Source organism: Nocardia sp. NPDC006982 (assembly GCF_042869435.1).
Taxonomy (GTDB): domain Bacteria; phylum Actinomycetota; class Actinomycetes; order Mycobacteriales; family Mycobacteriaceae; genus Nocardia.
Genome location: NZ_JBIAFV010000018.1, coordinates 110,620 through 166,324, shown reverse-complemented (window position 1 = coordinate 166,324; position 55,705 = coordinate 110,620). Strand labels below are relative to the sequence as shown.

Here is a 55,705-nt window from a genome sequence, read left to right as displayed (position 1 = left end):
CCAGCCGAACCAGCACGCTGTCCGCAGCGGTCCAGGCCGGATCATCGGCCGGACCGCTTGCGGCGGCGTCGATTTGGGCGGTGGTCAGGCCTACGGCAGGACCCTGGACCACCGCGTGCACGCCCCATTCGTACTCGGCGCCGGCCCGAGCGCAGGTGCGATGGATGACGATCTCGCGGTCGCGCGGCGGCACTCGGCCGTGGCCGAGTATTCCGGCGCCGAGTGGCCGCATTCGCGAGAAGAGTTCGTCGTGTACGGCTAGCGTGCGGAACAGTGCCAGCGGCTCGAATGCGGCTTCAGGTGGCATCCACTTCTTCAATTGCGCATCGATCTCGGGTGCGTAGGGCGGGCGCAGTGGGGCGATTCGGGTGGTCATCGGTGAAACCTCGCTAGACTTGTCGTCATGCTTCGAAAAACAGAGCAAGGACGATGCCGATGGTAGCTTCGGAATCCGAAGCAAGCAAGGCGCCGCTGGTCGGCAAACCCGTGCGCGGATCGCGCACGGGCCGCCCGATCATGGCGCTGCTGGATCTGCTCGGACGGCGCTGGACGTTGCGGGTGCTGTGGGAATTGCGGGACGGCGCGAGCGTCACCTTCCGTGAATTGCAGAGTCTGACCGGCGGTGTGTCGGCCAGCGTCCTGAACGATCGGCTGCGTGAATTGCGTGAGGTGAACATTGTGGAGACCGATTCGAAGGGGTACCGCCTCACCGCCGATGGCCTCGATCTGGTCGAAGCCCTTGGGCCACTTCAGGTTTGGGTTCGGCGCTGGTCCGACGACGCGTGAGGGTTGACAGCGGCGGGAAGAGTGAGTGTATAGTCACTCACATGAGCAGGCGCGGTGTTGTCCTTTCTACGTCGGAGATCCGGCGCGAGGCGGTGGTCGATGCCGCGATCGCCGAATTCGCGCAGACCGGATATCACGGGACGCCCATCAATACCGTTGCGGCGCGGGCGAATATCTCGCCCGCCTACGTATTCAAGTTGTTTCCCGGCAAGATCGCGCTGTTCATCGCGGCGCTGGACCGATGCTACGAGCTGGTGGAGCGAGCGCTGTCCGCGGGCGCCGCGCGGGTCGATAGTGCCGAACCCGATGCCATCCTGCACGAAATGGGTGCGGCGTATGCGGAGTTGATCGCCGATCGAAACCTGTTGCTGCTGCAAGTGCATGCGCAATCGGCGGTCGATATTCCGGAGGTCGCTGAGGCGGTGCGCCGTGGGCTCGAGCGCGTGGCGACCTTCGCGAAGACGCGCTCCGGTGCCGATGATGCGGCGGTGCAGCGCTTCATTGCCTACGGCCAACTCTGTCATCTCATCACCACGCTCGGGCTCGACGATCTCGATGCCGATTGGGCGCGAATGCTGAGTGCCGGTATTCGGCATGTCGATCCGACGACGTGAGGGGTAGTTGTTCAACGACCGTTGCCCCTTCGGGGGCACTCTTTTTAACCATAGAGTGACTGTTCGATCACTCACTCCGAATCGAAAGGTAAACCATGAACACCCAGGCAACCCAGATTCTGCTGCCCGGACCGGTCGACCCGACGGGCTTGCAGGTCACCCAGCGTGAACTGCCCGCACCGGCCAAGGGTGAGGCCATGATCGCCGTCGAGGCCAGTGGCGTCTCCTTCGCCGAACAACAGATGCGCCGCGCGAAGTACTACGACCAGCCGCCCTTCCCGTTCGTGCCCGGCTATGACCTGGTCGGCACGGTGACCGCGATCGGCCCCGGGGTCGATCCTGCACTGCTCGGACGGCGCGTCGCCGCACTGACCAAGATCGGCGGTTGGTCGAGTCATATCGTGCTGGCCGCCGCGGATCTGGTTCCGGTGCCCGATGGCCTGGATCCCGCCGCGGCCGAGACCTTCGTCGTGAACGGCATTACCGCATGGCAGATGCTCCATCGCATCGCCAAGGTTCGCGCAGGTCAGACCATTCTGGTGTACGGCGCCAACGGCGGCGTCGGCTCGACGCTGGTGCAGCTGGCCCGTCACGCCGGTATCCAGGTAATCGGCACGGCGTCCGCACGGCATGCCGAGGCCGTAGCGGCGCTGGGCGCGGAGGCGGTCGACTACCGCGGCGATGTGGCGGCGCAGGTTCGAGCGCTTGCGCCGGGCGGGGTCGACGCCGTCTTCGATCATGTCGGCGGCCCCGGGATCGTCGACTCGTTCCGCCTGCTCGCACCGCACGGCACGCTGGTCTCCTACGGCACCGCATCCACCAAAGACGATCCGGGCAACTCGCGCCTCCCGGTGCTCGCGCTGGTGGGCCGGTTGATTTGGTGGAACCTACTGCCCAACAAGCGGAATGCGCACTTCTTCAACATCTGGGCGGGTCTGCGCAATCGCACCCGGTTCCGCGCCGAGATCGCGGCGGATCTCGGCGCGGTATTCGAGTTGGCCGCGGCGGGTAGCTTGCGTGCGCAGGTGGCCGCTCGTATTCCGCTGACCGAGGCCGCCCGCGCGATGGAGCTCGCCGAATCCGGCACCGTCACCGGCAAAGTCGTCCTCGTACCCGGAAACCCGCTGCCGCACTGAATCTTTGGTCACGCCCCGGTCGTCGAGCCGGGGCGGACGATCATCAGGACGGTGACCACCGCCCACAGGAGGTTGAAGATGCCGGTGAGCATGGCCAATTGGGCGGTGGCGGGGATGGTCTGCGGCAAGGCGGCGAGGATACGGGACTGGTCGGGCAGGATCGCCAGCGCGAGGATTCCGGCGGCCACACCGGTCAGGGCGATGGATACGGTGAGCCAAGTATCGGTGAGGACACCAAGGCCGGCGGCGGTGGCCAGCCCGAACACCGGAACCGCGAGGCCGATGGTGGCGTAGACACGGCAGATGCGGTGCAGGTTGCGTGCGATGGCCAAGCGATGTGGGTCGGTCTGGGCCTGGCGGACGGTGGCGGGGAACATACTGGCCGCCACCGTTACCGGGCCGATGGCGATAATGGCCGCCAGAACATGCAGGGAGAGTAGAAGTTTCGTCACGGGCGGCGCTCAGCTGGCGGGGGCGTGGCCCGAGTTGCGCCAGACCGTGCCACGGCGCTCGTGGGCGATGAGTTTCTCCACCGCATTCGCGATGCGCGGACCCAGTTCGCGTTCCACCAAATACAGGCCGAGGTCGAGGCCGGAGGTGACGCTGGCGCCGGAGATCAGGTCGCCGTCGTCGACTACGCGGGCATCGATGGCATTGACGCCGGTTGCGGTGAGGGTGTCCATTGCGAGGCGATGCGTTGTCGCGGAACGTCCTTTGATCAGGCCCGCCATTGCGAGGAGCAGGGAGCCGCCGCATACCGTGGCCACGGTCGTATCCGTGCGCTCGACTGCTTCTCGCAGGAGGGCGGGCAGATCGGTACCCAGGCTGCGGGCGAGGATCACCGGAATGGTATCCGGCCGTTGATCATTCGGCCCATCGGGCAGCTTGCCGGCCGCGCCGGGGACCACGACGAGATCCGCGCGATCCGGATCCAGTCGGGCGGTGGCTTCGAGTGAGATCGCGGGGATGCCGCTCGGCACCTGGCGCGCGCCCTCGGCGGAGACCAATTCGATCCTCGATTCGCCGTCGGTGAGCAGACGTCCGGAATCGAGCACCTCGAACGGCGCGATGACATCAAGCGGATCGAATCCGTCGAATAATACGAACTGCGCGAGCACCGTGTCAGCTCCTTCATCTTGTCGGTGCTGCCGACGGTAATGATCGCCGAGCGGTGCGGGAACTGGCGGAATTGCCATATGCCAACGGATTCTCGCCAGCCGTCTGATCTGCAAGGATCGGAAATGCTGCAGGTCACACCCATTGGCTGGAATCTCGCGATCACCTACGGTAGCGGCATGCATACCGTGGCCGTCCTCGCGCTGGACCAGGTGCTGCCCTTCGACCTCTCCACGCCGATCGAATCCTTCACCCGCAGCCGCCTACCCGACGGCCGCCCCGCCTACCGGGTTCGCGTCTGCGCGGCCACGCCGACCGTCGAAACCGAACTGTTCACCATCAAGGCGCGCTGGGGGCTGGAGGCACTGGCCGAGGCCGACACGATCGTGCTTCCCGGCTGCGCGGACCCCACCGTTGCGGTCCCGGACGACGTCATCGAGGCACTGCGCGCGGCGGCAGCCGATGGCACTCGCATCGCCTCGATCTGCGTCGGCGCCTTCATCCTCGCCGCCACCGGTCTGCTCGACGGGCTGCGCGCCACCACGCACTGGCTCGCCGCCCCGACCCTCGCCGCCCGCTACCCGGCCATCGATGTCGACCCCGATGTGCTCTACGTCGACAACGGACAATTCCTCACCTCCGCCGGTGCCGCCGCCGGAATCGACCTGTGCCTGCACATGATTCGGCGCGATCACGGTTCGGCGGTGGCCGCCGACGCCGCCCGCCTCGCGGTCATGCCATTGGAACGCGAAGGGGGACAGTCGCAATTCATCGTGCACGACCAGCCGCCGACGCCGCAGGGTGCGTCGATAGAACCGTTGCTGCGCTGGCTGGAGGAGCACGCCGCGAGCGCGCTCACCCTGGAAGATGTTGCGGCCCAGGCGGGTATGAGTCCACGCACCCTCAACCGCCGCTTCCGCGAACAGACCGGCACCACCCCGCTGCAGTGGCTGCACCGCGCCCGCATCCGCCAGGCCCAATACCTGCTCGAAGCCACCGACCATCCGGTCGACCGCATCGCCACCCAGGTCGGCTTCGGTTCGCCCACCGCCTTCCGCGACCGTTTCAAACGGGTGGTCGGCACCAGCCCGCACACCTACCGCACCGCCTTCCAGAGTCGCTGACTCATGAGGTTGCCATCCGTCTGCTCATGCCGTCTGCTAGCCCACCTGCCTGTTTCGGATCGTCACATCGGGGGCACCTAATAGGCATCAGGCATAAGCACCCAGCCTGACAGCGAAATGTGAGGTACCACCATGACAGCGGAAGGGCCGTGGGAGATTCCCCCGCTCGACGACGCTCCGGATATCGCCCGCGCGACCGAGCCGCAGCCGGGAATTACCTTGGCGGACGCCAGAAATTGGCCCGGGTTCGTCCTGCTGATCATCGGCGGACTCGTCGCCATCGTCGCCGCGGTGATCGGTGCGGTCGGCTTTCCGGGCACCGCGTTCATCTTCGCGCTCGTCGCCATCGCCGCCTCGCTGGCCGGCATCGCCCTCGTGCTCTTCGAGCGGCGCGGCCGCCGTCCACAGTCGCGCACCCCGGAGCAGCCCGCCACCCGGCGGCCGACCGTCCCGCCCGGCGCTTGATTCATCCCCGGCATAGTTCCTTCGCAACCATCGCCGCCGTCGGCATCTTGCTGCTCGCACCGAGACCGTGAGGAGTTCGCATGACCGGCATCGACCTGCACGTACACGGCCGGGCCGCCGGTGCTGCTCGTGCACGGCGGGATCCTCGGTGGACGCGAGAGGCTCAACCGTGTCGCGGGAACGCGAATTAGACTGCGTCAGTAGGCTTTACAGGCGTCTTCGGCGACATTCTTGGTGGCGTTGAACTTATCGATCGCGGCATTGAGGGTATCGGTCGGCGCGCGCCGGTCGAGGGTATCGGCCAGGGCGTTGGTGTCGTCGCGGTAGCTGCGCAGCGGGCCGGCGACGGCCAACGGCACGTCGGAGGTCACCTTCGAGTCGATGGTCCGGGCGTTATTACGCAGCGTGGTGACGGCGTCATTGGCCTTGGCGTTGGTCTCCGGATCGTTGACGCCCTTGTTGTTGCTCGCGTCGATGTAGTCGTTGAAGCTGTGGATCGAGCTGGTGTTCGCGCTGGTAAAGGTGTCGCAGGCGGTGCCGGCCGCACGTTGGGCCGCCGCCGCGCGGGAGGAGGATGCGGCCACCGACGACGCCGTGACCTCGGAGGCGTATGCGGCCAGTTCGGTCTGGTCGACCTGCGCGCTGCCGTTGATCTGCTTCGAGCACGCGCCGATGGTCAGGACACCCACCGCGGTCGCTGCCGCCGCGGCGACGAGGCCCGTCCGCTCTAGTCGTCGCATGTCGGTTCCCCTCTTCCCCTCCGAACATCCGGCCGCTGGAGGCGCGTAGGAAGCCGGACGTAAAGACCGTACTTGTTCGCGACCGTCGACGTCAGCCGACCGAACCGATATCGATGACCAACCGATATCGAACGGCCGAAAACGCACTGGTCAGGAACCGCATGGGTCAGTGCGGAGCACACCGGAACGCGAGGCTCCCGGTGTGCTCCGCGACCGGTGTCAGTGCTGGCCGAGCAGCCCGCGCATGGTGCCGATTTCGGCCTGCTGGGCGGCGACGATGGTGGTGGCGAGAGCCTTCGCATCCGGATTGACGCCGCCGGCGAGTTCGGTGTTCGCCATCGTGATCGCGCCTGCGTGATGCTCGATCATCAGCTCCAGCCACTGCCGGTCGAAGTCGGCGCCGGAAGCCGCCGCCAGCGCGTTCATCTGCTCGTTCGACATCATGCCCGGCATTGTCGTGCCGGGCATGTTCATGGTGGTCGTCATCTCCATGTTGTGCCCGCCATGGCCGGAGCTGGTGGGCGCGGGCTTACCGAAGCTCGCCAGCAATGTGGTGATCTGCTCCATCTCCGGTGACTGTGCCTTCTCGATATCCGCGGCGAGCGCACGCACCTGCTCGTTCTGGGTGCGGCTCGGCACCAGCCGCGCCATCTCGACCGCCTGCGCGTGGTGCGGGTACATCATCTGCAGGAAGGTCACGTCCGCGTCGTTGAAATCGCTTCGGGCAGCGGGCTTTCCGGAGCTCGCCGACGCGGAGCCGTGATCCATACCCGGCATGGAGTCGTCATTGCCACAACCTCCGGCGAAAAGCGCTGCGGCGGTGGTCGTTGCGGCAATGGCGACGGTGATTCGACTACGGGTGCTGAACATGTCTGTGCTCCTGAGGAATTGCGAATGAACGGTTTTCGGGCAGGTTGCAGCCGCGTCCGTGGTACGGGCGCGGTGGGGTCTGTCAGATCCGCAGAATCGACAATTCGGCCAGGGACAGCACGGTCCACGGTGGTGCGCGTTCGCGTATCGGCCGCCACTGGCGCGGTTCCGACATACCGTCACCCGGTCGATCGAGGGTGATCCAGTAGAGCAGGACGAGCATCAGGGCGACCGCGACGGCGGTCAGGATGAAAACGCAGGCGTGCATGGCGCCGTGTGCGTGGCCGCAACCGTCATCGGTGCAGTCCGGTTCGGCGGCAGCGTTGTGGTCGACGGGCAGCGCCATGGTCGCCATCGTGTGGTGGTCATGGGCTGGAGCGACCGCGAAAACTCCGGCGTGCATGGCGACAATGCCTGCGAGCAGCACCAATACGCCGAGCACCCGGACGAGTCCGGTGGTGCGCGAAGGCGGTTGCGGTTCGACCACAGCGTCATTCTAGAGAGCGCCCGAGCGTCGCCCGCTGATACCCCCTGGTCGTATCGGGCACCGGCTAGGTATTCGCGATATCGATGACCAGCCGAGCGGGATTGGTCAGGGTGCTGACCTCGAAGGCCGGGCGATCGGTATTCACCCCGATGAATGATTGGGTGGTGCCCTCGAAGACCCCGCTCCGGTACACCCCCGCGACTACCGGCGCACTGGGATCGGTGGCCGGATCGGGACCCGAATACGGCGTCACGCCATTGTCGAACGGATACGCCGACCCGGTGATCTGCACCTCCAGAATCGAGCGGCCCGCGACATCGACGACCTTGCCGCTGGCGTCCTGGATGGCCTGCCCGGTGTATTGCACGATCCAGCCGGGTGTGCCCGCACCGCCGAGTTCGTAGACCACGCGATCGAAGCCCGCATGGTGCCCGATCCGGATGCCGGACACGGTCAGGCCCGCGTCGGTGGACGGAGTCCCGCGCTTGGGCCCCGCATCGCGCGGTGCGGTGTCGGGCGCATCGGTGAATGTGCCGGTCGTGGTCGGCGCGGTGGTCGTGGTGTTCGAGCTGGACCCGCCGTCGCCGCAGCCGACGAGCACCGCCGCCGCGGCGGCGACCAACAGCACCATCCTGTTACGCATGTGGCTGATGGTATTGGCCGCGGTTCGTGACGTCGGGGATTTGCGATGACCGGGGGTTCGGCACCGGAGTGTCGCCGACATGCCGGGGTGGACGCGATCCATCGGCAACGATCTAGCACACTTGAGGTGTGGGAGATGTCGAGGACGTACTTGGCCGGCTGCGGCGGTACCCGGATGTGGAGGCGCTCAACCTCTACGCCGTTGATGCCGCCGACCGGCTGATTCTCGACGTCGCCGCCGAGGCCATAGATGCCGCTGGCAGCGGCCGGATCGCTGTGATCGGCGACGCCTACGGCGCGCTCACCCTCGGCGCGATCGCCGGACACGATCTGCGCGACATCCGTGTCCATCAGGACCTGCTCACCGGTGAACTCGCGTTGGCCAACAATGCCCGCGCGCTCGGTCTCGCGGATCGCTATACCGCACACCCGCTTTCCAAAGAATTGCTCGCCGACGCCGAGGTCGTGCTGCTGCGACTACCCCGCATGCTCGCCGGACTGACCGAGGTCGCCGACGCCATCGCCCGCTACGCGGATCCCGAGGTGACCGTAATCGCGGGCGGGCGCGACAAATATCTGACCAAGTCCATGAACGATGTACTGGCCGAATCGTTCTCGCAGGTGCGCGCGAGCCGGGGTCGCCAGAAGTCCCGCACGCTATTGGTGAGCGGGCCGAAACCTGTTGCCGCGCCGCCGTTTCCGGTGCGCGAGCGGATCGACGATATCGATATCGACGTGGTCGCGCACGGCGCGGCGTTCTCCGGCGCCAAATTGGATATCGGAACCCGATTCCTGTTGCAGCACTTCAAATGGATGAAGCCTGATGCCCGCGATGCCATCGATCTCGGTTGCGGCACGGGCATTCTGGCCGTCGTGCTGGCCAAGGCGCGGCCCGGCATCCGGGTGGTCGGCACCGATCAGTCGGCCGCCGCGGTGGCGTCGGCGCGGGCGACCGCGGTGGTCAACGAGGTCGCCGATCGGGTGACCGTGGTACGCGACGACGCCATGTCCTGCGCCGCCGACAACAGCGCCGATCTGGTGCTGTGCAATCCGCCGTTCCATGTCGGCGCCGCCGTGCACACCGGATCGGCGATCAAGATGTTCGCCGAAACCGGTCGGGTGCTGCGTCCCGGCGGCGAACTGTGGACGGTTTACAACTCACATCTGAACTATCGCGGCGTGGTCCAGCGGATGGTCGGCCAGACCGAGGTGATCGGCCGCAATCGGAAATTCACGGTGACGCGATCCGTGCGTGGACTGCGCGACGTTCAGCGGTAGTAGAGTCCGAATTGTCCGTACCGAAGGGTCGCTCGGGAACTCGGCCGGGTCGATACACGTTGGACAACCTAGTTGGATATCGAGCGTCGCATGAGACGGCTCGGGACTGACGGCCACGGCGACGTGAGCCACGACTCCAGAAAGGCATCGACGTTGCGTACCACTAGCAATCCGGTTTTCAGACAACTGCCTCGGCAAGAGGGCAGTGGCTATGCCAACTTCGGATCAGGGGTGGCAGGCGCGGGCCAGATGACCCAGCAGGCCGGTCAGTACCCGCAGTACCCCCAATATCAGCAGGCCCCGGCCACCCGGGCCATGACCATCGACGATGTGGTCACCAAAACCGCCATCACACTCGGTGTGCTCGCGCTCTCGGCGATCATCTCGTACGGCCTGACCAACGCGAACACCTCGCTGGCGCCGCTGTTCGTCATCGGCGGTGGTCTGATCGGCTTCGTGCTGGTGCTGGTCGCGACCTTCGCCAGGAAGATGGACAACCCGGTCGTCGTGCTCTCGTACGCGGTCTTCGAGGGTCTGTTCGTCGGTGCGCTGTCGTTCATGTTCACCAATATCGAATTCGGCGGCGTCGGCGGCAGTGCCATGATCGCGCAGGCGGTGCTCGGCACCTTCGGCGTGTTCGCGGGCATGCTCGTGGTCTACAAGACCGGCGCGATCCGCGTGACCCCGCGCTTCACCCGAATGATCTTCGGCGCGATGATCGGCATCTTGGTCCTGATCGTCGGCAACCTGATCGCCAGCTTCTTCATCGACGGCGGCCTCGGCCTGCGTGACGGCGGCCCGCTCGCCATCGTCTTCAGCCTGGTTGTGATCGCGGTCGCCGCCTTCAGCTTCCTGCTCGACTTCGACGCCGCCGACCAGCTCATCCGCGCCCAGGCCCCGGAGAAGGCCGCCTGGGGCGTGGCCCTCGGCCTGACCGTCACCCTGGTCTGGCTCTACATCGAAATCCTGCGCCTGCTGAGCTACTTCAACAACGACTAGCGATTCGGCTACCGAGAACGGCTCCCTTCCCGATCGGGTAGGGAGCCGTTCTTTGTGTGCCCCGAGCACCGCCATCGGGCTCAGGCGGCGATGCCGAGACCGGCGGCGACGATGACCGGGATCATGTACAGCAGTGGGAACGGGATGTGGCCGTAGGCGCGAGCCCGGATATTGGTGATGACGGCGCCGGTGAAGTAGAGCACGACGCCGACCGCGGCGGCGTATCCGATCACCGGGATCCAAAGGCCGACAACGAGTCCGACCGCGCCGGCGGTCTTGGCCACGCCGAGCCCGTTCCACCACGATTCGGGCACGCCGTATTCGACCAGCGGATCGACGACGAACTTCGCCCGCCGCAGCAGCGAGAAGCCCGAGAAGCCGACCCATGCGGCGGCGAGAACGGTGACGATGACGTAGGCGGTGTACATGGAATGAGCTCCTTCGCAACAGGTTCAGCTGGTGGTTCGCTGAGTAGACGGAGCCCGGGTGGGGGAGTGTGACATCAGCGAGCGGAGCCCAACCGATGAAACGTCGAACGGCTCCCTATCGCGCCGGATAGGGAGCCGTTCAACGGATTTCGTGTGTCGCCCCGAGGGGCGCGGAAACTAGCTCAGGCGCTCGATGACCATGGCCATGCCCTGGCCGCCGCCGACGCACATCGTCTCCAAGCCGAACTGCTTGTCGTGGGTCTGGAGGTTGTTGATGAGGGTGGCGGTGATGCGGGCGCCGGTCATGCCGAACGGGTGGCCGAGGGCGATGGCGCCACCGGACACATTCAGCTTGTCGAGGTCCATGTTCAGCTCGCGGGCGGAACCGAGGACCTGGACGGCGAATGCCTCGTTGATCTCGTACAGGTCGAGGTCGTCGATGGTCATCTTGGCGGTCTTCAGGGTCTTGCGGACCGCCTCGATCGGACCGAGGCCCATGATCTCGGGGGACAGGCCGGAGACACCGGTGGCGACAATGCGCGCCAGCGGGGTCAGGCCCAGTTCCTTGGCCTTGGTGTCGCTCATGACGACCAGCGCGGCCGCACCGTCGTTGAGCGGACAGGCGTTACCGGCGGTAATGGTGCCGTCCGGGCGGAACACCGGCTTGAGCTGCGAGACCTTCTCGTAGGTTGTGCCTGCGCGCGGGCCGTCGTCGGTGGTGACGATGGTGCCGTCGGGCAGGGTCACCGGGGTGATCTCCCGTTCGAAGAAGCCGGCCTTGATGGCCTCCTCGGCGCGGTTCTGCGAGCGCACGCCCCAATGGTCCTGATCTTCACGGGTGATGCCGGTGTACTGGGCGACGTTCTCGGCGGTCTGGCCCATGGCGATGTAGACGTCGGGCAGGATGCCCGCCGCACGCGGATCGGTCCACAGGTCGGCGCCGCCTTCGGCGCGCTTGGCGGTGCGGGCCTCGGCCTCGGCGAACTCCGGGTTGTGGGTGTCCGGCCAGCCGTCGGCGGTGCCCTTCGGGAACCGCGACACGGTCTCGACACCGGCGGAGATGAACACGTCGCCCTCACCGGCCTTGATGGCGTGGAAGGCCATCCGGGTGGTCTGCAGCGAGGAGGAGCAGTAGCGGTTCAAGGTGACGCCGGGCAGGGTGTCGTAGCCGAGTTGCACGGCCACGTTGCGGGCCATGTTGAAACCGCCCTCACCGGCGGGCTGGCCGCAGCCCAGGATCAGATCGTCGATCTGGGTGGGGTCGAGGCCGGGAACCTTGTCCAGGGCCGCGCGGACCATCTGGGCCGCGAGGTCATCCGGCCGCATGCTCACCAGCGAGCCTTTTCCGGCGCGGCCGATCGGCGAGCGAGCGTAGGAAACGATGACGGCCTCGGGCATGAGGACTCCTTTGTTGGACGGTCATGGTGCGTCCGGACGGTGTCCGAAACGCGGTCTTCGAACCGTTTGTTACTTGTGCGTTCGAATCGAATCTACGTCGCGTCCTGTTGGGCGGGAACCCGGGGTCGCCTCCTCGAGTGCCTCGATCAGGACCGGGAGCAGCAGCGCGGCCGCCAGTCCGTAACCCGCTGCCGAGGGGTGGAATCCGTCCTCGGAGAACAGCTGCTCGGGGGCGGCACGGAACTCCGAGGCGAGCCGGTCACCCATTGCCACCGGGATGCCACCGGCCATGGTGGTCGCGACCGATTGGGCCCGGGCCAAGCGGATGCTCCAGTTACGTACCACCGTCCGCAGCGGCTGCGGAATTGCCACGACCGTGCCGAGATTCGGACAGGTGCCGACCACCACGATGCTGTCGGCGCGGCGCAGGCGGGCCACCGCGGCGGCGAGCCGGTGCGCGGAGGCGCGGATGGAGTGCTTCTTGGTGACGTCGTTGGCGCCGATGAGGATGACCGCGGCATCCGGCGGCGGTCCGGCGACGAACATCGCGTCGACCTGTCCGGCCAGCCCCTTCGAGGTAGCACCGGATATGGCCTTGGTACTCAACCGGATTCGCTGTCCGGTGGTCTCGGCGAGGCCGCGCGCGATGCGCACACCGAGTACTTCTTCGGGTGATACGCAGCCGACCCCGGCCGCGGTCGAATCGCCGAAGATCATCAGATGCACGTCGGCATGCAGACCGGTGCGCCACGGTTGTGGCGCGAGGCAGCCCGCGGTGTAGATGCCGTCGGCCTCGGGCGGTTTCGAGGTATCACGCCCGATGACCCCGCGCGCGACACCGGCCTGTGCCATGAGCAGTCGATAGGTCGCCCACCATGCGGTCCCGGCGCCGGAACCGGCCAATACGGTTGCGGCACCCGTCACTGCCGCGGTTTTCCATGCTCCCCCGCCTCCCCGCGCCTTTTGCCGGTCGTTGGGAGTCACGGCAGTTGCGTTCCGGGCCGGCGGTTCAGTACGCCACAGCTTCTGGGCGTACCCGATGAGTTACCCATGTACATACGAAATCAGTTGTTGCGTTCGGAGGCAACACGAGATGAGCTGCCACGCTCGGGCTCTGCAGTGTGGCAGGGAGCAGACTTGCTGCGCCGCTCAGGCCGGCGGTTCGCCGGGAACGTCGAACCACCCGTGCGCGGGGACGCTCGCGGTGTCGGTGCTGACGGTGACCTCGACGCGTCCCGGACCGGTGTCCTGGAACAGGGCGTACTGAATGCTGCCGTAGAGGCCGGTGACCACGTTGTTGTCGTAGCTGCCCGTCGCGCCGGTGTTCAGATTGCGCCACGCGACGGTGGTGCGGACCTCACACAGCGGAGCCAGCGGATAGTCACCGGGTCCGAGACCCACCGCCGGGTCCGCGCGCACATTGAGAACGGCCCGGCCCGGCCACTGCGCACTGGTGTCGGCCCAGGTGCGGACGGTCGTCCAGCAGAGGCCGCCGTGCGCCAGCGTCGGCACCTGCGGGAACTGAACGGTCGCGGCCTGTGCGGGGGCGGCCCCGACGACTCCGGCGGCCACTGCCGCTCCGGCCAGAACTGTCGCGGCGCGAGCGATGTTCGGCTGCTTCATATTTGCGATCCTAGGCAAGTGATCGCCGTCATGTGCGATTTGTCGGGCTGGACGCGCGCGCACCGATACCGACCCCTTCTGCAACGATAGGGGGCATGCGCATCGCTGATCACGTCGTTGACCTCATCGGCAATACGCCGCTGGTTCGATTGAACTCGGTGGTGGGCCCCAACGCAGGCATTGTCGCGGCCAAGATCGAATATCTGAATCCGGGCGGTAGCTCCAAGGACCGCATCGCCGTGAAGATGATCGAGGCGGCCGAGGCCTCCGGCGCGCTGCGACCGGGCGGCACCATTGTCGAGCCGACCTCAGGCAATACCGGTGTCGGGCTCGCGCTGGTCGCACAGCAGCGCGGCTACCAGTGCGTATTCGTCTGCCCGGACAAGGTCAGCGAGGACAAGCGCAACGTGCTGCGCGCCTATGGCGCCGAAGTCGTGGTGTGCCCGACCGCGGTTCCCCCGGACCACCCGGACAGCTACTACAGCGTCTCCGACCGGCTGGTCCGCGAGATCGACGGCGCGTGGAAGCCGGACCAGTACTCCAACCCGGGCGGCCCGGACAGCCACTACGAGACCACCGGCCCGGAGATCTGGCGCGATACCGACGGCAAGGTCACCCATTTCGTGGCCGGTGTCGGTACCGGCGGCACCATCACCGGCGCCGGTCGGTATCTGAAGGAAGTCTCCGGCGGCAAGGTGCGGATCGTCGGCGCAGATCCCGAGGGGTCGGTGTACTCCGGCGGCACCGGTCGGCCGTATCTGGTCGAAGGCGTCGGTGAGGACTTCTGGCCCTCGGCCTATGACCCGGCCGTGCCGGACGAGATCATCGCCGTCTCCGATGCCGACTCCTTCGATATGACCCGCAGGCTCGCGCGCGAGGAGGGCCTGCTGGTCGGCGGCTCCTGCGGTATGGCTGTGATCGCCGCCATCGAGGTCGCCCGGCGCGATCCGGATGCGATCGTGGTCGTACTGCTGCCCGACGGCGGCCGCGGCTACCTGTCCAAGATCTTCAACGACCAGTGGATGAGCTCCTACGGCTTCCTGCGGGATCGGATGGACGGCGCGGCGGAGCCGCTGGTCGGCGATGTGCTGCGCGGCAAGTCGGGTGCGCTGCCGGATCTGGTGCACACCCACCCGTCGGAGACCCTGCGCGATGCGATCGAGATCCTGCGCGAGTACGGGGTTTCGCAGATGCCGGTCGTCGGTGCCGAGCCGCCGGTGATGGCGGGCGAGGTCGCGGGCAGCGTGACCGAGCGTGACCTGCTGTCGGCGGTCTTCGAAGGCCGTGCGCAGCTGACGGATTCGGTCGCCCAGCATATGAGCCCGTCGTTCCCGCTGATCGGCTCGGGCGAGCCCATTTCGGCCGCGACCAAGGCGCTGTCGGATACCGATGCGTTGATGGTGGTCGAGGACGGCAAACCCGTCGGTGTGATCACTCGCCACGATCTGCTCGGATTCCTGAGCACAGGCTCTATCTGAGTGTTCGTGTTCCCGTCATGCGGATCGGCGGGGGCGCGAATTGGCTTGGGCGGCACCAATAATGAGGTCGCTCCAGTGATCGGCGAGCAGAGCGAGGCGGTACCAGGCCGCGTGCACGCGATCGTCGGTGACCTTCTCGGCGGTATGCAGTAGGTGGCTGGCGTGCACGTAGGCGGCGGCCATTCGATCCATGGTCGCGCCGATGGATTCGGCGCGGATGTGTGCGGTCGAGCGCCGCTGCGGCACTCGGGTGATCACCCAGGTATCGATGGCGGAGACGAGTTCGGCTCGGCGGCAATCGATTCCGGCGGTGGCGAGCGGATCGCCGTGCCGCTGCCGGTGCAGGTCGGCGAGTGCCTGTGCCAACGGAATGAGCGGATGATCCTGCCCCGGCTCGACCGGATGTCCGCCGAAGGCGGCGACCAATTCGCGTTGATCCGGCAGCGCTCGCGCGCCCTCGATGATCGGGCCGCTACTACGCACGAACATGGCTGGCTCCCAACGTGATCGAGAGCAATCGGCAGGCGGGGTCGGATGAGAGCGCGTGCATCGTGTACCTCCATGGACATCTCGATGCGATAAAGCTTGCGCCTCGTCCCTTGCCGATTCGGTGACATCAAGATGGCACCGCGATGACAGGCAGTAACAATGTTCTCTACACGGTGCAATTCGCGTTGTGAACTAGGCCGACCAGTCTGCAATGTTGAATGTACCAGTCGCGCACCAGGATTCGCGGCATCTGGGTGTGGCGAGTGGTCGGCACACAGCACCAGTCCGGCCCGACCGGCGCGTTCCCCCAACTGCCGCACTCTTTTTCGGAATTCGGAACTTCATAGGCGGTCATAGCGGTGCGGACGAGCCGAGTGCGGGTTCGGCATATGGGTGGCTGGGAATGTATCGGAAAATGCTTGACCGTTGCGCCCCGATTGTCCAAATTTGGCAAATGTTTCGCAAATGGGCAATTCTGCTGGTGGGTGCCGGGTATAACCGCTCTCGAAGCCGCTTCGGCAAACCGCCTCGGCATAATCGGATAGCGAAGGGAAGGACCGTGCACACCTCCAGTTCGGCTATCGATTTCCAGACCGGGTTCTCCGACGCTTGGAGCTCTATCGCGACATTCGTCCCCAAGTTGGCCGGATTCCTGGTCATCATGCTCGTCGGCTGGATCATCGCGAAGATGGTCGCCGCGATTGTGGTTCGTGTGCTGGATCGGGTCGGTTTCGACCGACTGGTCGAGCGCGGTGGGCTCGAGCAGATACTCGCGCACAAGAGCTATGACGCCTCGGATCTGCTCGCGAAACTCGCGTACTACGCGATCGTGCTGATCGCATTGCAACTCGGCTTCGGGGTGTTCGGCCCGAATCCGGTCAGCGCGACGCCCAACGGCATCGTCTTCTGGCTGCCCGAAGCCGCCGTCGCAATCGTCATCGTGGTGGTCGCCGGCGCTATCGCACACGCCGTGCGCGAAATGGTCACGAATATGCTCGGCGGCCTGTCCCATGGCGCGACGATCGGCCGGATCGCCGCGGTATTCATCTGGGGTGTCGGCATCGTCGCCGCACTCGACCAGATCGGGGTCGCGACCTCGGTCACCATGCCGATCCTCATCACCGTGCTCGCCACCATCGGCGGCATCCTGGTGGTCGCCGTCGGCGGCGGCATGATCCGTCCCATGCAGCGGCGCTGGGAGGGCTGGATGAGCGATCTCGACAGCGAAATGCCCGCCGTCAAGGGCCACGCCAAGGCCTACCATCGCGGCCGCGAAGACGCCGTCCGCGAACAAATCTGGATGGACCAGCAGGCAGCCCGCGGCCAGGGCTGGGCAGACGCCATACAAGACGACTACTCCCACCAAGGCGACTTTTCCCGGACCGGCGAATACATGCGCTACGACGACCCCCGCGACCTGCGCTGACCCCTTCTCCGACACGCCGCCGTCGCCGGGGCCTGGCGAGCGGATGTAATCGGGTTGGACGAGTGATCACCATGCGCTGGTGGCGGCAAATGTCGAGAAGGCCCGCCACCAGAGCATTCTCGTGTCATAGACGTGATGTCTGGGCGGGCTCAGGCAGAGCGGCGGGTGGCGTGGAGGCGGAGGTGGTGCCGGGGCGAGCAAAACATCCGCTCGTGCCGGCAATCGGCCCGCATCTATGGGATTGTGGCGTTTTGTTCAAACGTCCGGCCTAGTTTGTTATCGAAATGCATTCGAGTCGGTGAGCGCTTTTCCTAGCACCAACTGGTGCACCTCGGCCGTGCCTTCATAGGTGAGTACTGACTCGAGGTTGTTCGCGTGCCGGAGCACCGGATAGTCCAGTGTGATGCCGTTGGCGCCGAGGATGGTTCGGCATTCGCGGGCGATGGCGATGGCCTCCCGGGTGCTGTTCAACTTGCCCGCGCTGATCTGCTCGGCCAGCACTTCGCCGCGATCCTTCAACCTGCCGACCTGCAGCGCGAGCAGCTGGCCCTTGCCGTACTCGAGCGCCATATCGGCGAGCTTCGCCTGGGTCAGCTGGTAGGCGGCCAGCGGCTTGTCGAAGACCTCTCTGGTCCGCGCGTACTCGATGGTCGCGGCGAGACAGTCGCGCGCCGCGCCGAGCGCGCCGAAGATAATGCCGAACCGCGCCTCGCTCAGACAAGCAAGCGGGGAACTGAGGCCGCGCGACTGCGCCAGCACCGCATCGGCGGGCAGCCGCACATCGTCGAAGTCCAACTCAGCGGTCACCGACGCGCGCAACGACAACTTGTGATGCATCTCTCGCGCGGTGAATCCGGGCGTGTCCGCCGGGACCAGGAAGCCGCGCACCACCTGCCTGCCCTCGTCCTCGGTCTGCGCCCACACCACCGCGATATCGGCCACCGATCCGTTGGTGATCCACATTTTGGAGCCGTTGAGCACCCAGTCGGTGCCGTCGCGCTTGGCCCTGGTCCGCATGCCACCGGGATTCGAGCCGAAATCCGGCTCGGTGAGTCCGAAACAGCCGAGCGCGCGCCCGGCCGCCATATCCGGCAGCCACTGCTGCTTCTGCTCCTCGGAACCGAACTTGTGGATCGCGGTCATGGCCAGTGAACCCTGCACCGAAACCATGCTCCGCACACCCGAATCGACCGCCTCGAGCTCCTGGCAGGCCAGACCGTAGGCGGTCGCCGAAAGGCCCGCGCAGCCGTACCCCTCCAGGTGCATACCGAGCAACCCGACATTGCCGAGTTCCGGTGCAAGCTCACGTGCCGGAAACGTTCCTGCCTCGAACCATTCCGCGATCTGCGGCCGCAACCGATGATTCGCGAACGTGCGGACGGTATCGCGGATCTCGCGCTCGTCCTCGGTCAACAGGGCATCGATCGCGAACAGTTCATCAACGCTCAGCATGAGCTCAACCTACCGCCGTCGCCGCCGCGAAAGCCGGGATCGGGTCACAACAGATGATCCGGCCGATAGCCCGCCGATCGCCCAGGTTTAGGCTGACCCCCATGAGCGAGCGCAGCGAGCGAACAACGAACAGAGCTGAGCTGGGATTCTCCACCAGAGCCGTGCACGCCGGATACGAACCCGAAGCGCGGACCGGTGCGGTGAACGTGCCGATCTACGCGAGTTCGACGTTCGCCCAGGACGGGGTGGGCGGGTTGCGCGAAGGCTACGAATACGGCCGCACCGGCAACCCGACCAGGACCGCACTCGAGTCGAACCTCGCCGCGCTCGAATCGGGCCGCTACGGACGCGCATTCGCCTCCGGCATGGCCGCCACCGACTGTGCGCTGCGGGCGACGTTGCGTCCCGGTGACCACATCGTTATCCCCGACGACGCCTACGGCGGCACCTTCCGGCTGATCGACAAGGTCTTCAGCCAGTGGGGCATCGAGCATTCGCCCGCGCATGTATTCAATGTCGACGAGATGCGCGCGGCGATCCGCCCGAACACCAAGCTGATCTGGATCGAAACCCCCACCAACCCGCTGCTGAGCATCGGTGACATTCCGGCGCTCGCCGAGGTCGCGCACGTCGCGGGCGCGAAACTGGTGGTGGACAACACCTTTGCCACGCCGTACCTGCAGCAGCCGCTGCTGCTCGGCGCCGATATCGTCACGCATTCGACCACCAAGTACCTCGGTGGACACTCCGATGTCGTGGGTGGTGCGTTGATCACCAACGATCCAGAACTCGATGCGGCATTCGCCTTCTTGCAGAACGGTGCGGGTGCGGTGCCCGGCCCGTTCGACGCCTACCTCACCCTGCGCGGCACCAAGACCCTCGCGGTGCGGATGGATCGGCACTGCGACAACGCCGAGACCATTGCCGAATTCCTGACCAGGCATCCGGCGATCTCGCAGGTCATCTACCCCGGTCTGGCCGAGCATCCGGGCCACGCCATCGCCGATAAGCAGATGAAGCGTTTCGGCGGCATGATTTCGGTGCGGCTCAACGGCGGCAGAGATGCGGCGCACGAGTTCTGCTCGCGCACCAAGATCTTCACTCTCGCCGAATCGCTCGGCGGCGTGGAATCGCTGATCGAACATCCGGCCGCCATGACGCATGCCTCCACCGCGGGCTCGCAGCTCGAAGTGCCGGACGATCTGGTCCGGCTCTCGGTGGGCATAGAGGACGTCAGCGATCTGCTGGCCGACGTCGAACAGGCACTGGCGAACTAGATATGGAAACGAAGAGCGGCCGCATCCGTACTTTCCGGATGCGGCCGTTCTTCATGGCTTCAGGCCTGAGATCAGCTGTGGTACGGCTCGGCGCTGACCAGCGTGACCTTCATGGTCTTGCCGTTGGGCAGCGTGTACTCACGGGTGTCGCCGACCTTCGCATCGATGAGCGCGCCACCGAGCGGCGAATTCGGCGAGTAGGTCTCGAGCTTGGAATCGTTGAGACCCTCTTCGCGGGTCGCGATGAGGAAGGTCTCGGTGTCGGATTCGTCACCGTCGTAGTAGACCTTGACGACCGAACCCGGCAATGCGACGCCGGACTTGGTGGGCGCGACGCCGACCTTGGCGTTGTTCAGCAGCTCCTGCAGCTGCCGGATGCGCGCTTCCTGCTGACCCTGCTCTTCACGCGCGGCGTGATATCCGCCGTTTTCCTTGAGGTCGCCCTCTTCGCGGCGCTCGTTGATCTCGGCGGCGATGACCGGACGATTGGCGATGAGCGCGTCGAGTTCACCCTTGAGCCTGTCGTGCGACTCCGGGGTCAGCCAAGTCACTTGCGTCTCAGTCATCTCGATCACTCCCTAGTAGTTGTTCCCGGCCGGGGCCGGGTTCCCTGATCCGCTGCAGTGCCCACAGGGGGCGGGCACGCACCAGCCGACGGCTAGTGCCATCCTGGGGAAGTTCATCGAACCCCGACAGGCCTCAGGTCCGGCAAACTCACTCACCCGGAACTGACAGCGCTGGCCGCCAATGCAGCAAACACGGCTCCGAGCCCCGGAACCGTGTATCACGCCATTTTAGCATGAATCACAAACATGCAGGTCGGCGTTCATTTTGTGGACGCCTCGGTTGTCTATTGCCCGGATTCAGCCCGCGCGCAGATACTTCGGCACGTCATCACTGCAGCCGTAAATGCTGCTCGACACCGGCCGGGCGGAGGCGCGCACGAATGTCGTCAGCTCGATGGTGCCGCTGCCGGACGGCTCGATCAGCACCTCGCGGCGGCCCAATTCGGACCCGTCCCTGGCCATCGCGCGGACGAAACACACCACCGGCTGCTGCGGATCCTTGCGAGTGACCTTGAGATGGACCGAGATGGTCGAGTCGTCGACGACGGTGTATCCGAGCTGTTCGGCGTCGATATCCTCCGGGCCGTACTTCTGAAAGCCGACGTAGGCGACCCCGAGACCCGTGGCGAGCACGACCGCGCCGAGTGCGAACGGAATCCAGCGGCGCGTCGGGCGTGGCGTGGTTCCGTACCGGTCGGCACGTCGGTCGATCGGCGTGTCACCGGGCGTTTCACTCATGCCGTCTCACTCCGGGGGGTACGTCGGAACAAAAGTCTGTCGAATGGAACTATAGGGACAGGCAGATCGGACCCCGGCGGCGGAGAGTACGAGGTATGACGGTGGTTGATGAGGTGAACGAGACGTGAGTGGCTTTCGGCTCATGGCGGTTCATGCGCACCCCGACGACGAATCCAGCAAGGGTGCCGCGACGACCGCACGGTATGCCGACGAGGGCCATGATGTCCTCATCGTCACGCTGACCGGCGGCGAACGCGGCAGCATCCTCAATCCTGCGATGGATACCCCCGGCGTGTTGGAGCGGATCGATGAGATCCGGCGCGAGGAGATGGAGGCCGCGGCCGCGGCGCTCGGTGTGCGCCAGACCTGGCTCGGTTTCGTCGACTCGGGCCTACCCGAGGGCGATCCGCTGCCGCCGCTACCCGAGGGCTGCTTCGCGCTGGTCCCGCTGGACGAAGCCGTCGAGGCGCTGGTCCGCGTGGTGCGCGAATTCAAGCCGCATGTGATGACCACCTATGACGAGAACGGCGGCTACCCGCATCCCGATCACATCCGCTGCCACGAGGTGTCGATGGCCGCGTTCGAGGCGGCGGGCGATCCGGATCGTTTTCCTGATGCGGGCGAGCCGTGGCAGCCGCTGAAGATCTACTACGACCACGGTTTCACCATGGCCCGCCTGGATGTCTTCGCCGCCGAATACGAGCGGATCGGTGAGCCGTTTCCGCTGCAGGAGTGGTTGGAACGCACGCGCGCCTACCGGCAGGGCCGTCCAGACGGCATGACCAGGGTGACCACCCAGATCGAGTGCGCCAAGTACTTCCCGCAGCGCGATGACGCCCTGCGCGCGCACGCCACCCAGATCGATCCGAACGGCGCGTTCTTCGCGATTCCGATGGAAATGCAGCAGCGGCTGTGGCCGACCGAGGAGTTCGAACTGGCCAAGTCCAGGGTCGACTCCACGCGGCCGGAGACCGATCTGTTCGCCGGTATCGAAGACGAGCACCGGTGATGTTGGTTCTTCTCGCGCAATCTCCCGGCACGCCCACCGGACCTGAATTCGGCAAGGCGTCGCCGCTCGGACTCGTGATCATCCTGGTGCTGCTCGCCGGGACCGTCCTGCTGGTGCGGTCGATGAACCGGCATATAAAAGGCCTGCCCGCGACCTTCGAGCCCGAACGTCCGGAACCGGATCAGGCGGCCGACGAGGGCACCGAACCCGGTATCGCCCGGCTCGACAAGAAGGACGTCGAGTCCGACGAAGGGCCTGATAAAACCTGATTTCGCAGCGGCCGTCCGAGAATCTCGGGCGGCCGCTGTTACATTTGCCGCTCCTGTTTCGTCATTGGGGTAGTCGCGGCACGATCCACGGGCCGCAGGTGCTTTCGAGCACAGCTGCGAAGTGAGGAAATACCAATGACATTCGAGGATCTGCGCGCTGAACTATCCGGCCGGGTGCTGGTGCCGGGTGACGCGGGCTTCGAGGCGGCGGCGCGGCCGTGGACCTTGACGGTCACCCAACCGGTCGCCGCGGTGGTGCGGGCCGGCGATGCGGATGACGTCGCGGCGGTCGTGGCACACGCACGTCGAGCCGGGGTGCCGGTGATCGCGCAGCCGACCGGGCACGGCGCCGCGGGCGGGGTGGCGAACGCGATCCTGCTGCGCACCGGGGGGCTGGACAGTGTCGAGATCGATGCCGAGCGGCGGGTGGCGAAGGTCGGCGCGGGCGCGAACTGGGGCTCGGTGCAGGCCGCGGCCGCAGCGCACGGACTCACCGGACTCGCAGGCAGTAATCCGGTGGTCGGCGTCACCGGATACACCCTCGGCGGCGGGCTCAGCTGGTTCGGCCGCAAGCACGGTTGGGCCTCGGATGCGGTGCGCGCCTTCGAGATCGTCGACGCCGAGGGCGTACGAGCTCGGGTGACCGCCGCGAACGATCCGGAGCTGTTCTGGGCATTGCGTGGTGGCGGCGGCGATTTCGCGGTGGTGACCGCGCTCGAATTCGACCTCTTCCCGGCGCCGGGGCTCTACGGCGGGCGGGTGATGTGGCACGGTGCGCGTACGGCGGAGGTCTTCGAGGCTTTCCAGGAGATCACCGCCGACGCACCCGACGAACTGTCGGTGTGGTTCCACCGGTTCCAGTTCCCGGATGCGCCGCCGATGGTTGCGCTGGATGTCGCCTACCTCGGCGATCCCGAGGTCGGCCGGTCCCTGCTCACCCGGTTGGACGCGATCGATGGGCCGCTCGCCGATAAGCGCGGCGCGCTGTCGGTGGCGAATCTCGGCGAAATCACCGCAGAGCCAACCGATCCCAGCCCGTCCCTGTCCCGCGCCGAACTGCTCACCGACCTCGGCGACGCGGTCGTCAAGACCATGCTCGACGAGCCGGTCGCACCGCTGGTCGATATCCAGATCCGCCATCTCGGCGGCGCATTCGCCAGGGCGGGCGCGGACGGTGGCGCGCGCGGACCGGTCACCGAGTCCTATCTGCTCTACGCATTGGGACTCGGCCTTCCGCACATCGCCGAGGCGGTCAAGGCCCGGCGGGCCGCGATCGTCGATGCGATCGGCGCGCACATCAGCGGGCTCAAGCCCTACACCTTCCTCACTCCGGAAGAGACGGCCGCCGCGGCATTCGACTCGTCGACCTTGGCGCGGTTGCGGGAGATCAAGCGGGCGCGTGACCCTCAGTCGGTGATCCGTGCCAACTATCCGGTTCTCGGCTAACGGATTTCGTATACGTCACCGCGGACCGTCGGCCCCGATCGGCCGGCGGTCCGCACTGCTGGGCGGAACTCGATAGGGCCGTTCACATCTCGGTGCATTCGATCCGGAAAGGAATCGGCGCAACCTTTTCGGGTCCTTGCCGTGCTGGATTCCGTGATCTGGGCGGCGTTGGATCGAGTTTGGATGTCACCCGGTTGTGCTAACTCTTCTGCTGACGCTTCGAGCGAAGGATGCCCATGGACAATGTGATCGGACAGATCGACCGCGCACTGGATATGACGGGTGCGATCGTGATCGCCGCCGTCGACGGCGACCGGCTCGCGGCGCCGACGCCGTGTCAGGATTGGGATGTGCACGCGGTGCTCAATCACGCCGTCGGCAATATGCATCGATTCGCGGCCGGGGTGAGCGGGACCGATGCGGGCGCCGGACTCGAGGACGACTGGCTCGGCATCGATCCGCAGGGCGCGTTCGCCGCGGCCGCCGAGGTGGACCGCGCCGCCTGGCATCGCCCCGACGCCCTGACCGGCACCGTGCGCATCGCACTCGGCGAGCTCCCCGGTCCGGCGGCCGCCATGGTCCATCTCACCGAGGTCGTCGCGCACGGCGTCGATATCGCGGTGGCCATCGATCGCCCAGACCTCGCCGATGACGAATTGTGCGCCGAACTGCTGACCACCATGCACGCCATGGGCGGACTCGATGGGTTCCGCAAGCCGGGGATGTTCGACGAGGAGGTCACGGTACCGGCGGACGCGCCCGCACACCGTCGACTGCTCGGCTATCTCGGACGCGCCTGGTAAACTGCTTGCCGCACAGTAGATCTCAGGCGCGGCGCACGGGATGACGCAGGATCGTGCGGGTATTCGCGCCGGGGTTTTTGCGCGGATCCGAGAGGTAGATCTCGTGATGGCGGCCGTTCATGAGCAACCCCTCGGCGGTCATGAACGCTTCCATCCTGGCCAGCGTCTCCGGTTCGGTGGCATACGGTCCGATATGCATGACCTGGATTGCCTCCCCCTCGGTCAGCCTCTCGAACGTCGCCCCGGACACCATCTCGGCGGTGACCACCTCGGGCATGCGGATCATCAGCTTCCACTGCCACTGCTCGCGCGGCACCGACAGCGGCGGTTCATCGGAGTTCACCCACCACTGGCCCTCCAGCTTCGGCACCACGAAGTCCTGGCCGCCCGCCTTGGCGATCTTCTTGGCGCCGTACGCGGTTCGGTACAGCGTCTGCACGGCCTCGGTGTACCGCTCGCCGCCGGGTGCGCCGAAGCCGGTGACCGTCAGATAGCCGTAGGTGTCGAAGGTGCGCAGTTCGGGTTCCCGGGTGGCGTCGTAGTAGTGCCGGTCGCTCTTGGCCAGATCGAGTTTCATCGTGAGCCCTTCGGTATCGAAATCTCGGACGGTGACGAGCGTGAACCCTCCATCGGCGGGAGAGTCAAGCTGACTCGGAGCAGTCCCGTGTGGAAGTTTGGCAGTCGTGGAGGAGATCTTCCGTAAGGCCGGTGTGCGTGGTTGGGTGCACGCCCGATGTTTCGATTGCGCCGGTGAGGTGGGGCTCGGCGCCGATGAACCGGTAGTGCTGGCGTCGGTGGTGAAGGTGCCGTTGGTGCTGGAGTTCGCCCGTCAGGTGGTCGCCGGTCAGCTCGACCCGACCGATCGGGTCCGGGCGAGCGCGGCGGACCGGCTCGGTGGCGTCGGCACCGCCGGATGCCTGGACGATGTCGAATTCAGTTTGCGCGATGCGGCGTTCTTCGCACTGACCGTCAGCGACAACACCGCCGCTGACCTGCTCTTCGATCGCGTCGGCCTGGACAATGTGCGCTCGCTGGTGCGCGAATTGGGGCTCACCGAGACGCGGATCGTCGGCTCGCCCAGGTATGTCGTGCAGACCATGGCGGAGGATATCGGCGCATCCGATACCGCCGAATTCGCGCGGCGCTTCCCGACCCTGAGCGTTTCGGAAGTGCTTGCCACCCGGGCCATGGACCCGCTGCGCACGACCGCGAGCACGCCGCGCGATATGACCCGGCTGCTCACCCTGCTCGGCCAGGACCGCGCGGGCGATCCGGCCGCCTGCCGGTGGGTGCGCGAGCTCATGGGCCGGCAGCTCAACTGGCACCGGCTCGCCGCGGCCTTCCCGTCGGAGGTGTCGGTGTGGGGCAAGACCGGATCATTGCCCGCGATTCGCAATGAGATCGGGGTGGTGGCCTATCCCGGTGGAAGTCGTTATGCGGTAGCGGTATTCACCAGGGCGGATACGCTGGCCCAGCGATTGCCCGAGGTGGATCATGCGATCGGCGAGGCCGCGCGGCTGGCGATTCACCGCATCCGTCACGATCTGCCGAATACGACATTCCACGGCCGCTGCGCCACCTCCTGAGCGGGCGCGGCCCGTGACGCGCCGTCGCCCTGGATGACTGTGACGATCAACTCGGCCAGTTCGCGGACCAGCGGATGCGGCGCTGCGGCGGGCCAGGCCAGCGAGAGCCGCCAGCTCAGTGCATCGGTCAGCGGTCGCCAGACGACGCGCGGTTCCTTTTGCGCGACCATGCCCTGGTCGAAGGCGACGCCGCGGCCGGAAAGCACCATGCCGAGCACGAATTCGGGATTGCGCGCGTGCTGGAGGCGGGTGGGCCGGAAGCCGTGCTCCCAGCAGGTGCGCAGCGTCGCGTCGTAGAGTCCGGGCGCGGCGGCCCGCGGAAAGATCACCAGGCCGAGTCCGGCCAGGTCGGCGAGGGTGAGCGCGGAGCGCGTGGCCAGCGGCGAGTCGCGCGGCAGCACCACGCCGAGCGGTGTTTCCACCTCGGGGCCGAGCTCGAGTCCGACCACATCGACGGGATGTTGCAGCAGTCCGGCATCGAGTTGGCGGTCGGCGAGCAGTCGGATCTGCTCGGCGGTGGTCAGTTCCTGTAGATCGACGCGGACGTCACGGCTTTCGAATGCGGTGAGGATCGCCGCGAGCACCCGTCCGGCCAGTTCGGGTGGGACACCGACGCGCAGCGCATCGATCTCACCCCGATGCGCCTTGCCCACCAGCCGTTGCGCGCGCTCCCACCGGGCCAGCAGATCGCGGGCTTCGACGAGCAGGATCTGACCCGCCTCGGTGAGTTCGACGCGGCGGCTGTCCCGGTCGAAGAGCCGGGCGCCGAGATCCTGTTCGAGTTTGCGAATGCGCTGGCTCAGCGGCGGCTGCGCTATGCCGAGGCGTTCGGCCGCCCGCCCGAAATGCAGTTCTTCGGCGACGGCGACGAAGTACCGCAGCTGGCGCAGGGAGTCCACGCAGCGACGATAGCGTGATCGTGCCAGCCGGTCGCTGCTGAAATCATCCCTCGGATGCGGCCCGCCGGTCCTCGCGGAGCTGGCCGGGTGTGACGTCGAAGCGCCGGCGGAAGGCCTTGCTGAAGCTGCTCATCGAACCGAAGCCGAGGTCCGATGCGATATCGGTAATACTTCGATGCTGGTAGGCGGGGCTGCGCAGGCGGTCGCGCGCCAGTCGCAGGCGTTCTTCCCGGATGACATCGCTGGGCGTGGTGCCGGCATTGCTGAACGCCAGTTGAATTTGCCGCAGTGACCAGCCGAGCGCAACGGCGACGCGCGTGCCGGTGAGGTCCGGATCTTCGGCATGGTCGTGGATATACCGGCGAGCGGTCGCTTCGACATGGGCGAGATGGGTGGGCGAACTCGCCGGTTCGCCGAGGATCTGCATGCAGAGCAGATCCACCAGCCGTTCGGAGACGCTGTCGAATTGGAGGTCGGTGAGTGCGGCGGATTCGCTGTGCAGGCCGCGGAGAATCCCGTCGGTCACCCGCCCGAGCCCGGTCGTGAGATCCAGTGGGTGATCGGGTGGAACGACGCGGTTGAGGCGATGTTTGATCTCCTTGCGCGCAATGGTGATGATCATCCCGCGCGTGCCGTCGGACATGGACATCGCGTAGGGGCGGTCGACGGAAACCAGGGCCATTGTTCCCGGGGCAAGGATCCCGTACCCGTCGGCGGTGCGGAAGGACAGTCGCCCGGCGAACGGAACGATCAGCCGGTAGTCGTCATCGGGGTCGGCGCGGATATGGCTCGGGTTGCGAAGGTAGGTGACAGCATCCGATTTCCACCCGACGAGCTGGTAGGCGTCGGTGCGCCGCAGCTGCGTGTGCCCTTGGAAGTCGGTGCTGCTCGGGAATCTGTAGCCGAGCCGACAGTGGTATGTGCTGATCAGATCGGCCCAGTACTCGGCTCGCTCATGTGGATCCACCACACTTGTCGTGGTGGAGTCGGCGATAGCCGCTTGATTCATGAATATCGCCTCCGATTCGACGATCATCGGTGGCCCGGGCGTCGGCCCCAACTCTGGACGAAGCCTAGTGCAGAACCGCGCGGATCACCGCTGGAGCAAGCATTGCCGGGTTTCGAGGTCTGCGCATTCGGACAATGCTCATGCGCTTCGGGACATGCGGGTTTGCGCGGGCCGCGGATACGGTCCGGATAGCTGAGGCCCGGATCGGCCGGTGCGGCCATCGGTGCCGACCCGATTCGGCTGGTTGCGGACGATATTCAGGAGTTCAAATGCGCAGAATCATGATCGGCGACAACGGAACCGGACAGGGACGGGTGCTGGCGGATGAAACCATCGACCCGCTGACATTGGCGCTGCTGCCCGGCACCGAGATCCATCGGATGTGGGAGCTCGACGAACTTCCCGAGCTGCCGGTCGACAAGCTGCCTGCGCAGACCGACACGAGCTATTTTCCCGGTCCGGGCGGGCTGCGTTTCGGATTCATCTCGGTACCCCCGGGGCTGACCTATGAGCCCGATGCCGACCTGTCCGAGGAGGCGATGACGGCCGTCGTCGCGGAAGCGGAGGCGAAACTGCCGGGAATGATGGCGGCCTTCGACCCCGCGGCGCCCGGCATGCACAGCACCGTGAGCATCGACTTCATCGTCGTGCTCAGCGGCGAGGGCCGCCTGCGTCTCGGCGACGGCGTCGATGTATCGCTGCGAGTCGGCGATTGCGTGATCCAGCACGGCACCCCACACGCATGGTTCAACGACGGTGTGGTGCCGTTCGTATTCTGTTACACCCTCTGCGGTGTCGTCGGCCAGAAGGTGCCGACCCAGCCATGACCGGCCTTCAGCAGCGTCCGCGGGGGAGGTCTCTTGGATGAGGGGCGTCGGAAGTCGTTGGCGCAGTTACGAATACGCACTGGTGGCGGCCGGTCCCTGCGCCGTGGCCGTGGACCCCGCGACGGTGGGGGTGATGCAGAGGTTCGTCGATTGCCTGGTAGTGCGAGTCGTCGTCGAACCGGGCGATTGGCCCTTGACCGCCGAGGCCGTCCGCGCGATCCGGTACCTGTGCCTCGTCAGCGAGGCGGCCCATATCGTTATCGCCGGAACCCCGCAATGCGCAACCTCGGGTAGCCGGTTCACGCCGGAGGCCGGTCCACTGGATGTCCTCACCCACGTCGCCGACACACTCGATGTGCTTTCCGACCTTGCCGCGCAACTGGGGCAATACGGGGAACGCGTCCACCTGATGCCGTTCGGATGGAACGTCGCCTGCCACGCCGAAAAATCGGCACGACAATGGGATTTGCCATCCATTGCCGTATCTCCCTCCGGGCATGTCGACGTGGTGCCGGATTCAGTCGGGATCGGTGATCGGGCTCCGGCATGCCCAGTTCGTTGACGCGGCCTTCCCCGGAATACGGCACGTCGGCGGTCATCGGTCGTGATGGCGAGATCGAGATGCTGGCGGCGCTCGCGGCACGGGCCGCTGCGGGGCGGGGTGCCGTCGTGCTGGTGCAGGGCGAACCAGGTATCGGCAAGACGTCTCTGTTGGACGCGGCCAGGGTGCGGTGCGCGGCGGCGGGCCTGCATATTCGACTCGGGGCCGCCACCGAACTTCGGCAGACCGTCCCGTTCGCCGCGCTGCGCTCCTGGCTCGACCCCGGCACACCAGGCGCAGATCCGATCCGTGCCTTGCTCGACCGCGACATTCGGGCGCGCGCCGCCGAGGCAGGGCACGAGATCGTCATCGCCGAGACGATCCTCGATCACATCGAGACCTGGTGCGCTACCGGCCCGCTCGCGCTGATCATGGACGACGTCCATTGGGCCGACGCGTCGAGCGTGTCGGTGTTGCAGCGGCTGCGCGCCCGCGTCGATGAGCTACCGCTACTGCTGCTGCTCGGTGCCCGCCCACAGCCTCAGGACTCCGCGTTCACCGCGCTATCGGCCGAACTCCGCGCATGCCGCGCTCCGCTGATACGACTCAGCGGGCTATCCGCCGGGGCAGCGGCGGAATTGGTGTCGCATATCGTCGGTGCCTCCCCCGGCCCGGGGTTGCTGCGGACGGTGGCGGGTGCGAGCGGAAATCCGCGCTACATCACCGAATTGGTGGCCGCCTTGCTGCGTGAGCGGGCGATCACGCTGACCGCCGCCGCCGACATCGCCGAGGCAGTCGCCGGGCAGCGCCCGTCCACCACACTCGCGCAGGCGATTTCGCGGCGGTTGGACTTTCTGCCGCGCCGGACCCTGGACGTACTGGCGACTGCCGCCGCGCTCGGCCCGGTCGTCGACGTCACGGAACTGGCAGCGATTCTGGACCGCCCCCTCCTGGAGGTATGGAGCGTCGTCAGTGACGTGATGGCGACTGGAGTGCTCGCACTTGTCGACTCCGAAGTGGTGTTCCGGCATGACCTGATCCGGCAGGTGCTGTCGGATCAGCTACCTGCCACGGTGCGCGCTGGTCTGCTGCGCACGGCTGGTCGGGTACTGCAGACGACCAACGCGCCGATCGAGCGGATCGCACATTATCTGGCGGTCGCCGACTACGAACTGGATGACACCAGCGTCGACTGGCTGGTAGCGGTAGCCGACAAGTTGGCTTTCCGAGCGCCCGAGCTGGCGGTGCGACTGCTGCGGCGCGCGACGACGGAGTCCGATAACCCACCGCTGATCCGCCGGTATATCGAGGCGCTGCTGCGGAGCGGTCGAACTGCCGAGGCGGAGGCCGAAGTGCGCGTTGCGCTGTCGACGCGGTCGGAGTACGGCGAAGATATCGAAATGCGCTGGCTGCTCGCCCATGTCTGCCGAGCCCGGGGCCGAATCGCCGATGCCGTCGATATCGCCGAAACGGCGCTGAGCACAATGGATCTCGATGTCGAGGCGGTGGGCCGCTTTCACGGCATGTGCGCGGTGGACAATGTATTCCTCGAGCGGTTCGATGCGGCCGAGCAAGCGGGTCGAATCGCGATCGCGATGGGGGAATCCAGTGGGGATCCCCGCGCTATCGGATACGGCCTCAGCGCCGTGGGCGCGGTCCGGTACATCCGAGGCGATCTCATCGAGGCACTGGAGTCGAGCACCCGGATACCCATCGCCTCGACCGTCGGTACCAGACCGGACCAGTTCGATCCGTACGCGCTGCGGGCACTTTGTCTGATCGAGCTCGATCGCCTGGCCGATGCCGAAGACGTGCTGAATCAGGCGATAGCGCACAACCGCCGTGTCCCTGGCATGTCCCAGTCCGCGAACCTGGTCGCCAAGGCACGGCTCTACCTGCTGAACGGTCGCTGGGATGACGCGGTGGCCGAATGCAGCATCGGCGCGGCGCCGGACGTGCTCGGGTACGCGACGGTTGCGGGTAGCCTCGCGGCGCTCATCGGTATTCACCGCGGCACGTTCCTGCCGGACGTGGACCGTATTCCCATCGCGGACGACTTCGCGGGTACCACCGGCTACGCGCACTTGCACCTGTGGGCGAAGGCGTTGACGCACGAGGCACACAGCCATCCGGACCTCGCCTTGAAGCTGCTCGTCGACACCCATGAGCGACTCGCCGACCATTCGGCCGCGGCGACGCTGTACTACATCTTCCCGGATATCGCCCGACTGGCCGCGGACCTCGGCGATAAGGATGCGGCGCGGTCGGTAGTGGTCGGCGCCGACGAACTCGTGGCGCGACAGCCGACCGCCTCCAGGATCGGGACAGCACTGCTGTGTCGAGGTCTGGCCGAGCGCGATTCCGAGAGCGTGCTGGCGGCGGCCCGGGCCTTCCGGCGGTCCGGGCGGCTGCTCTACCAAGCGCACGCTCACGAGAACGCCGCTGTGCTGCTCGCCGCCGCAGGACGCGATGTCGATGCCCGCCGTTCGCTGGACACCGCGATCGGGATCTACAGCCGCCTCGGCGCATCGTGGGACACCGCCCGTACGGTCGCACGCGTGCGACCGTACGACATTCGGCGAGGTGTCCGCGGTCGACGCAACCGGCCCAAATCCGGCTGGGCGGCGCTGACCGATACCGAGCGCAAGGTAGCCGCGCTCGTCGCCGAAGGCTGCACCAATCCCGATATCGCGGCGCAAATGTTCTTGTCGCGCCGCACAGTTCAGTCCCATGTATCGAACATCCTGGCCAAGCTCGGGCTGCGATCGCGGCGCGAGGTTGCCGCGAGCATGCCGCATACGTGACCGGCCGCGCGTCGAGATCCTGTTCGAGTCGATATCTGCCTGTGCATGTCGACGCCACAGCAATAGTTGTTTAGCGCAAGCAATTAATCTCGTGCTGGGAGTCGGCATGGCAGTCGCACTCGATACCGCGCAGGGCCTGATCAAGGAGCTGTATCTGGTGATCTCAACGGTTCCGACCGCCACACCGAGCTCGTCAAGTCGCCGCGCCGCCCCGAGAGCCGCCCACACACCCGCGAACCCGGACCCGAGAACCACGACCCGCGAAGGATCCGTCACTGCAGCACGCTGCACCTCGTCATTCTATTTTTGTCTCGTGAGAGTGGTGTCAGCGGTCGGCTGTCGAGCCCACATTGCGCATCAACATCGTGCTAAGAGAACGTCCCGCCAGTACCGCTGCGTTCGGCTTGTATCTGCCTGTCCTGGCAAGTTCGGGAGTGCGCCGATCATGCCTCTGTGCGAATCTGCGGTTGCTACACGGCGTAGGTGTCGCGGAACGCTTCACGCACCCTGGCTGCGTCCGCGACATCTCGGTGTTCGATACCGGAAACCACCTCGGACACGCGCCAGTAGTGGGAGGGCACCAGGTTGCCCGAGGTCACCACGGCCAGCGCAACGTCAGCTGCCTCATCGGGCGTGTCGGCGACCAGCGCGAGGCCCAGGTCCAGTTTCGCCATCGCGATGCGGCGCGGGCGGGCGAATGCGGCCCCCGCCAGATCGGCGAGAACGTGCCGCGCGTAGGACTCCGCCGCTGGACCACCGAGCCATGCCAGCGTGGTGGCAACGTAGGCATCCGATTTCGCTGGGTCGTAGCGGAAATGGTGTTCGGGTCGATCAGGGACGCGCATCCCGGACACCATCCTGGCGACCTTGCGCAGCGCCCCGTACGTGGCGTTACTGTCCCCGAGTCGCGCCGGCGCACGGCTCTCCTGGGCGGTGGCCTGGATGAACGCCGAACCGCCCTCAGGGGGCGTGCGACATCGAATGCGCCTGCCCGCGTGAGACTTTCGCCCGCTGGTCGCTCATCGGCGAGGTGCACCGATGATCGCGCTCGGGTGCTCCATCGTGTTCGGTCTGCCGCTGATCGTGTTCATCGCCGACCGCAAGACATGGGTGATGTTGCAGCGCAAGGTATTCCACGATCCGCCCATGGGTCGGAATCGAGTGTGGCAGACCGACTTCAGCGAGTTCGAAACGATCGGTGGTGGGGTCTGGGATCTGCGCGGTGATCGACTACGCCACCAAGTACTGCATGGCCGCCAGCGGGCCTGGATCGAGGTCTTCTCATCGGCGGAAAACGCGTAATCGCCTGCGACTAACTGTTTTTCGTTCCAGATGCCGACGTGCAGGTCCAGCATCCAACAACGATGTCAGCGCATAGGCGGCTCGAATGTCAAGAGGGGTTGCATCGTCGGTCAGGCAACGACGTGGCAGCTGGCAGCGGTCGTTCTCGGGGAGGATTCCGCAGGTGCTGCGCCGGGACGTCGGGACAACGAGGTTGCCGGTCAGGCGCTAATGGATCCATTCAGGCTGTCACAGCCATCTGACCCACTCTCGAAAGTGACCGAAACATTGCACCAACAAGTAACGGCACGTTTAATAGTGGAGCAACGGTGACGTAACTCACACGCAATCTGGCCTTCCGGGCTGGGTCGAGGGGAAGCCACATGCGACAGTATCTGCCGAGGCTTGATCCGGACTTCCATCTTCGCTGGTCCAAGGCATGGGATCCGATGTGCTGGTCGCCGTGGGCCGTACTCGGACGATGTCGGGTCTGGGCCGCCGCCACCCGCCCCCGGCGCATCGCCGTCCGCCTCCTCATCACCTTGCTGGTTCTGCTGGTGATCTGGCCCCTCTCGGGTGGTGCCGCCGCCGGGCGCGCGGACACGGTCGGCGGCGGCGGGAGCCTATCCGCGATCGACGGACTGGCCTGGACGGATATCCGCGACTCGTCCGGACTTCCGTTGTCGGACTACCTGTTTGCGACCGACAGCAGCATTCTCAACCCGCGGGAGACGGCGTTTGCGATGGTGTTGGGCCTGCTCTTCACGGTGTACATGGTCATCGTGATCAGTGCGATTTGGCTGACCGGCTTCGTGGTGAGTTTTCACTGGCTCGATTGGCTCAGCAAACCGTTGAACGCGGTCGCCGACGGCCTGAGGGACCAGATCGCGACCCCGATCATGCTGACCGTGGCGGCGTCTATCGGCGCATTCGTCGTGGCTTGGTTCGTCGTCCGCGGATACCACGCCAAGGCTGCACTACAGGTCGTGTTCATGCTGGTGGTAGCCGTGGTCGGCGTCGGCTATCTGGCGCATCCGCTGGCCGCTGTGTTGTCGTCGAACGGCCTTCTGGCCCAGGGGCGCGACGTCGGGATCTCGGTCGCGGCGGGGCTCAACGGCGAATCCAACGCGGACCCGGGAGCAATTGTCGCCGACCTGAGCAGCACCGTGGCCGACAATTTCGCTCGACATCCGCTGCAGGTATGGAATTTCGGTCATGTCATCGACGATTCGCCGAGATGCCGTACAGCCTGGTCGTCCGGAACTCTAGCGGGCAGTGAATCGCAGGTCGCACGGGGCATGCGCGACTGCGGTGACGCCCACGCCTACGCCAAGATCAGGAATCCGAGTCCTGGGCAGATCGGCACCGGGCTGATACTTCTTATTTTCGGCACCGTCCTCCTGCTGTTCATGTCCTATCTTTCGATCAAAATCTTCCTCGCCGCACTGTCGGCGGTCTTCCGCGCGATCTTCCTCATTCTCTGTTTCGCCGTGGGTGGTTTCATACCGGGCCTTCCTCAGACGATTCTGGTGCGCAACGCGGTCGGCATTGCAGCCGATACCGGGTCGCTGGTGGGCTACATCGTGTACTTAGGCGGTTACTCCCTTGTGCTGGACGATGTCTTCGAATCGGCACCGGGCAGCGGTACCGCCACGATCTTCGTCGGCGGGGTCGTGCTGATCGCAGGCTTCGTACTGGTGCGACGTTTCGATCTCAACCTGCTCGGTGCCCAGAGCCGGACAACCGAGAAGATTCGTGCGGTGCTCGAGGGCGGGCCACCGACCGGCGGGCCGGCTACCGACATCGGCACGGCGGGCCTGCGCTACTCGCTGTCACCGGGCCGTGCCATGGGAACGGCAATGCGTGGTATCGCCGAATTCAACGCGAACCCCGTAGCGTCCTTTATGTTCCGTCGCCCGTCACCGTTGACGTATTACTCCGGGCGCATGCAGGAAATGAATTACCTGAATTACGAATTGCTCCGAGGAAATGTACCGCCGCGGGCCGCCGGGAGTTGGATGGCGCGGCTCACCTTGGGAAAGAATGCGCACGATGCGGCCGCCAGGGCTGCCGCGGACGACTTCGGCGGCACCAACGCGCGAGCCGCTTCGGCAGCCATGACTACAATCCTCAGTCTCGGTGCCGACCGCGCCGACGCCATCGGTGCTCTTGCTGTCGCCCGCTTTCCCAACGAAATTCGCAGATGGGCGGCCGAGGCGCATGCCCGTACCATGCAGTCCGCCGATGACAACCCGGTGGAATACGGCCCGCTGAAACGAGTTGCGGCCGCCTTGGACCTGGCCGAAAACTCCCGGCAATACGGCGGCGCCGAGCGAAGCGCCCACAATGCCCAATTCGCGGAATCCGCGGCACTGTTCCACCGCCTCAGCCCCCGGCCCATGCGCAATCGCAGTGATGCGGATTGGGAAACCGATCCATTGGTCCGGGATACGGTGCGACGGAACTATGCGACGTTCGATGATTTTCAGCGTGTCGTAACACCGGAAAGGTTTGCACAAGCCGATGAAGACACCCGCAGGTACATTGCGTACCGGCTTTCCCGGGATCTGGCCGAAACGGGAGAACGATATTACCGAACTCCGGACGATCAAAATCTCCGCCAGGAAGCGATACGGCAGAAGAATAGGGCCGTATATGTCGATCTGCAACTAGCTGGAACCAATATAGGGCCGTGGACGAATTAATTTCCATCGACAGGTTGGGTGATCGTCAAGTGACAACATCGCAAAAAGAAGTAATCCGGAGCCTCGTTCCCGCCCGAATGGACCGGCTGCCGTGGACGAAGTTCCATTGGCTCATCGTCGTCGGTCTCGGTGTGTCCTGGGTTTTGGACGGTATAGAGATCCAGATTGTCAGCAGCATGGGCGGGCCCCTGCAGCATGCCAGCACCCTACATCTGACAAGCGGGCAGGTCGGCGCGATGGCGTCGTGGTATCTGGCGGGCCAAGTCGTCGGCGCGCTCGTGTTCGGCCGGCTTACCGACCGGCTCGGCCGAAAGCGACTGTTCATCCTCACACTGGCGATCTACCTGGTCGGCAGTGGTCTCGCCGGGTTCGCTTGGAGTGCCTGGTCGCTGTATCTGTTCCGCTTCATCGCAGGCACCGGAATCGGCGGTGAATACACCGCGATCAACTCGGCCATCGACGAAATCATGCCTTCCAGGTATCGAGGCCGCGTGGACATCGCGATCAACGGGACCTATTGGGGCGGCGCGGCAATAGGCGCGGCGGCCAGCCTGGTCCTGTTCAACGAGCGATTCATTCCGACCGAATGGGGATGGCGGCTCGGCTTCTTCATCGGACCCGTCCTCGGATTCATCATCATATTCGTGCGCCGCCACATTCCCGAAAGCCCGCGCTGGCTGCTCACCCACGGCCGGGCAGCCGAAGCCGAACGCACCGTCGATGAGATCGAAGCGCAGGTCCGCGGCCAAGGCGTCGAACTGCCTCCGGTCGACGACAGCAAAGCCCTCGACATCGTCGACACCGACCGGCTCTCCTATATTCAGATGGCTCGGATCTTCTTTGGCCGCTACCCTTCCCGGTCTTTTCTCGGCTTCACGATGATGGCAACGCAAGCATTCCTCTACAATGCAATCTTCTTCACCGTCGGTTTGGTGCTGATCAATTTCTACGACGTCCCAGCCGATCACACGGGATACTATTTCTTCCCGTTCGCCATCGGTAACTTGATCGGCCCATTGGTACTTGGCCCCCTCTTCGACAACATCGGTCGCCGGAAGATGATATGCGCGACCTACCTGGGCTCCGGTTTCCTGCTTTTCGTTTCCGCGTGGGCATTCAATGCGGGCATTCTCGACGCCACCACCCAGACTCTCTTCTGGTGCGTCATCTTCTTCTTCGCCTCGGCGGGGGCGTCCTCTGCTTATCTCACGGTCAGCGAGATCTTCCCGCTGGAATTGCGCGGTCAAGCCATCTCGTTCTTCTTCGCCATCGCGCAGGGCGCTGGCGGGGTCGTAGCGCCGTTCCTTTTCGGGCATCTGGTAGGTGGCACCGACAACCCGAGTCCCGACCGGTTCCCGCTCACGGTGGGGTACATCATCGGCGCCGGGTTCATGATCTTCGGTGGTCTGGTCGCCTGGTTCTTCGGCGTGAACGCCGAAGGCCAGTCCCTGGAGGACATCGCGGATCCGCTGTCCGTGGCGAAACCAACGGAACAACCTCCTTCCATGATCAGTGAGCCGTCAATTGATGGCACATCATCTATCGATCCAATGAAGAGGAACTAGCGCGATGGTGCAGCCAACTCCTTGGCGACCGAGTCGAGACCGGCAGCAGCAGGCAGGCTCGACGAGAAGCTCTCCGGGCCGTGCCCGGAGGCGCCGGGTCGACCTCGCCAAACTCCGGATGGGGGTGCAACCCCTGGCGACCCTGCTCCGTGACAACTGGGGTTACCTGTGTGCCGCGATCGGGAGCATCATCACGTTCACCCTGTTGTTCAAACCGTGGCTCGCCACTGGCGGCCCCGACGGCACGATCTGGAGCAATGCCTTCGGCCAAACCCACATCACCACCACGCTCGTGGGTCTCTGGTCGAAGAATCCACCGGCCCACTCCAACCTCAGCGGCAAGTGGGCCATTCTCGCCAGCATCGCGATCTTCCTGACCATCCTCGCCGCGTCGATCAATCTCTGGGCGCGCACCAAGGCCCTTGCTGGGTTGACGACCGTTTCCGCGGTGGCAGTGGCGCTTTTCATCGCGTTCACGCTGGTCTATCTCAACGGGAAGGGACCGGAGCTGCGCTCCATGATCGGCTCCGGCCCTCCGACCGACCTCGGGACCCAGGTCGGCTTCGTGATCCGATGGGCCTCGGGCAACGGACAATATCCAGTGCCGGGGCTACGGAAGGTCGAGTTCGAGACCGCGAAACTCACCGATACCGCGTGGCTGGCCGGTGCGACGGCGATATTCTCGGCCATCGCAGCCATAGCGCAATGGGTTCAGAGAATGAAATCACGTCCCAGCACCGGCTTAGCCAAGGCTCTTGTTTCTGCCCTAGCACTACCGCGACCGTCGCATCCTCCGCGCCCATGATCTTCTCTCGTCTCGAGTGGTTGCCCTCAAGCCCTTGATGGGGATTTCCCACTGGTGCTCGCCGCGATCTTCGCCTGGATCGCGTACCAGCGCCGCGCAACTCGCTCTCGCGATGACAAATCCAGACCCTAGACCGGCGATCGGTGGCCCACCCACCGATCGCCGGTCGTGCGTTCTCGCCATCGATCGCCTGTCGAAGACCGGGCGGCCGCCGTTTGCGAGCACCTTGGGGATGCAGGGTGTGCTGGCCCATCACCTGCACACCCCGCCGCCGCGTCCCAGCGCGACTACACACGATGTACCGACCGCGTTCGATGCGGTCATCGCCAAGGGAATGGCCAAAGATCCCAACGATCGTTACCAGACCGTGCGCGAGCTGGCCGCGGCCGCCTGCGCGGCGGTGGGCGATTCCGCGGTCAGCACCACCGGGGGCGTGGCTGCGCGCCTTCGGCGGCGAATCAGATTGTCGCCCAAGGCCGCGGCGAATCAGATTGTCGCCCAAGGCCGCTGGGCTGCTCGCCGCGTGCTGGTGGGACGGGGCCAATGGAAGTGCCAGGGAGATTGCGGATCGGCGTTGGGAGAAAGGAGGTCGTTCCCGTGACGCCGGGTTCAAGCCTGCCCTGGTACGAATCGGTCGAGGGGCACCCGATCATGGGTGAGTCCCGATTCATGCGCGGAAGTGTCCGTGCCGCTGAGCGTTGCGCGGTACGTGATGGTGGTTTGCCCGCGCGATTCCTGTTGGCCTGCTGTGTGCTTCGAGGCTGTGACCTCGCGTGGATGGGCATCCAGAGCAAATCGATGTCACACCGCGAGTGTGGGTAGGCCCACACATCCGCGGAGCATCGGGTACTGACCTCGGAACTGTGGACCGGGAAAACCCTCGGTGATCACCAGGCCGACCGCATGGAATTCGTGCGCGCCACCCTGGCGGCGGCAGGGATCGACAAACCGGCTCCTGATCCGCACCGCTACACCTGGTCGACCCTCGCACCGGGGACGCGTATCCCGTCGCGGGCACAGCTGCTCATGGCCGCCATCGCCCAACGAATCGCCTGGCGCAACGAATACGACCGGGCCTTGCTTGCCGCGCACTACCCATCTGGCACCGACGACGATCCGGGCGGCGGGCCGAGTCCGCAATGTTGTTCGGCAATCGGCTCGGTGACCTCGTGACGGAGCACGAAAAGCCTGGTGAATATGCACCGGAAGAAGAGTGGCTTCGGTGGCACCTCCGGGACCGCCCGAGCCGATTGGAGCAGCATTACGACACGATGGCCCGGATCTTGGACGCGAGGGCCGTAGGGTGGGGGTATGAACCGATTGGGTAGTGCTACGTCGCCGTACCTGCGGCAGCACGCCTCCAATCCCGTGGATTGGTGGGAGTGGGGGAAGGAGGCAAGTGCTGAAGCTACCAGGCGAGACGTGCCCATACTGTTGTCAGTTGGGTATGCGTCTTGCCATTGGTAGCTACGGCACTTAACAACTCATTTGGTGCCATGTGATGGCGCACGAGTCGTTCGAGGACGAGCGGACGGCGGCGCAGATGAACGACAACTTCGTGTGTATCAAGGTGGATCGTGAGGAGCGTCCGGATCTGGACGCGGTCTATATGAATGCCACGGTGGCGATGACCGGTCAGGGTGGCTGGCCGATGACGTGCTTCCTCACGCCGGATGGCGAGCCGTTCTACTGCGGTACCTACTACCCGAAGGTGCCGCGCGGTGGGATGCCGTCGTTCACCCAGCTGCTCACGGCCGTTACCGATACCTGGAATACCCGGCGCGACGAGGTGGACAAGGCTTCCGCGCAGGTGGCCGACGCGCTGCGGGCACAGGCCGCCGGGCTGCCCGATGCTGGTGTGACGATTTCGGCCGAACTGCTCGATCATGCGGTCGTCACGGTGCTGCGTGATGAAGATCCCGAACACGGCGGATTCGGTGGTGCGCCGAAGTTTCCGCCATCGGCCTTGTTGGAGGGGCTGCTGCGCAGTTGGGAGCGCACCGGCGATGCCGGGACGTTCGATGTAGTGAATCGGACGGCCGAAGCCATGGCGCGCGGCGGTATCTACGACCAGTTGCGCGGCGGGTTCGCGCGCTACTCCGTCGATGCCGCCTGGCTGGTGCCGCATTTCGAGAAGATGCTCTACGACAATGCGCAATTGCTGCGCGCCTATGCGCATCTCGCCCGCCGAAGCCCTGAGCGAGAGTCATTGGCGCACCGGGTTACTCGCGAGACGGTGCAGTTCATTCTCGATGACCTCGGCACCGACCACGGTGGGTTCGCGTCGGCGCTGGATGCCGATACCCACCTGGAACCGGGCGGTCCGGGTGTCGAAGGTGCGACTTATGTATGGACACCCGCCGACCTGTTCGGCGAACTCGGTCCTATCGAAGGTGCTTGGGCCGCAGAGGTTTTCGGGGTAACAACCGCCGGGAATTTCGAACAGGGCACCTCGGTGCTCACCCTGTATACCGATCCGGATGCGTTGTCCGGCAACGGGACTGCCCGCGAACGCTTCGAACGTGCCCGCGCGACACTGCGCGAGGCCCGTGCGCGACGTCCACAGCCGGACCGCGATGACAAAGTGGTGACCGCCTGGAACGGAATGGCGATTACCGCACTCGCCGAGGCGGGTTCCGCACTGCGGCAAGATGATTGGGTGGAAGCCGCTGCTCGTTGTGCCCGCTTCCTGCTAGCCGAGCACGTGGTCGACGGCCGGGTGCGCCGCGCCTCGCTCGGTGGCGTGGTCGGCACGTCGCCAGGCGTCTTGGAGGACTACGCCTGGCTGGTCACCGGCCTGCTGGCCCTGCACCAGGCCACCGGTGGACTCGACTGGCTCGAACACGCACAACTGCTGTTGGACAAGGCAATTCAACACTTCGCTGACGACACCGCACCCGGTAGCTGGTTCGACACCGCCGACGACGCCGAAACCCTCGTCGCCCGCCCCCGCGATCCCATCGACGGCGCAACCCCCGCAGGCGCATCCGCCTTGGCCGAAGCCCTCCTCACCGCCGCCGCCACCAGCGCCCCGGAACCGGCCCTGCGCTACCGAGAACTGGCCGATCAGACCCTTCAACGCGGCGCCGTAGTCCTCGCCCGCGCCCCACGCTCGGCTGGCCAATGGCTCACCGTTGCCGAACCCGCTCTCCGCGGCCCCCTCCAAGTAGCCATCGCCCTACCCGACACCGCGACCGCAGCAACGGATTTGATCGCCACCGCCCGCGCCGAAGCCCCCGGCGGCACCGTCATCATCGCCGCCCCCACCAACTCGGTCCCCCTCCTGACCGACCGCACCCCAGTCAACGGCGCCCCCTCCGCCTACGTCTGCCGCGGCTCCGTCTGCGACCTCCCCGTAACCACCCCACCCGAGCTGCGCGCCTCACTGAACCGCCCCTAGCCCCGTCGCACCCGCTCGGTTGGGCCCACCCAACCGCGGTCGAGTCCGCGCGCCGAGTTCCCTGCGCACCGATTGCCTACCGGGCACAGGTCGCCCGCCGCACGCAGTGCGTCGGTCGTATGCCGCACGCAGATTGCACCGCGCCGGGTGCAGGCAGCGCACTGATTCCATGTCGAACGCAGGTTGTCTGTCGCATGCCGGGCAGAGTTTGCCAGCCGAGCGCGCAGATTGCTCGCCAGGCGCAGGTGCATGCCGAACGCGGGCGGCCCGCCGCGCACAGACTCCATTGCGCGGGCGGGATGCACATTGTGCGCGGACATCGGTGAATATGCGTCAGCTGGGGTCGAGATGCGGCAATGCGCCCCCGGTGGGCGGGCTGGTTGCGGCAGAGTTGGTGGGTGACCTTGCGTAGTCAGGCTTTGTTCATCGGTGGTCGGTCCGGGGTGGGCAAGACCACGGTGGCGTTCGAGGTTCATGCGCGGCTTTCGGCGGCGCGGGTGCGGCATTGTTTGATCGAGGGGGACAATCTGGATCTGGCGTATCCCGCGCCGTGGGAGCACGGTCTTGCGGAGCGGAATCTTGCTGCGATGTGGGCGAATTACCGTGCGCTCGGGTATCGGCGGATGGTGTACGCGAATGTCGCGAGTGTGTTCGAGGGGGTGCTCGGTGAACTCGTCGCGGCGATGGGGGAGCAGCCGGAGGTCACCGCGGTCCTGCTGACCTGCTCGGATGCGATTGCGACCGAGCGGCTCGCGGGCCGGGAGATCGGTAGTGCGCTGGATGAGCACGTCGAGCGCGGCCGGGTGATGGCGGCGAAACTGGATGCCGAGGCCCCGGATTGGGTGCATCGGGTCGGCACCGATGGGCGCGAGGTATCCGATATCGCCGCGGAGGTTGTCGCGCTGACCGGCTGGCTGCTCTGAATCCGGCAGAAGGTGCTGCGGTCCGGCGATTAGTGATTCGGGACACGGATTCGATCGTCGCGCTGAGGGACTGGTTGTTCTGCATCCGGCTGAAGGCACCGCGAGACGGCGATCAGCGAATTTGCGAAGGGATTCGATCGTCACCCCTGACCGGCTGATCGCTCTGAATCCGGCCGAGGCACCGCGCTCCGGCGCTCAGTGCTTATGTGACGGGGATTCGGTTGTCGCCGTTCGTACTTCGGCGATCGCGCTGACGGCGGCAGCATCGGTATCGGGTTCCATCCCGTTGGAAGTCGGGGCGGCCTCCAGGTCGGTCCAGCAGGCGGTGGGCTCGGGCATTCCACGCAGCAGAATGTTGTCATAGAGAACCCATTTGGCGCGCTCGTGCTCGGCCGCCGCCTCGATAATCGCACCGCTCACCAGGATTCGGCGCGGTACTTCCTTCGCCTCGGTGGTCAGCCGGGCGGCCTCATTGACCGCATCGCCGATCACCGTGTACTCCAACCGCGTATCGGAGCCGATATCACCGGCGAACACCCGCCCACGCGCGACGCCGATGCCGATATCGAGTTCGCCGGTGGCCGTGACCTCGTCGCGAATGCGCCGCGCGGCCCGCAGCGCAGGTGTCGCATTGTCGCGCAATGCGATCGGCGCACCGAAGATGCACAGCGCCGCATCGCCCTCGAACTTGTTGACCAGGCCGTTGTTCTCCTCGGTCGCCGCAACCACGATCGCGAGCAGTCGATTGAGCTTGGCCACGAAATCGTGCGGCGTCAGACCGCTGGACAGCTCGACGGATCCGGTGACATCGACGAACAGCGCCGACACCTCGCGCACATCGCCGGTCAGATCGACCCCGCCCGCCAATGCCCGCTCGGCGACTTCCGTGCCGACGTGGCGGCCGAAGACAACCCGCATCCGCTCACGCTCACACAGATTGGCGGCGAGTTCATTGACCGAATTCTCCAGCCGCCCGATCTCGCTGGTGCTGCCGACGGGAACCCGAACATCGAACTCGCCCTTGGTGATCCGATCGAGCGCCCGGCGCAGCGTGCGCATCGGCGTCGCGACCGAACGGGCCAGGATCGCGGTCGCCAGCACACCGGATCCGATGCCGACAATGGAGAGGTAGATGGCGGCGCGGACGCGGTCCGGTGCCCCGGAGGCCGGATCGGCGAGCACCGTGATCAGCATGAGCAGCGGCATCGCACCCGCCACCGCCCAGGTCATCACGACCCGCATCAGCACCGAGGAACTCCAGTGCGCGGTCGGGCCGAGCACCCCCGACACCACCGGAATGGTCGGGCGGATCAGCCGGTCGACGATCAGGAAGGTGAATCCGGCCGATTGCAGCGCGCCGAGGGTGAACAGGGCCGTGGTCACCGCCGCACTGTTGTGCTCGGACAGATGCGAGAGCATCGAGGCCGCCACGATGACGCCGGGCAGCCATATCGCCAGCGCTCGGGTGGTGATCGCGATCGGTAGGCGCAGCAGTCGTCGCGCCTCGTCGACGGTCGGTTTGCGCCCGTCATCCAGCCACCCGAAATACACAGTCCGATCGCGCACGGCGAGCCCGACCCCGGCCAGGAACCCCACCACCGGATAGATCGACGCCAGCCCGATGGTGCGCCGCCAGTCATCCCCGATCCGGCCGAAAAATCCGCTGAGCCACAGCTCGGTCACGATCACCCCGAGGCCACCGAGATTCGCCGCGATCACCACCGCCGCCAACCCCCACCGCGCCTTCAGCGCCCAAACAACCAGCTTGGTGATCACGGTGCCCTGACATCCGAAGCGGAGCCCGCCTGCGCCTGCGGGCGCACCGAAACCCGGACGCGCACGGGTGACCCCGAACCGGGAAGCCACCAGTTCCAGGTTCCGAACAGTTTCATCAGCGCGGGCACCAAGACCAACCGCACGAGTGCCGCATCGATCGCTACGGCCACTGCCAGCGCCAGCCCGACCTCCTTGAGCTCGAGCACGCTTGCGGTCAGGAAGCTACCGAAGATCACCACCATGATTGCCGCCGCCGCACCGATAGGGCGGGCCGTGTGCTGGAGCCCGGCCGCCACGGCGTATTCGTTATCGGCCGCGGTGCGCGCGGAGTTCTCCCAGAACTCCTTGATCCGGCGGATCAGGAACACCTCGTAGTCCATCGACAGCCCGAACAGAATCGCGAAGACCATGGTCGGCAGGAATACCTGGATGAACCCGGTGCTGTGGAACCCGAGCAGCGACTCGCCGACGCCCCACTGGAACACCGCCACGGTGATGCCCAGGGCTGCGCCGGTGGCCAGCAGATTCATCACTATCGCCTTGATCGGTAGCGCGATGCTGCGGAAGGCAGCAATGAGGAACACGAACGAGCAGCATAGAACCAGCGCGACGACCAGTGGCAGTTTCCCCGTGATCTCGTCGGACATATCCGCGAACTCCGCCGTCGCACCGCCGACCAGCACGTCACCGGGCAGTGCGGTGGCCCGGTCGCGGATCTCCCGGACGAGTTGATCGGCCTCGGCGGAATCGAATGCGGGCTTCGCGACCACCATCGCGAAGATCCGTCCGTCCCGCTGGATCGGCAGCATCTGTTCGATGCGCTCATCCGAGCGGAGTGCGGTCAGGAAGTTCTGTACCTCGCCGGTCGCCGCGGCGTTCAGCGGCGTATCACCGGCACCGGTCACCACGATCGTGATCGGCGCGAGCAGTCCGGGCGCGAAATTCTCCGAGGCGACCCTGCCCGCCTTGCCGGATGCGGTATCGCCCATCGCCGCCGTGCCCATATCCATGCCGTAGCGAATTCCGGTCAGCGGCGCGGCCGCCACCAGCAACACCAGCGTGGCCGCGATACCGAATACCACCGGCCGTGCCATCACGATCCGACTCCACCGTGCCCACCGCCCACTCGCCGGATCGGCAGCCGATCCCGGCCGGGTCTCCAAAGGCTGCCATCGCGCGGGCAGCGCACCGCGATTCACCCGCGACCCGAGCATTGCCAGCACCGCGGGCAGCAGCGTCAGCGCCACCATCAGCGTGGCCACGACCGCGATCACCACGCCGACCGCGATACCGCGGAATACCGGCGCGCGCACCACCACAAGCGAGCACAGCGAGATCATCACGATGAAGCCCGAGGCGACGATCGTCTTACCCGCCGTGGCGATCGCGATCCCGCAGGCATGCGCCACACCGGCCGCGGAGCTGCCGCCCGGCTTCGCGAGCTCTTCGCGGAACCGACTGACCACGAACATCGCATAGTCGAGCCCGATGCCGGTGCCGATCATGGTCGCGACGGCCAGCAGCAGCGAACTGGTCGCCATCACATGCGACAGCAGAAACAGTCCGCCGAAGGCGAGCAACAGCCCGCTCAACGCCACCATTACCGGTACCAATGCGGCTACCACCGTGCCGAGCGCCAAGATGAGCAGCACGAACGCTACCGGCAGGCCCAGCGCCTCGGCCTGCCCGGAATCGGTCACCTCGATTTCCATCAGGTCGCGCAGCACCGGTGAGAAGCCGGTGAGCCCGACGGTCACCCCGTCCCCGGAGCACTGTCCCGCACGTTCCTGCAGCTCACCGGCCAACTCTGCGCGCTGCGGAATCGTGCCGTCGATCCCGACGACGGCAAGCGCCGCATGCCTGCTCGTCGAGATCTGCGACTTCTGATCCCCTTGGAACGGGCCGACCGCGACCCGCACCCCGGGCACATCGCGCAGATCCGCGACCGCCCGCTCCACGATCGCCCGGTAGGCCGGATCGTCGACGGTCCGCTGCTCCGAATCGAAGACCAGCGCAAGCTGTTCGGCTCCCAGATCGGGATAGTGCGCGGCGAGCAGTTCGGTGATCCGCGTCGATTCCGCCTTGTCGGCGTGGAATTCCATGGCCTCCAGTCGGCCGTTGAGCTGTGGGTAGGCGACCGCGCACGCGGCGATCAGCACCAGCCACACCGCGACGACGATCCGCCGGTGCTGTGCCATCGCCACGCCCCAGCGGTAGCCGATACCCCGCTCGCGCCCCGCCTGCTGTCTACCGGTCTCGATCGTCTGCTGTGTCATATCGCCCCGCCATTTTCCGGATCCGCATCCGTCCCCAACTCTATTGCCGCAAAGGGCAATTCGGCATGCCCACGATGTCCCGGCTGCCCGGATGCACTCAGCGCAGCACGACCAACCAGATCGCGGCGTAGTGGCACAGGGCGGCGAGCACCGTCGCGGCGTGGAAGAACTCGTGGTGGCCGAAGATGGCGGGCCACGGGTTCGGCCATTTGGTCGCGTAGAGGATCGCGCCACCGCTGTAGACCAGGCCGCCGACGAGCAGCAGAATCAGCGGTGCGATGCCGATATTCGTATTGAGCTGCCCGGCCACCGGCACGATCGCCCAACCAAGGAGCAGATACAGCGGCACCCCGACCCAGCGGGGAGCGGTCGGCCACAACAGTTTCAGGGCCACACCGGCCAGCGCGCCGAGCCACACGACCAGCAGCAGTATCTGGCCCGTTCGTCCCGGCAGGCCCAGTAATGCGAACGGCGTATAGCTGCCCGCGATGAATAGGAAGATCATCGAATGATCGGCCCGTTTCATCCGGATGCGAGCCTTCGTGGTGGCCCAGGTCACCCGGTGGTAGACGGCGCTGATGCCGAACAACCCGCACACCGTCAGCCCGTAGACCAGGGTGGACCAGCGTGCCGTTGCCGAGACGCTTGTGGCCTTCGAGACCAGAACCAGCACCGCGATTGCCGCGATGCCGACCGCCCAGGTGTGGATCCAGCCCCGCATCCGCGGCTTGAGCAGTGTTGACGTGCCCGGGATCGCGACCGGTGTCGCATCGGTCGAGCCGACCATTTCGGACACGAGTTACCTCCTAGTGATACTAGCCAGTAACCTACGGTACCGTAAGTTGTGCTGTATCGTCACTGTACCCGGAACCACAGTCGATGCCGGGATCGCGCCGCTGAGGCGTAGGGTTGGTCGCCGTGGAGCTTCCGAGTCAGGTGCGTGGCTTGCCATACCGCATCTACGAGGCGCGGCTGTCCAAGCAGCTGGCCGGCAAACAACATCCTCGGCACGTCGCGGTGATGTGCGATGGTAATCGGCGCTGGGCCAGAGAGAACGGTTTCACCGATGTGACCCACGGGCATCGGGTCGGCGCGCTGAAAATCGCCGAACTGGTCGGCTGGTGCGCGGACGAGGGCATCGAGATGGTGACCGTCTATCTGCTGTCCACCGAGAATCTACAGCGCGATCCCGACGAACTGGAGACCCTGTTCGAGGTGATCACCGATGTCGTCGAGGAGCTGTCCGCACCGGAACAGAACTGGAGTGTGCGTATCGTCGGCACGCTCGACGGCTTTCCGGAGCTGGTCGCCAAGCGGCTGCGCACAGCCGCCGAACGCACCATCGGCCGCGACGGCGTGCACGTGAATGTCGCGGTCGGCTACGGCGGTCGGCAGGAGATCGCGGATGCGGTCCGCAAGCTGGTCCGCCAGGAGATCGCGGCTGGGGAGACCGGGGAGGACCTGGTCCAGTCGATCACCGTGAACTCCATCGGCCAGCACCTCTACACCTCCGGTCAGCCGGATCCCGACTTGGTCATCCGAACCTCCGGTGAGCAGCGTCTTTCCGGGTTTTTGCTGTGGCAGAGCGCATACTCGGAAATATGGTTCACCGAGGCCTACTGGCCGGAATTCCGGCGGGTGGACTTCCTGCGCGCCTTGCGCGACTACGCCGCTCGACATCGCCGCTTCGGTATCTGACGCAACGACATTCGCGTACCGTCCGGTTTGTGGATGAGTCGACGAATGCCGTGCCCGGGCCGACGGGGGAGCAGATGTCCTACATCGGCTATGCGGAATTCGGTCGGCGCTTCCTGGAATATGCGGCCTCCGAACAGCGCATCTCGGGTGCATTCGCCCAGTTGACCGGCGCCGCCTTCGATTTCGGCCCGATCGGCGTCGGGCCCGCCAAATTGGCGAAGGTCGCCGCGCAGGTGCGACTGGGGGAGCCGAAGCTGCAACGGTACGTCGACGAGGTCATCTCCTTCGAGCTGGTCATTCCGCTCGATGTCGATCTGCTGCTCGATCTCGCCGTCGACCGGCACCGCTTCCACATCAACGGCAATATCCACCTGCACTTGACCGTCCGCACCGCGGAGCCGCTGCGGGTCGTCATCGATATCGCCGAACCGCGGCCGAGCGATGTTCGCATCAATGTGGCCACCGCCACCAAACGCGGACAGTTACTGCGCATCCTGGCCAGCGTCGACCACGAGATCCGGCGCTTCGTCGCGCGCTACCTCGCCACCGAAATCCGCAAACCGCATATCGCCGCGGTGCGCGATATCGATGTCGCTGCCCGCTTGGACGCGGCCTGGAAGCTGTGACGGCTAGAGCTTGCGCAACCGCAGCCGGTTGATGCTGTGATCGGCGTCCTTGCGCAGCACCAGCGTCGCGCGCGGACGGGTCGGCAAAATGTTGTCCACCAGATTCGGCCGGTTGGTGGAGTTCCAGATCTCCTTCGCGGCGGCCGTCGCCTGGTCGTCGGTGAAGCCCGCGTAGTGGTGGAAATGCGCGTTCGGATCGGCGAAGGCGGTCTCGCGCAGCGTCAGAAACCGTTGCACATACCAGTTCTCGATGTCCTCGATGCGTGCGTCGACGTAGATCGAGAAGTCGAACAGGTCCGAGACCATCAACCGCGGACCGGTCTGCAGCACATTGAGACCCTCCACGATGAGAATGTCGGGTTGAGTCACACAGTGGAACTTGCCCGGCACGATGTCGTAGGAGATATGTGAATACACCGGCGCACATACTTCGGCCGCACCGGATTTCACCTCGGTGACGAAGCGCAGTAGTTTGCGGCGGTCATAACTTTCTGGAAAACCCTTGCGGTGCATGATGCCGCGCCGGTTCAGTTCCGCGGTGGGATATAGGAATCCGTCGGTTGTGACCAAATCCACACGCGGATGGTGATCCCACCGCGCGAGCAGCGCCTGTAGTACGCGTGCGGTAGTGGATTTTCCGACCGCGACACTGCCCGCGACACCGATCACAAATGGCACCTGCTGGTCCGGATGGGTCTCCCCGAGAAAGGTCGCGGTCGCGGCGAACAGCCGCTGACGTGCGGCGACCTGCAGGTGGATGAGGCGAGCGAGCGGGAGGTAGACCTCGGCGACCTCTTCCAGATCGATCTGTTCGCCGAGGCCGCGAAGACCGATCAGTTCTTCCTCGGTGAGTACCAGGGGAGTCGACTTACGCAGGGTCCGCCACTGTTTCCGGTCGAATTCCACATAGGGACTCGGCTCGCTCATTCGTGCCACTTACCCGACACTCCGTTCAGGCAAACACGCATACGTCGCGCGCCGACTGTATGAGATTCGGTCCAGCTCTCGCATAGCCGAATTCTGCTCTGCGTCAACATCGTGTGAAACGCGGGGTGCCGATACCGGGTGGTAACCGGTCGATGACATGGCCTTCAGCGGCTAATGTCGGCGGACATGGAAGCGCATACCCTCGTGACCGAGTACCTGCGGCTCGGCTTGGCATTCGACCGACTGGAGGAAGGTTTCGTCGACGCCTATACCGGCGATCCGGCGTTGCGTCGCGAGGTGGAGAACGCGCCCGCTCCCGAGCCGCGCGAGTTGGCGCGGCGCGCGGTGGCATTGCGTGCGGAACTGCCCGGGGCCGGATTGCCGCGGCAGCGCAGCGAATTCCTCGATGTGCATCTGCGCGCGCTGGAATGCTCCGGTCGCAAGTTCGCCGGGGACGACATCGGGTTCGTCGACGAGGTGCGCGCGTACTTCGATGTCGATATCGCACCCGGTGATGTCGAGGACTACCGCGACGCGCACCGGCAGATGGACGAGGTGCTGCCCGGTGACGGCCCGCTCGCTGAACGGGTGACCGCCTTCCGCAAGGCCGACGAGATTCCGCCGGAGCGGTTGAGTGTTTGCGTCGAGGCGTTCTCGAGTGCGTTGCGGGAACGGGTGCGCGAGCGTTATCCACTGCCCGATCATGAGCACGTCACCTATGAGGTGGTGGGGGATAAGCCCTGGTCCGGCTTCAATTACTACCTGGGCAACTACCACTCCCGGGTGGCGATCAACTCCGACCTCAAGCAGCATATGGCGCACCTGCCCGGCCTCATCGCGCACGAGGCCTATCCGGGACATCACACCGAGCACTGCCGCAAGGAGGCCGGTCTGGTCGCGAGCGGGCAGGCTGAGCAGACGCTGTTCCTGGTGAATACCCCGCAGTGCCTGATGGCGGAGGGGCTGGCCGATCTGGCGCTGCGCTCGATCGTCGGATCCGGCTGGGGCAAATGGGCGCAGGAAATCTACGCCGATCTGGGTCTGCGTTTCGAAGGTGAACGCGCCGAACAGCTTTCGAATGCTTCGGCCAAATTGCTCGGGGTCAGGCAGGATGCCGCGCTGCTGCTGCACGATCGGCGCCGCGATGCCGACGAGGTCGTCGAATTCCTGCAGCGCTGGAGCCTGACCACCCAGGAACGCGCCCGCCAATCCCTGCGCTTCCTGTCCTCACCCCTCTGGCGCGCCTACATCAGCACCTACGTCGAGGGCTATCGCCTGCTCGGCAGTTGGCTGGACCGCGCTGTCGACGCTGACGACCGCGCCGACCGCTTCCGCCGCCTCCTCGACGAGCCCCTCACCCCGGGAGCCCTTCGCACCATGTGACTCTGGATGACGGCGCAGCCGCCGCGGCACATGGTGCAGCTCAGCTGGGACAGCGTGCAGGAGGGCATCCAGGGGATGTCGGGATCGAGATCAGTTCACCGGCGTCGCGTGGACAATTCGCCGCGCGAAACCGGTGGTGAGAGACACATCCTCAGGCGGCGGTGAAGGTGATGCGCACCGAGATGGGGTCGGATTCCAGTGCCTTGATCGTCCATGCGGTGGCCGATTCGGCGGCGCTGCCCTTGGCGAAGCTGCGGGCGCGGGCGACCACATCGTCATCGGGGACGAAAGCCGCGGTGCCGGTGTACCAGCGCTTGCCCTGACGCAGCCGGACCTGCGGATTCGCGGCGATATTTCGCGCCCAGCCGGCGCGGTGGCCATGCTGGGAGATCAGCCACGCACCATCGTCGTCGATCGAAACGGTGACCGGCACGCGGCGCGGCTGACCTGATTTGGCGCCGATGGTCTCCAACTCGGCGATCATCGAGGAACGGAGGCCGATTCGATCCAGCAGTCCGACAGCGGGGTTGACCAGATAGCGCCCGATGAGCCGTTCCCGACGGAACTTGCGTGCCGCCGCGGCTGTGCTGCGTTGAGACATGGCTGTACTCCCGTCAGCGGAAGATGACGCAGGTCGTGGTGCCGTGTGCGACCAACTTGCCCTGGTCGTCGACGACGCGACCCTCGGCGGTCGCGGTGGTACGGCCGACGTGGATGGTGGTGCCGGTCGCGATCAGGCGACGGCCGTCGGTGGGTACCGCGCGGATGTAGTTGATCTTCAGTTCCAGCGTGGTGTAGCCGACACCGGCGTCGAGCGTGGTGTGCACCGCGCAGCCCATTACCGAATCGAGCAGGGTGGCGCAGATGCCGCCGTGCGTGGTGCCGAGCGGGTTGGCGAAATCGGGCCGGGTCCGCAGCCCGAAGACCGCCTTCCCGAACTCGAGTTCCTCGACCTCCAGGCCGAGCAGATCGCCGATGAACGGTCGTCGCGAGTCGGCCGTCATCGCGGTGCGCAGTAGTTCGAGTCCCGACAGCTGCGACAGATCGGTCGGCGCGCTCATACCTGCGCCTCCCTGGCGCTCGGCTCCGTCATGACCGCACAGGCGGCTGTGTTGATCTTTCGCCCGCTCCGCTCGCTCATGACTGCGCCTCCCTGGCGCTCGACTCCATCATGACCGCAGAAGTGGTGGTCTTTCGCCGGCTCATGAATCCCGTCCTTTCGATGAACCGATCGGTTCACATCTGTCATGATTGGAGCATGGACCGATCGGTTCACGCAAGCATGGGCGAGGAGGACGGCGATGACCTTGGGTCCGCGCGACCGGTTGATCGAGAGCGCCATCGAGCTGGTGCGCGAACAGGGCGTGCACGCCGCCGGGCTCACCACTTTGCTCGAACGCGGTCGTGCCTCCCGAAACTCGCTCTACCAGCACTTTCCATCCGGTAAAAGCGAGTTGGTCGAGGTCGCGACCAAGACGGCGGGTGCACGTCTGGCTGCGGTGACCGACAAGATCACCGGCTCCGGAACCGCCGAACAATGGATCGCCGCACTCGTCGGCTGGTGGCGGCGCGCTCTCGAAAACTCCGCGTTCACCACGGGATGTCCGATTGTCGGTGCCGCTCTCGCCGAATCCGAACCGCGGGTGCAGGCCGCCGCGGGCACCATCTTCACCGACTGGACCGACCAACTCGCGAATGGCTTGCGCGACAAGGGTTTATCGGCCGAGGAGGCGCGATCGCTGGCCGGATTCGTCATCAGTGCGCTGGAGGGCGCGATCATCCAATCACGGGCGCTGAAATCGACCCGGCCACTCGACGATGCGCAAGTGCACCTCACCGCCTTGTTGCGGTCCGCCGTACCCGGGGCTTGACGGGTCTCGGCCCCTCGCCGACCCACGGATAAGATGGTTGGACCGCGACTGGCGCACTCGAGGTGGAAGCAACCACCGGGAAGCACCCTCGCCCCGCACCGCGCGCCTGGGTGCCGGGCTCATGGGCCTCGGGGTGCGCACTCCGGGGCACCCGGACCACGGAGGTTGCGATGCACACCGAGACACAGAACCCCCTGATCGGCGCGGCGCGGTCGGCCAATAGACTCGGCCAGGTGACGCAGACGACCGCCTCTGTCAATACCCAATCCCTCGGTGAGCTCGATCCGGAGCTCGCTGCCGCGATGGCAGGCGAACTCGCCCGCGAACGCGACACCCTCGAGATGATCGCCTCGGAGAACTTCGTGCCGCGCGCGGTGCTGCAGGCGCAGGGCAGCGTGCTCACCAATAAGTACGCCGAGGGCTACCCGGGCCGTCGCTACTACGGTGGCTGCGAGCACGTCGATGTCGTCGAGACCCTCGCCCGCGATCGCGCCAAGGAACTCTTCGGCGCCGAATTCGCCAATGTGCAGCCGCATTCCGGCGCGCAGGCGAATGCCGCGGTGCTGATGGCGCTGATGGAGCCGGGCGACCGGCTGCTCGGCCTCGACCTCGCGCACGGCGGTCACCTCACCCACGGCATGCGGCTGAACTTCTCCGGCAAGCTCTACGAGGTGCACTCCTACGGGGTCAGCAAGGAAGACCACCGCATCGATATGGAGGAGCTGCGCAAGACAGCACTCAGCTCGCGTCCGAAGGTGATCGTCGCCGGTTGGTCGGCCTACCCGCGGCACCAGGACTTCGCGGCGTTCCGGGAGATCGCCGATGAGGTCGGCGCGAAGCTGTGGGTCGATATGGCGCACTTCGCCGGTCTGGTCGCCGCCGGTCTGCACCCCTCGCCGGTGCCCTACGCCGACGTGGTGTCCTCCACCGTGCACAAGACGCTGGGCGGTCCGCGTTCCGGGTTGATCCTGGCCAAGCAGGAGTACGCCAAGAAGCTCAACAGCTCGGTATTCCCGGGTCAGCAGGGCGGCCCGCTCATGCACGTGATCGCCGCCAAGGCCGTCGCGTTCAAGATCGCGGCGGGCGCCGAATTCAAGGAGCGCCAGGAGCGCACCCTGTCCGGTGCGAAGATTCTGGCCGAGCGGCTCGGCGGCGCGGATGTCAAGGACAAGGGCATCAGCGTCCTCACCGGCGGCACCGATGTGCACCTGGTGCTCGTCGACCTGCGCAACTCCGAGATCGACGGTCAGCAGGGGGAGGATCTGCTGCACGAAATCGGAATCACGGTGAACCGCAACGCCGTTCCGTTCGACCCGCGCCCGCCGATGGTCACCTCCGGCCTGCGCATCGGCACCGCCGCCCTGGCCACCCGTGGTTTCGGCGATGCCGAGTTCACCGAGGTCGCCGACATCATCGCCACCGCACTGGCCGGCGGCTCCGATGTCGACGCCCTGCGCGCCCGCGTCACCAAGCTGGCCCGGGACCTGCCGCTCTACAACGGCCTGGAAGACTGGCACCTGCTCGGCTGAGCCCTCTTATTCGCCTGGGAATCCAGCTGCGCGCCAACGGTATTCGTTGGTGCGCCGGGGTTCCCAGGCGAATTCGTTTGTAGCTGAGGTCGAAAGCTGCTCCGTCGCCGGGCTTCTGGGCGGTTCCTGTCGTACCCGCATTGAGATCGCCGCAGTGGCCGCTGGCGGTGCTCGTCGGCTGCCGGACCGTGCATCGGTCCGATGAGATGCTCACCCGCCCGGGCTAGTAGCGAGAAAGTCGGCGGGACGCGCATCTCGGTGCCGTGCTGCGTCGGGCGAGTCGCCGCCGCAACAAACCGGGCGTGCAATGGTTCAGAGGGGCAGGGGGTGGCCGGGTTCGAGGATGCGGACGGTGGTGTCGGGGGCCAGGTCGGCGGTGGCATCGCGATAGAGGTCAGGGCGGTTGCGGGTGGATTTGGTGATCAGGCGGTCGCCGACGGGACCGCTGGTGAAGGCGTAGTGGATGGGGACGGCGAGGCGGGGGTGCAGGGCGCGGGTGAGGTCGGCGGCTTCTGCGGCGTCCATGACGACCTGATGGTTGAAGGCGGGGCGGATACGCAGGCCGTTGATGGGGAGTAGGGCCAGATCCAGTTCTTTGAAGTGGTCGGCGATTTC

Annotated in this window: 56 protein-coding genes and 2 pseudogenes (2 of these 58 running past the window's edge); 31 read left to right on the top strand and 27 right to left on the bottom strand. The window is 65.8% G+C overall.

All coding sequences use genetic code 11. From position 1 onward, the window contains the following. A protein-coding gene (locus tag ACFYOW_RS41685) for a carboxymuconolactone decarboxylase family protein (protein WP_387296248.1) crosses the window boundary here: on the bottom strand, positions 1 to 376 show its 5' portion. 215 nt of this gene lie to the left of the window's left edge; only the first 376 of its 591 coding nucleotides appear in the window; it begins with the start codon at positions 374 to 376; the stop codon falls past the left edge of the window. A gap of 59 nt (positions 377 to 435) precedes the next feature. Between ACFYOW_RS41685 and ACFYOW_RS41680 the strand changes: the two genes are divergently transcribed. The 3 genes from ACFYOW_RS41680 to ACFYOW_RS41670 all read left to right on the top strand — a co-directional run bounded on the left by ACFYOW_RS41680 (position 436) and on the right by ACFYOW_RS41670 (position 2,536). Continuing rightward, positions 436 to 786 (top strand): winged helix-turn-helix transcriptional regulator, encoded by a 351-nt coding sequence (locus ACFYOW_RS41680; RefSeq protein WP_387296246.1) that lies wholly within the window; start codon positions 436 to 438, stop codon positions 784 to 786. Positions 787 to 827: 41 nt separating this feature from the next. After that, on the top strand, positions 828 to 1,400 hold the full coding sequence (locus tag ACFYOW_RS41675) for a TetR/AcrR family transcriptional regulator (RefSeq protein WP_387296244.1): 573 nt from the start codon (positions 828 to 830) through the stop codon (positions 1,398 to 1,400). A 95-nt stretch (positions 1,401 to 1,495) separates the two neighbouring features. Further along, positions 1,496 to 2,536, top strand: a complete 1,041-nt coding sequence (locus ACFYOW_RS41670; protein WP_387296242.1) for a medium chain dehydrogenase/reductase family protein — start codon at positions 1,496 to 1,498, stop codon at positions 2,534 to 2,536. 8 nt (positions 2,537 to 2,544) lie between these two features. Here ACFYOW_RS41670 and ACFYOW_RS41665 read toward each other — a convergent pair whose 3' ends face one another. Together ACFYOW_RS41665 and ACFYOW_RS41660 are read right to left on the bottom strand one after the other, a co-directional pair. Continuing rightward, the gene (locus ACFYOW_RS41665) at positions 2,545 to 2,988 is read right to left on the bottom strand and encodes a hypothetical protein (RefSeq protein ID WP_387296240.1); all 444 of its coding nucleotides are present in this window, start codon (positions 2,986 to 2,988) and stop codon (positions 2,545 to 2,547) included. A 9-nt stretch (positions 2,989 to 2,997) separates the two neighbouring features. Then, positions 2,998 to 3,654, bottom strand: a complete 657-nt coding sequence (locus tag ACFYOW_RS41660; RefSeq protein ID WP_387296238.1) for a DJ-1/PfpI family protein — start codon at positions 3,652 to 3,654, stop codon at positions 2,998 to 3,000. 177 nt (positions 3,655 to 3,831) lie between these two features. On the opposite strand from ACFYOW_RS41660, the gene ACFYOW_RS41655 reads away from it, so the two are divergent. Both ACFYOW_RS41655 and ACFYOW_RS41650 read left to right on the top strand, forming a co-directional pair. After that, positions 3,832 to 4,776 carry a GlxA family transcriptional regulator gene (locus ACFYOW_RS41655; RefSeq protein WP_387296287.1) on the top strand — a complete coding sequence of 315 codons (945 nt, stop codon included), beginning with the start codon at positions 3,832 to 3,834 and terminating at the stop codon, positions 4,774 to 4,776. 132 nt (positions 4,777 to 4,908) lie between these two features. Next, positions 4,909 to 5,241: a hypothetical protein gene (locus ACFYOW_RS41650; RefSeq protein WP_387296236.1), complete on the top strand. Its 333-nt coding sequence runs from the start codon at positions 4,909 to 4,911 to the stop codon at positions 5,239 to 5,241. Between the two features lie 197 nt (positions 5,242 to 5,438). On the opposite strand, the gene ACFYOW_RS41645 is transcribed toward ACFYOW_RS41650, so the two are convergent. The 4 genes from ACFYOW_RS41645 to ACFYOW_RS41630 form a co-directional block, all read right to left on the bottom strand. Continuing rightward, positions 5,439 to 5,981 (bottom strand): hypothetical protein, encoded by a 543-nt coding sequence (locus ACFYOW_RS41645; RefSeq protein ID WP_387296234.1) that lies wholly within the window; start codon positions 5,979 to 5,981, stop codon positions 5,439 to 5,441. 219 nt (positions 5,982 to 6,200) lie between these two features. Then, positions 6,201 to 6,851, bottom strand: a complete 651-nt coding sequence (locus ACFYOW_RS41640) for a DUF305 domain-containing protein (RefSeq protein WP_387296232.1) — start codon at positions 6,849 to 6,851, stop codon at positions 6,201 to 6,203. Between the two features lie 82 nt (positions 6,852 to 6,933). Next, positions 6,934 to 7,338, bottom strand: a complete 405-nt coding sequence (locus ACFYOW_RS41635) for a DUF6153 family protein (RefSeq protein WP_387296230.1) — start codon at positions 7,336 to 7,338, stop codon at positions 6,934 to 6,936. Between the two features lie 64 nt (positions 7,339 to 7,402). Continuing rightward, positions 7,403 to 7,981 (bottom strand): hypothetical protein, encoded by a 579-nt coding sequence (locus ACFYOW_RS41630; protein ID WP_387296228.1) that lies wholly within the window; start codon positions 7,979 to 7,981, stop codon positions 7,403 to 7,405. A gap of 128 nt (positions 7,982 to 8,109) precedes the next feature. On the opposite strand from ACFYOW_RS41630, the gene ACFYOW_RS41625 reads away from it, so the two are divergent. After that, positions 8,110 to 9,258 carry a methyltransferase gene (locus tag ACFYOW_RS41625; protein WP_387296226.1) on the top strand — a complete coding sequence of 383 codons (1,149 nt, stop codon included), beginning with the start codon at positions 8,110 to 8,112 and terminating at the stop codon, positions 9,256 to 9,258. Between the two features lie 153 nt (positions 9,259 to 9,411). Further along, entirely contained in the window at positions 9,412 to 10,257 is an 846-nt protein-coding gene (locus tag ACFYOW_RS41620) for a Bax inhibitor-1/YccA family protein (RefSeq protein ID WP_387296224.1), read from the top strand. An 80-nt stretch (positions 10,258 to 10,337) separates the two neighbouring features. On the opposite strand, the gene ACFYOW_RS41615 is transcribed toward ACFYOW_RS41620, so the two are convergent. The 4 genes from ACFYOW_RS41615 to ACFYOW_RS41600 all read right to left on the bottom strand — a co-directional run bounded on the left by ACFYOW_RS41615 (position 10,338) and on the right by ACFYOW_RS41600 (position 13,706). Next, positions 10,338 to 10,685, bottom strand: a complete 348-nt coding sequence (locus ACFYOW_RS41615) for a DoxX family protein (protein ID WP_387296222.1) — start codon at positions 10,683 to 10,685, stop codon at positions 10,338 to 10,340. 177 nt (positions 10,686 to 10,862) lie between these two features. After that, entirely contained in the window at positions 10,863 to 12,083 is a 1,221-nt protein-coding gene (locus ACFYOW_RS41610; RefSeq protein ID WP_387296220.1) for an acetyl-CoA C-acetyltransferase, read from the bottom strand. A gap of 69 nt (positions 12,084 to 12,152) precedes the next feature. After that, the gene (locus ACFYOW_RS41605; RefSeq protein ID WP_387296218.1) at positions 12,153 to 13,007 is read right to left on the bottom strand and encodes an SGNH/GDSL hydrolase family protein; all 855 of its coding nucleotides are present in this window, start codon (positions 13,005 to 13,007) and stop codon (positions 12,153 to 12,155) included. A 225-nt stretch (positions 13,008 to 13,232) separates the two neighbouring features. Beyond that, on the bottom strand, positions 13,233 to 13,706 hold the full coding sequence (locus ACFYOW_RS41600; RefSeq protein ID WP_387296216.1) for a hypothetical protein: 474 nt from the start codon (positions 13,704 to 13,706) through the stop codon (positions 13,233 to 13,235). A gap of 95 nt (positions 13,707 to 13,801) precedes the next feature. On the opposite strand from ACFYOW_RS41600, the gene ACFYOW_RS41595 reads away from it, so the two are divergent. Continuing rightward, positions 13,802 to 15,184 carry a cystathionine beta-synthase gene (locus ACFYOW_RS41595; RefSeq protein WP_387296214.1) on the top strand — a complete coding sequence of 461 codons (1,383 nt, stop codon included), beginning with the start codon at positions 13,802 to 13,804 and terminating at the stop codon, positions 15,182 to 15,184. A 15-nt stretch (positions 15,185 to 15,199) separates the two neighbouring features. On the opposite strand, the gene ACFYOW_RS41590 is transcribed toward ACFYOW_RS41595, so the two are convergent. After that, positions 15,200 to 15,673: a DUF4254 domain-containing protein gene (locus tag ACFYOW_RS41590; RefSeq protein WP_387296212.1), complete on the bottom strand. Its 474-nt coding sequence runs from the start codon at positions 15,671 to 15,673 to the stop codon at positions 15,200 to 15,202. Positions 15,674 to 16,232: 559 nt separating this feature from the next. Here ACFYOW_RS41590 and ACFYOW_RS41585 point away from each other — a divergent pair. Then, positions 16,233 to 17,099 (top strand): hypothetical protein, encoded by an 867-nt coding sequence (locus tag ACFYOW_RS41585; protein ID WP_387296210.1) that lies wholly within the window; start codon positions 16,233 to 16,235, stop codon positions 17,097 to 17,099. A gap of 276 nt (positions 17,100 to 17,375) precedes the next feature. On the opposite strand, the gene ACFYOW_RS41580 is transcribed toward ACFYOW_RS41585, so the two are convergent. Continuing rightward, a complete protein-coding gene (locus ACFYOW_RS41580) occupies positions 17,376 to 18,551 on the bottom strand; it encodes an acyl-CoA dehydrogenase family protein (protein WP_387296208.1) in 1,176 nt (391 codons plus the stop codon). Between the two features lie 101 nt (positions 18,552 to 18,652). On the opposite strand from ACFYOW_RS41580, the gene ACFYOW_RS41575 reads away from it, so the two are divergent. Then, the gene (locus ACFYOW_RS41575) at positions 18,653 to 19,828 is read left to right on the top strand and encodes a cystathionine gamma-synthase (protein WP_387296206.1); all 1,176 of its coding nucleotides are present in this window, start codon (positions 18,653 to 18,655) and stop codon (positions 19,826 to 19,828) included. Between the two features lie 71 nt (positions 19,829 to 19,899). Here ACFYOW_RS41575 and greA read toward each other — a convergent pair whose 3' ends face one another. Both greA and ACFYOW_RS41565 read right to left on the bottom strand, forming a co-directional pair. Next, on the bottom strand, positions 19,900 to 20,394 hold the full coding sequence (greA, locus tag ACFYOW_RS41570) for a transcription elongation factor GreA (protein WP_040695247.1): 495 nt from the start codon (positions 20,392 to 20,394) through the stop codon (positions 19,900 to 19,902). A 297-nt stretch (positions 20,395 to 20,691) separates the two neighbouring features. Further along, complete coding sequence (locus ACFYOW_RS41565) at positions 20,692 to 21,132, bottom strand: DUF4307 domain-containing protein (RefSeq protein WP_387296204.1); 441 nt, start codon at positions 21,130 to 21,132, stop codon at positions 20,692 to 20,694. A 142-nt stretch (positions 21,133 to 21,274) separates the two neighbouring features. Here ACFYOW_RS41565 and mca point away from each other — a divergent pair, with 142 nt between their 5' ends. The 4 genes from mca to ACFYOW_RS41545 all read left to right on the top strand — a co-directional run bounded on the left by mca (position 21,275) and on the right by ACFYOW_RS41545 (position 24,659). Further along, on the top strand, positions 21,275 to 22,141 hold the full coding sequence (gene mca, locus ACFYOW_RS41560; RefSeq protein WP_387296285.1) for a mycothiol conjugate amidase Mca: 867 nt from the start codon (positions 21,275 to 21,277) through the stop codon (positions 22,139 to 22,141). After that, the gene (locus ACFYOW_RS41555) at positions 22,141 to 22,410 is read left to right on the top strand and encodes a hypothetical protein (protein WP_387296283.1); all 270 of its coding nucleotides are present in this window, start codon (positions 22,141 to 22,143) and stop codon (positions 22,408 to 22,410) included. Before mca ends, ACFYOW_RS41555 begins: the two co-directional genes overlap by 1 nt. A gap of 135 nt (positions 22,411 to 22,545) precedes the next feature. Next, positions 22,546 to 23,856, top strand: coding sequence for an FAD-binding oxidoreductase (locus ACFYOW_RS41550; RefSeq protein ID WP_387296202.1), 1,311 nt, complete (start codon positions 22,546 to 22,548; stop codon positions 23,854 to 23,856). A 236-nt stretch (positions 23,857 to 24,092) separates the two neighbouring features. Further along, positions 24,093 to 24,659 (top strand): TIGR03086 family metal-binding protein, encoded by a 567-nt coding sequence (locus tag ACFYOW_RS41545; protein ID WP_387296200.1) that lies wholly within the window; start codon positions 24,093 to 24,095, stop codon positions 24,657 to 24,659. Between the two features lie 22 nt (positions 24,660 to 24,681). Here the strand turns inward: ACFYOW_RS41545 and ACFYOW_RS41540 are convergent, their stop codons facing one another. After that, on the bottom strand, positions 24,682 to 25,236 hold the full coding sequence (locus tag ACFYOW_RS41540) for a GyrI-like domain-containing protein (protein ID WP_387296198.1): 555 nt from the start codon (positions 25,234 to 25,236) through the stop codon (positions 24,682 to 24,684). Between the two features lie 106 nt (positions 25,237 to 25,342). Between ACFYOW_RS41540 and ACFYOW_RS41535 the strand changes: the two genes are divergently transcribed. Continuing rightward, positions 25,343 to 26,245, top strand: coding sequence for a serine hydrolase (locus ACFYOW_RS41535; protein WP_387296281.1), 903 nt, complete (start codon positions 25,343 to 25,345; stop codon positions 26,243 to 26,245). Here ACFYOW_RS41535 and ACFYOW_RS41530 read toward each other — a convergent pair. After that, a complete protein-coding gene (locus tag ACFYOW_RS41530; RefSeq protein ID WP_387296196.1) occupies positions 26,197 to 27,144 on the bottom strand; it encodes a LysR substrate-binding domain-containing protein in 948 nt (315 codons plus the stop codon). The genes ACFYOW_RS41535 and ACFYOW_RS41530 overlap by 49 nt on opposite strands. A 43-nt stretch (positions 27,145 to 27,187) precedes the next feature. Then, on the bottom strand, positions 27,188 to 28,153 hold the full coding sequence (locus tag ACFYOW_RS41525; protein ID WP_387296194.1) for a helix-turn-helix domain-containing protein: 966 nt from the start codon (positions 28,151 to 28,153) through the stop codon (positions 27,188 to 27,190). A gap of 269 nt (positions 28,154 to 28,422) precedes the next feature. Here ACFYOW_RS41525 and ACFYOW_RS41520 point away from each other — a divergent pair, with 269 nt between their 5' ends. Genes ACFYOW_RS41520 through ACFYOW_RS41510 form a run of 3 tightly spaced genes read left to right on the top strand, consistent with a single transcriptional unit; the run spans position 28,423 to position 32,325 of the window. Beyond that, positions 28,423 to 28,980, top strand: coding sequence for a cupin domain-containing protein (locus ACFYOW_RS41520; protein WP_387296191.1), 558 nt, complete (start codon positions 28,423 to 28,425; stop codon positions 28,978 to 28,980). Positions 28,981 to 29,017: 37 nt separating this feature from the next. Beyond that, the gene (locus ACFYOW_RS41515) at positions 29,018 to 29,542 is read left to right on the top strand and encodes a hypothetical protein (RefSeq protein ID WP_387296189.1); all 525 of its coding nucleotides are present in this window, start codon (positions 29,018 to 29,020) and stop codon (positions 29,540 to 29,542) included. Then, on the top strand, positions 29,527 to 32,325 hold the full coding sequence (locus ACFYOW_RS41510) for an AAA family ATPase (RefSeq protein ID WP_387296186.1): 2,799 nt from the start codon (positions 29,527 to 29,529) through the stop codon (positions 32,323 to 32,325). The genes ACFYOW_RS41515 and ACFYOW_RS41510 overlap by 16 nt, the downstream gene beginning before the upstream one ends. A 159-nt stretch (positions 32,326 to 32,484) precedes the next feature. Here the strand turns inward: ACFYOW_RS41510 and ACFYOW_RS41505 are convergent. Beyond that, positions 32,485 to 32,601 (bottom strand): annotated as a pseudogene (locus ACFYOW_RS41505) (hypothetical protein); the annotation flags it as partial. Positions 32,602 to 32,795: 194 nt separating this feature from the next. Then, entirely contained in the window at positions 32,796 to 33,170 is a 375-nt protein-coding gene (locus ACFYOW_RS41500) for a hypothetical protein (RefSeq protein ID WP_387296184.1), read from the bottom strand. A gap of 193 nt (positions 33,171 to 33,363) precedes the next feature. Between ACFYOW_RS41500 and ACFYOW_RS41495 the strand changes: the two genes are divergently transcribed. The 8 genes and pseudogenes from ACFYOW_RS41495 to ACFYOW_RS41460 all read left to right on the top strand — a co-directional run bounded on the left by ACFYOW_RS41495 (position 33,364) and on the right by ACFYOW_RS41460 (position 43,004). Then, a complete protein-coding gene (locus ACFYOW_RS41495; protein ID WP_387296182.1) occupies positions 33,364 to 33,627 on the top strand; it encodes a hypothetical protein in 264 nt (87 codons plus the stop codon). 362 nt (positions 33,628 to 33,989) lie between these two features. Then, positions 33,990 to 36,311, top strand: a complete 2,322-nt coding sequence (locus ACFYOW_RS41490; protein ID WP_387296180.1) for a hypothetical protein — start codon at positions 33,990 to 33,992, stop codon at positions 36,309 to 36,311. Next, positions 36,299 to 37,876, top strand: a complete 1,578-nt coding sequence (locus tag ACFYOW_RS41485; protein ID WP_387296179.1) for an MFS transporter — start codon at positions 36,299 to 36,301, stop codon at positions 37,874 to 37,876. Before ACFYOW_RS41490 ends, ACFYOW_RS41485 begins: the two co-directional genes overlap by 13 nt. 205 nt (positions 37,877 to 38,081) lie before the next feature. Next, positions 38,082 to 38,681, top strand: a complete 600-nt coding sequence (locus ACFYOW_RS41480) for a hypothetical protein (RefSeq protein ID WP_387296175.1) — start codon at positions 38,082 to 38,084, stop codon at positions 38,679 to 38,681. Positions 38,682 to 38,793: 112 nt separating this feature from the next. Further along, positions 38,794 to 39,282 carry a hypothetical protein gene (locus ACFYOW_RS41475; protein ID WP_387296174.1) on the top strand — a complete coding sequence of 163 codons (489 nt, stop codon included), beginning with the start codon at positions 38,794 to 38,796 and terminating at the stop codon, positions 39,280 to 39,282. Between the two features lie 302 nt (positions 39,283 to 39,584). Then, positions 39,585 to 39,854, top strand: a complete 270-nt coding sequence (locus tag ACFYOW_RS41470) for a hypothetical protein (RefSeq protein ID WP_387296171.1) — start codon at positions 39,585 to 39,587, stop codon at positions 39,852 to 39,854. A gap of 138 nt (positions 39,855 to 39,992) precedes the next feature. Next, positions 39,993 to 42,081, top strand: a pseudogene (locus tag ACFYOW_RS41465) (thioredoxin domain-containing protein). Between the two features lie 398 nt (positions 42,082 to 42,479). Next, complete coding sequence (locus ACFYOW_RS41460) at positions 42,480 to 43,004, top strand: AAA family ATPase (RefSeq protein WP_387296169.1); 525 nt, start codon at positions 42,480 to 42,482, stop codon at positions 43,002 to 43,004. 195 nt (positions 43,005 to 43,199) lie between these two features. On the opposite strand, the gene ACFYOW_RS41455 is transcribed toward ACFYOW_RS41460, so the two are convergent. The 3 genes from ACFYOW_RS41455 to ACFYOW_RS41445 form a co-directional block, all read right to left on the bottom strand. Next, entirely contained in the window at positions 43,200 to 44,780 is a 1,581-nt protein-coding gene (locus ACFYOW_RS41455) for an adenylate/guanylate cyclase domain-containing protein (protein ID WP_387296167.1), read from the bottom strand. Beyond that, positions 44,777 to 47,056 (bottom strand): MMPL family transporter, encoded by a 2,280-nt coding sequence (locus ACFYOW_RS41450; protein WP_387296165.1) that lies wholly within the window; start codon positions 47,054 to 47,056, stop codon positions 44,777 to 44,779. The genes ACFYOW_RS41455 and ACFYOW_RS41450 overlap by 4 nt, the downstream gene beginning before the upstream one ends. A gap of 97 nt (positions 47,057 to 47,153) precedes the next feature. Next, positions 47,154 to 47,843: a hemolysin III family protein gene (locus ACFYOW_RS41445; RefSeq protein ID WP_387296279.1), complete on the bottom strand. Its 690-nt coding sequence runs from the start codon at positions 47,841 to 47,843 to the stop codon at positions 47,154 to 47,156. Between the two features lie 122 nt (positions 47,844 to 47,965). Here ACFYOW_RS41445 and ACFYOW_RS41440 point away from each other — a divergent pair, with 122 nt between their 5' ends. Both ACFYOW_RS41440 and ACFYOW_RS41435 read left to right on the top strand, forming a co-directional pair. Further along, positions 47,966 to 48,754, top strand: a complete 789-nt coding sequence (locus tag ACFYOW_RS41440) for an isoprenyl transferase (protein WP_063824599.1) — start codon at positions 47,966 to 47,968, stop codon at positions 48,752 to 48,754. Positions 48,755 to 48,783: 29 nt separating this feature from the next. Beyond that, positions 48,784 to 49,380, top strand: coding sequence for a hypothetical protein (locus ACFYOW_RS41435; protein ID WP_387296163.1), 597 nt, complete (start codon positions 48,784 to 48,786; stop codon positions 49,378 to 49,380). 3 nt (positions 49,381 to 49,383) lie between these two features. Here the strand turns inward: ACFYOW_RS41435 and coaA are convergent, their stop codons facing one another. Next, a complete protein-coding gene (gene coaA, locus ACFYOW_RS41430) occupies positions 49,384 to 50,316 on the bottom strand; it encodes a type I pantothenate kinase (protein ID WP_062986313.1) in 933 nt (310 codons plus the stop codon). A 177-nt stretch (positions 50,317 to 50,493) separates the two neighbouring features. Between coaA and ACFYOW_RS41425 the strand changes: the two genes are divergently transcribed. Next, complete coding sequence (locus ACFYOW_RS41425; RefSeq protein WP_387296161.1) at positions 50,494 to 51,690, top strand: DUF885 domain-containing protein; 1,197 nt, start codon at positions 50,494 to 50,496, stop codon at positions 51,688 to 51,690. A 151-nt stretch (positions 51,691 to 51,841) separates the two neighbouring features. Here the strand turns inward: ACFYOW_RS41425 and ACFYOW_RS41420 are convergent, their stop codons facing one another. Together ACFYOW_RS41420 and ACFYOW_RS41415 are read right to left on the bottom strand one after the other, a co-directional pair. After that, positions 51,842 to 52,291 carry a nitroreductase family deazaflavin-dependent oxidoreductase gene (locus ACFYOW_RS41420; RefSeq protein WP_387296159.1) on the bottom strand — a complete coding sequence of 150 codons (450 nt, stop codon included), beginning with the start codon at positions 52,289 to 52,291 and terminating at the stop codon, positions 51,842 to 51,844. A 13-nt stretch (positions 52,292 to 52,304) separates the two neighbouring features. Beyond that, positions 52,305 to 52,751, bottom strand: coding sequence for a PaaI family thioesterase (locus ACFYOW_RS41415; protein ID WP_387296157.1), 447 nt, complete (start codon positions 52,749 to 52,751; stop codon positions 52,305 to 52,307). A 240-nt stretch (positions 52,752 to 52,991) separates the two neighbouring features. Between ACFYOW_RS41415 and ACFYOW_RS41410 the strand changes: the two genes are divergently transcribed. After that, positions 52,992 to 53,561, top strand: a complete 570-nt coding sequence (locus tag ACFYOW_RS41410) for a TetR/AcrR family transcriptional regulator (protein WP_387296155.1) — start codon at positions 52,992 to 52,994, stop codon at positions 53,559 to 53,561. A gap of 233 nt (positions 53,562 to 53,794) precedes the next feature. Then, positions 53,795 to 55,090: a serine hydroxymethyltransferase gene (glyA, locus tag ACFYOW_RS41405; RefSeq protein WP_063036523.1), complete on the top strand. Its 1,296-nt coding sequence runs from the start codon at positions 53,795 to 53,797 to the stop codon at positions 55,088 to 55,090. 312 nt (positions 55,091 to 55,402) lie between these two features. On the opposite strand, the gene ACFYOW_RS41400 is transcribed toward glyA, so the two are convergent. After that, a protein-coding gene (locus ACFYOW_RS41400; protein WP_387296153.1) for an MBL fold metallo-hydrolase crosses the window boundary here: on the bottom strand, positions 55,403 to 55,705 show its 3' portion. Its footprint extends 447 nt past the window's final position; the window shows 303 of its 750 coding nt (coding positions 448–750); its start codon lies off the right edge, out of view; it ends in the stop codon at positions 55,403 to 55,405.

What these genes read in the sequence shown, in the direction of transcription:
- ACFYOW_RS41675 (WP_387296244.1), top strand. Translation starts at nt 828, where the DNA reads ATGAGCAGGCGCGGTGTTGTCCTTTCTACGTCGGAGATCCGGCGCGAG.
- ACFYOW_RS41610 (WP_387296220.1), bottom strand. Translation starts at nt 12,083, where the DNA reads ATGCCCGAGGCCGTCATCGTTTCCTACGCTCGCTCGCCGATCGGCCGC.
- ACFYOW_RS41555 (WP_387296283.1), top strand. Translation starts at nt 22,141, where the DNA reads ATGTTGGTTCTTCTCGCGCAATCTCCCGGCACGCCCACCGGACCTGAA.
- ACFYOW_RS41515 (WP_387296189.1), top strand. Translation starts at nt 29,018, where the DNA reads ATGAGGGGCGTCGGAAGTCGTTGGCGCAGTTACGAATACGCACTGGTG.
- greA (WP_040695247.1), bottom strand. Translation starts at nt 20,394, where the DNA reads ATGACTGAGACGCAAGTGACTTGGCTGACCCCGGAGTCGCACGACAGG.
- ACFYOW_RS41470 (WP_387296171.1), top strand. Translation starts at nt 39,585, where the DNA reads ATGGAATTCGTGCGCGCCACCCTGGCGGCGGCAGGGATCGACAAACCG.
- ACFYOW_RS41420 (WP_387296159.1), bottom strand. Translation starts at nt 52,291, where the DNA reads ATGTCTCAACGCAGCACAGCCGCGGCGGCACGCAAGTTCCGTCGGGAA.
- ACFYOW_RS41650 (WP_387296236.1), top strand. Translation starts at nt 4,909, where the DNA reads ATGACAGCGGAAGGGCCGTGGGAGATTCCCCCGCTCGACGACGCTCCG.
- ACFYOW_RS41615 (WP_387296222.1), bottom strand. Translation starts at nt 10,685, where the DNA reads ATGTACACCGCCTACGTCATCGTCACCGTTCTCGCCGCCGCATGGGTC.
- ACFYOW_RS41425 (WP_387296161.1), top strand. Translation starts at nt 50,494, where the DNA reads ATGGAAGCGCATACCCTCGTGACCGAGTACCTGCGGCTCGGCTTGGCA.
- ACFYOW_RS41495 (WP_387296182.1), top strand. Translation starts at nt 33,364, where the DNA reads ATGATCGCGCTCGGGTGCTCCATCGTGTTCGGTCTGCCGCTGATCGTG.
- ACFYOW_RS41415 (WP_387296157.1), bottom strand. Translation starts at nt 52,751, where the DNA reads ATGAGCGCGCCGACCGATCTGTCGCAGCTGTCGGGACTCGAACTACTG.
- ACFYOW_RS41590 (WP_387296212.1), bottom strand. Translation starts at nt 15,673, where the DNA reads ATGTTCGTGCGTAGTAGCGGCCCGATCATCGAGGGCGCGCGAGCGCTG.
- ACFYOW_RS41630 (WP_387296228.1), bottom strand. Translation starts at nt 7,981, where the DNA reads ATGCGTAACAGGATGGTGCTGTTGGTCGCCGCCGCGGCGGCGGTGCTC.
- ACFYOW_RS41575 (WP_387296206.1), top strand. Translation starts at nt 18,653, where the DNA reads ATGAGCGAGCGCAGCGAGCGAACAACGAACAGAGCTGAGCTGGGATTC.
- ACFYOW_RS41475 (WP_387296174.1), top strand. Translation starts at nt 38,794, where the DNA reads ATGACAAATCCAGACCCTAGACCGGCGATCGGTGGCCCACCCACCGAT.
- ACFYOW_RS41565 (WP_387296204.1), bottom strand. Translation starts at nt 21,132, where the DNA reads ATGAGTGAAACGCCCGGTGACACGCCGATCGACCGACGTGCCGACCGG.
- ACFYOW_RS41540 (WP_387296198.1), bottom strand. Translation starts at nt 25,236, where the DNA reads ATGAAACTCGATCTGGCCAAGAGCGACCGGCACTACTACGACGCCACC.
- ACFYOW_RS41525 (WP_387296194.1), bottom strand. Translation starts at nt 28,153, where the DNA reads ATGAATCAAGCGGCTATCGCCGACTCCACCACGACAAGTGTGGTGGAT.
- ACFYOW_RS41640 (WP_387296232.1), bottom strand. Translation starts at nt 6,851, where the DNA reads ATGTTCAGCACCCGTAGTCGAATCACCGTCGCCATTGCCGCAACGACC.
- ACFYOW_RS41680 (WP_387296246.1), top strand. Translation starts at nt 436, where the DNA reads ATGGTAGCTTCGGAATCCGAAGCAAGCAAGGCGCCGCTGGTCGGCAAA.
- ACFYOW_RS41490 (WP_387296180.1), top strand. Translation starts at nt 33,990, where the DNA reads ATGCGACAGTATCTGCCGAGGCTTGATCCGGACTTCCATCTTCGCTGG.
- ACFYOW_RS41670 (WP_387296242.1), top strand. Translation starts at nt 1,496, where the DNA reads ATGAACACCCAGGCAACCCAGATTCTGCTGCCCGGACCGGTCGACCCG.
- ACFYOW_RS41500 (WP_387296184.1), bottom strand. Translation starts at nt 33,170, where the DNA reads ATGCGCGTCCCTGATCGACCCGAACACCATTTCCGCTACGACCCAGCG.
- ACFYOW_RS41550 (WP_387296202.1), top strand. Translation starts at nt 22,546, where the DNA reads ATGACATTCGAGGATCTGCGCGCTGAACTATCCGGCCGGGTGCTGGTG.
- ACFYOW_RS41410 (WP_387296155.1), top strand. Translation starts at nt 52,992, where the DNA reads ATGACCTTGGGTCCGCGCGACCGGTTGATCGAGAGCGCCATCGAGCTG.
- ACFYOW_RS41595 (WP_387296214.1), top strand. Translation starts at nt 13,802, where the DNA reads ATGCGCATCGCTGATCACGTCGTTGACCTCATCGGCAATACGCCGCTG.
- ACFYOW_RS41520 (WP_387296191.1), top strand. Translation starts at nt 28,423, where the DNA reads ATGCGCAGAATCATGATCGGCGACAACGGAACCGGACAGGGACGGGTG.
- ACFYOW_RS41600 (WP_387296216.1), bottom strand. Translation starts at nt 13,706, where the DNA reads ATGAAGCAGCCGAACATCGCTCGCGCCGCGACAGTTCTGGCCGGAGCG.
- ACFYOW_RS41450 (WP_387296165.1), bottom strand. Translation starts at nt 47,056, where the DNA reads ATGACACAGCAGACGATCGAGACCGGTAGACAGCAGGCGGGGCGCGAG.
- ACFYOW_RS41580 (WP_387296208.1), bottom strand. Translation starts at nt 18,551, where the DNA reads ATGCTGAGCGTTGATGAACTGTTCGCGATCGATGCCCTGTTGACCGAG.
- ACFYOW_RS41655 (WP_387296287.1), top strand. Translation starts at nt 3,832, where the DNA reads ATGCATACCGTGGCCGTCCTCGCGCTGGACCAGGTGCTGCCCTTCGAC.
- mca (WP_387296285.1), top strand. Translation starts at nt 21,275, where the DNA reads ATGGCGGTTCATGCGCACCCCGACGACGAATCCAGCAAGGGTGCCGCG.
- ACFYOW_RS41445 (WP_387296279.1), bottom strand. Translation starts at nt 47,843, where the DNA reads ATGGTCGGCTCGACCGATGCGACACCGGTCGCGATCCCGGGCACGTCA.
- ACFYOW_RS41510 (WP_387296186.1), top strand. Translation starts at nt 29,527, where the DNA reads ATGCCCAGTTCGTTGACGCGGCCTTCCCCGGAATACGGCACGTCGGCG.
- ACFYOW_RS41545 (WP_387296200.1), top strand. Translation starts at nt 24,093, where the DNA reads ATGGACAATGTGATCGGACAGATCGACCGCGCACTGGATATGACGGGT.
- ACFYOW_RS41645 (WP_387296234.1), bottom strand. Translation starts at nt 5,981, where the DNA reads ATGCGACGACTAGAGCGGACGGGCCTCGTCGCCGCGGCGGCAGCGACC.